The organism is Pseudomonas sp. TWR2-1-1 (genome assembly GCF_049897045.1).
In the GTDB taxonomy this organism is placed as follows: Bacteria; Pseudomonadota; Gammaproteobacteria; order Pseudomonadales; family Pseudomonadaceae; genus Aquipseudomonas; species Aquipseudomonas versuta.
Window position 1 is genome coordinate 1 of the sequence record NZ_JAFCVM010000002.1, and the last position, 57,671, is coordinate 57,671.

The 57,671-nt window shown below is 57.5% G+C and carries 47 protein-coding genes and 1 pseudogene (1 of these 48 running past the window's edge); 27 read left to right on the forward strand and 21 right to left on the reverse strand.

Features of this window, described 5'->3' with window-relative positions; translation table 11 throughout:
* Positions 1–403: 403 nt before the first annotated feature.
* Together rhtA and ACP7BO_RS04950 are read left to right on the forward strand one after the other, a co-directional pair.
* Positions 404–1,291, forward strand: a complete 888-nt coding sequence (gene rhtA / locus ACP7BO_RS04945) for a threonine/homoserine exporter RhtA (protein WP_397457290.1) — start codon at positions 404–406, stop codon at positions 1,289–1,291.
* A 166-nt stretch (positions 1,292–1,457) separates the two neighbouring features.
* On the forward strand, positions 1,458–1,739 hold the full coding sequence (locus ACP7BO_RS04950; protein ID WP_426208939.1) for a hypothetical protein: 282 nt from the start codon (positions 1,458–1,460) through the stop codon (positions 1,737–1,739).
* Positions 1,740–1,795: 56 nt separating this feature from the next.
* On the opposite strand, the gene ACP7BO_RS04955 is transcribed toward ACP7BO_RS04950, so the two are convergent.
* Positions 1,796–3,616 carry an aminopeptidase P family protein gene (locus ACP7BO_RS04955; RefSeq protein ID WP_426208941.1) on the reverse strand — a complete coding sequence of 607 codons (1,821 nt, stop codon included), beginning with the start codon at positions 3,614–3,616 and terminating at the stop codon, positions 1,796–1,798.
* 56 nt (positions 3,617–3,672) lie between these two features.
* Positions 3,673–4,842: a cysteine desulfurase family protein gene (locus tag ACP7BO_RS04960; protein WP_397454399.1), complete on the reverse strand. Its 1,170-nt coding sequence runs from the start codon at positions 4,840–4,842 to the stop codon at positions 3,673–3,675.
* Between the two features lie 330 nt (positions 4,843–5,172).
* On the opposite strand from ACP7BO_RS04960, the gene ACP7BO_RS04965 reads away from it, so the two are divergent.
* Complete coding sequence (locus ACP7BO_RS04965; protein WP_397454400.1) at positions 5,173–6,261, forward strand: sigma-54 interaction domain-containing protein; 1,089 nt, start codon at positions 5,173–5,175, stop codon at positions 6,259–6,261.
* Between the two features lie 46 nt (positions 6,262–6,307).
* On the opposite strand, the gene sfnG is transcribed toward ACP7BO_RS04965, so the two are convergent.
* Positions 6,308–7,408 (reverse strand): dimethylsulfone monooxygenase SfnG, encoded by a 1,101-nt coding sequence (sfnG, locus tag ACP7BO_RS04970; RefSeq protein ID WP_397457292.1) that lies wholly within the window; start codon positions 7,406–7,408, stop codon positions 6,308–6,310.
* 242 nt (positions 7,409–7,650) lie between these two features.
* Between sfnG and ACP7BO_RS04975 the strand changes: the two genes are divergently transcribed.
* The gene (locus tag ACP7BO_RS04975; RefSeq protein ID WP_426208944.1) at positions 7,651–8,430 is read left to right on the forward strand and encodes a TSUP family transporter; all 780 of its coding nucleotides are present in this window, start codon (positions 7,651–7,653) and stop codon (positions 8,428–8,430) included.
* Here the strand turns inward: ACP7BO_RS04975 and nudC are convergent.
* The 5 genes and pseudogenes from nudC to gnd form a co-directional block, all read right to left on the reverse strand.
* Positions 8,398–9,227: pseudogene (nudC, locus tag ACP7BO_RS04980) on the reverse strand (NAD(+) diphosphatase). The gene ACP7BO_RS04975 and the pseudogene nudC overlap by 33 nt on opposite strands.
* A 29-nt stretch (positions 9,228–9,256) precedes the next feature.
* On the reverse strand, positions 9,257–10,069 hold the full coding sequence (locus ACP7BO_RS04985) for a crotonase/enoyl-CoA hydratase family protein (RefSeq protein ID WP_060694103.1): 813 nt from the start codon (positions 10,067–10,069) through the stop codon (positions 9,257–9,259).
* 99 nt (positions 10,070–10,168) lie between these two features.
* Positions 10,169–10,981 carry an HAD family hydrolase gene (locus ACP7BO_RS04990; protein ID WP_426208946.1) on the reverse strand — a complete coding sequence of 271 codons (813 nt, stop codon included), beginning with the start codon at positions 10,979–10,981 and terminating at the stop codon, positions 10,169–10,171.
* Complete coding sequence (gene zwf, locus ACP7BO_RS04995) at positions 10,978–12,501, reverse strand: glucose-6-phosphate dehydrogenase (protein ID WP_397454403.1); 1,524 nt, start codon at positions 12,499–12,501, stop codon at positions 10,978–10,980. The genes ACP7BO_RS04990 and zwf overlap by 4 nt, the downstream gene beginning before the upstream one ends.
* A complete protein-coding gene (gene gnd / locus ACP7BO_RS05000) occupies positions 12,498–13,478 on the reverse strand; it encodes a phosphogluconate dehydrogenase (NAD(+)-dependent, decarboxylating) (RefSeq protein ID WP_397454404.1) in 981 nt (326 codons plus the stop codon). The genes zwf and gnd overlap by 4 nt, the downstream gene beginning before the upstream one ends.
* A gap of 291 nt (positions 13,479–13,769) precedes the next feature.
* Between gnd and ACP7BO_RS05005 the strand changes: the two genes are divergently transcribed.
* From ACP7BO_RS05005 to ACP7BO_RS05015, 3 genes are all read left to right on the forward strand, one after another.
* Positions 13,770–13,937 carry a DUF6026 family protein gene (locus tag ACP7BO_RS05005; RefSeq protein WP_397454405.1) on the forward strand — a complete coding sequence of 56 codons (168 nt, stop codon included), beginning with the start codon at positions 13,770–13,772 and terminating at the stop codon, positions 13,935–13,937.
* A 173-nt stretch (positions 13,938–14,110) separates the two neighbouring features.
* Positions 14,111–15,853: a phosphoethanolamine transferase CptA gene (locus tag ACP7BO_RS05010; protein WP_060694111.1), complete on the forward strand. Its 1,743-nt coding sequence runs from the start codon at positions 14,111–14,113 to the stop codon at positions 15,851–15,853.
* Positions 15,854–16,009: 156 nt separating this feature from the next.
* Positions 16,010–18,247, forward strand: a complete 2,238-nt coding sequence (locus ACP7BO_RS05015; RefSeq protein ID WP_426208949.1) for a TonB-dependent siderophore receptor — start codon at positions 16,010–16,012, stop codon at positions 18,245–18,247.
* A gap of 61 nt (positions 18,248–18,308) precedes the next feature.
* Here ACP7BO_RS05015 and ACP7BO_RS05020 read toward each other — a convergent pair whose 3' ends face one another.
* From ACP7BO_RS05020 to ACP7BO_RS05035, 4 genes are all read right to left on the reverse strand, one after another.
* The gene (locus tag ACP7BO_RS05020; RefSeq protein WP_397454407.1) at positions 18,309–18,794 is read right to left on the reverse strand and encodes a GNAT family N-acetyltransferase; all 486 of its coding nucleotides are present in this window, start codon (positions 18,792–18,794) and stop codon (positions 18,309–18,311) included.
* 93 nt (positions 18,795–18,887) lie between these two features.
* Positions 18,888–19,217: a hypothetical protein gene (locus ACP7BO_RS05025; RefSeq protein ID WP_397454408.1), complete on the reverse strand. Its 330-nt coding sequence runs from the start codon at positions 19,215–19,217 to the stop codon at positions 18,888–18,890.
* A gap of 240 nt (positions 19,218–19,457) precedes the next feature.
* Positions 19,458–22,220 (reverse strand): magnesium-translocating P-type ATPase, encoded by a 2,763-nt coding sequence (mgtA, locus tag ACP7BO_RS05030; protein WP_426208952.1) that lies wholly within the window; start codon positions 22,218–22,220, stop codon positions 19,458–19,460.
* 949 nt (positions 22,221–23,169) lie between these two features.
* A complete protein-coding gene (locus ACP7BO_RS05035; protein WP_397454410.1) occupies positions 23,170–23,652 on the reverse strand; it encodes a sigma-70 family RNA polymerase sigma factor in 483 nt (160 codons plus the stop codon).
* 307 nt (positions 23,653–23,959) lie between these two features.
* On the opposite strand from ACP7BO_RS05035, the gene ACP7BO_RS05040 reads away from it, so the two are divergent.
* The 4 genes from ACP7BO_RS05040 to dkgB all read left to right on the forward strand — a co-directional run bounded on the left by ACP7BO_RS05040 (position 23,960) and on the right by dkgB (position 29,536).
* A complete protein-coding gene (locus ACP7BO_RS05040) occupies positions 23,960–25,132 on the forward strand; it encodes an efflux RND transporter periplasmic adaptor subunit (RefSeq protein ID WP_426208954.1) in 1,173 nt (390 codons plus the stop codon).
* Complete coding sequence (locus ACP7BO_RS05045; RefSeq protein ID WP_426208956.1) at positions 25,133–27,103, forward strand: MacB family efflux pump subunit; 1,971 nt, start codon at positions 25,133–25,135, stop codon at positions 27,101–27,103. It begins immediately after the preceding gene.
* Positions 27,104–27,107: 4 nt separating this feature from the next.
* Positions 27,108–28,514, forward strand: coding sequence for an efflux transporter outer membrane subunit (locus ACP7BO_RS05050; protein ID WP_426208958.1), 1,407 nt, complete (start codon positions 27,108–27,110; stop codon positions 28,512–28,514).
* Between the two features lie 218 nt (positions 28,515–28,732).
* On the forward strand, positions 28,733–29,536 hold the full coding sequence (dkgB, locus tag ACP7BO_RS05055) for a 2,5-didehydrogluconate reductase DkgB (protein ID WP_397454414.1): 804 nt from the start codon (positions 28,733–28,735) through the stop codon (positions 29,534–29,536).
* 96 nt (positions 29,537–29,632) lie between these two features.
* Here the strand turns inward: dkgB and zapE are convergent, their stop codons facing one another.
* Positions 29,633–30,751: a cell division protein ZapE gene (zapE, locus tag ACP7BO_RS05060; protein ID WP_426208960.1), complete on the reverse strand. Its 1,119-nt coding sequence runs from the start codon at positions 30,749–30,751 to the stop codon at positions 29,633–29,635.
* A gap of 296 nt (positions 30,752–31,047) precedes the next feature.
* Here zapE and ACP7BO_RS05065 point away from each other — a divergent pair, with 296 nt between their 5' ends.
* The 3 genes from ACP7BO_RS05065 (at position 31,048) to ACP7BO_RS05075 (ending at position 32,506) form a co-directional block, all read left to right on the forward strand.
* Positions 31,048–31,302 carry a DUF2790 domain-containing protein gene (locus ACP7BO_RS05065; protein WP_426208962.1) on the forward strand — a complete coding sequence of 85 codons (255 nt, stop codon included), beginning with the start codon at positions 31,048–31,050 and terminating at the stop codon, positions 31,300–31,302.
* Positions 31,303–31,587: 285 nt separating this feature from the next.
* Positions 31,588–31,845, forward strand: coding sequence for a DUF2790 domain-containing protein (locus ACP7BO_RS05070; protein ID WP_397454417.1), 258 nt, complete (start codon positions 31,588–31,590; stop codon positions 31,843–31,845).
* Between the two features lie 106 nt (positions 31,846–31,951).
* Positions 31,952–32,506 (forward strand): GNAT family N-acetyltransferase, encoded by a 555-nt coding sequence (locus tag ACP7BO_RS05075; RefSeq protein WP_426208964.1) that lies wholly within the window; start codon positions 31,952–31,954, stop codon positions 32,504–32,506.
* 73 nt (positions 32,507–32,579) lie between these two features.
* Here the strand turns inward: ACP7BO_RS05075 and ACP7BO_RS05080 are convergent, their stop codons facing one another.
* Complete coding sequence (locus tag ACP7BO_RS05080; RefSeq protein ID WP_060694136.1) at positions 32,580–32,864, reverse strand: PepSY domain-containing protein; 285 nt, start codon at positions 32,862–32,864, stop codon at positions 32,580–32,582.
* 164 nt (positions 32,865–33,028) lie between these two features.
* Between ACP7BO_RS05080 and ACP7BO_RS05085 the strand changes: the two genes are divergently transcribed.
* Both ACP7BO_RS05085 and ACP7BO_RS05090 read left to right on the forward strand, forming a co-directional pair.
* A complete protein-coding gene (locus ACP7BO_RS05085) occupies positions 33,029–34,018 on the forward strand; it encodes a FecR family protein (RefSeq protein ID WP_426208967.1) in 990 nt (329 codons plus the stop codon).
* Between the two features lie 223 nt (positions 34,019–34,241).
* Entirely contained in the window at positions 34,242–34,625 is a 384-nt protein-coding gene (locus tag ACP7BO_RS05090) for a hypothetical protein (RefSeq protein WP_060694140.1), read from the forward strand.
* Here the strand turns inward: ACP7BO_RS05090 and ACP7BO_RS05095 are convergent.
* Positions 34,622–34,810 carry a hypothetical protein gene (locus tag ACP7BO_RS05095; RefSeq protein WP_003441459.1) on the reverse strand — a complete coding sequence of 63 codons (189 nt, stop codon included), beginning with the start codon at positions 34,808–34,810 and terminating at the stop codon, positions 34,622–34,624. The two genes, ACP7BO_RS05090 and ACP7BO_RS05095, sit on opposite strands and share 4 nt — an antisense overlap.
* A 148-nt stretch (positions 34,811–34,958) precedes the next feature.
* Here ACP7BO_RS05095 and ACP7BO_RS05100 point away from each other — a divergent pair, with 148 nt between their 5' ends.
* Positions 34,959–35,093: a hypothetical protein gene (locus ACP7BO_RS05100; RefSeq protein WP_290439339.1), complete on the forward strand. Its 135-nt coding sequence runs from the start codon at positions 34,959–34,961 to the stop codon at positions 35,091–35,093.
* 33 nt (positions 35,094–35,126) lie between these two features.
* On the opposite strand, the gene ACP7BO_RS05105 is transcribed toward ACP7BO_RS05100, so the two are convergent.
* On the reverse strand, positions 35,127–36,032 hold the full coding sequence (locus tag ACP7BO_RS05105) for a LysR family transcriptional regulator (protein WP_426208970.1): 906 nt from the start codon (positions 36,030–36,032) through the stop codon (positions 35,127–35,129).
* Between the two features lie 108 nt (positions 36,033–36,140).
* Here ACP7BO_RS05105 and ACP7BO_RS05110 point away from each other — a divergent pair, with 108 nt between their 5' ends.
* On the forward strand, positions 36,141–37,136 hold the full coding sequence (locus tag ACP7BO_RS05110; protein ID WP_426208972.1) for an aldo/keto reductase: 996 nt from the start codon (positions 36,141–36,143) through the stop codon (positions 37,134–37,136).
* Positions 37,137–37,288: 152 nt separating this feature from the next.
* Here ACP7BO_RS05110 and ACP7BO_RS05115 read toward each other — a convergent pair whose 3' ends face one another.
* The 3 genes from ACP7BO_RS05115 to ACP7BO_RS05125 all read right to left on the reverse strand — a co-directional run bounded on the left by ACP7BO_RS05115 (position 37,289) and on the right by ACP7BO_RS05125 (position 43,401).
* Positions 37,289–40,963, reverse strand: coding sequence for a translocation/assembly module TamB domain-containing protein (locus tag ACP7BO_RS05115; RefSeq protein ID WP_426208974.1), 3,675 nt, complete (start codon positions 40,961–40,963; stop codon positions 37,289–37,291).
* Positions 40,960–42,687 carry an autotransporter assembly complex family protein gene (locus tag ACP7BO_RS05120; protein WP_397454422.1) on the reverse strand — a complete coding sequence of 576 codons (1,728 nt, stop codon included), beginning with the start codon at positions 42,685–42,687 and terminating at the stop codon, positions 40,960–40,962. The genes ACP7BO_RS05115 and ACP7BO_RS05120 overlap by 4 nt, the downstream gene beginning before the upstream one ends.
* Before the next feature lie 63 nt (positions 42,688–42,750).
* The gene (locus ACP7BO_RS05125; protein WP_060694149.1) at positions 42,751–43,401 is read right to left on the reverse strand and encodes a GNAT family N-acetyltransferase; all 651 of its coding nucleotides are present in this window, start codon (positions 43,399–43,401) and stop codon (positions 42,751–42,753) included.
* Positions 43,402–43,562: 161 nt separating this feature from the next.
* Here ACP7BO_RS05125 and xthA point away from each other — a divergent pair, with 161 nt between their 5' ends.
* Complete coding sequence (xthA, locus tag ACP7BO_RS05130) at positions 43,563–44,375, forward strand: exodeoxyribonuclease III (protein ID WP_397454423.1); 813 nt, start codon at positions 43,563–43,565, stop codon at positions 44,373–44,375.
* 213 nt (positions 44,376–44,588) lie between these two features.
* Positions 44,589–45,896, forward strand: coding sequence for a substrate-binding domain-containing protein (locus ACP7BO_RS05135; RefSeq protein ID WP_426208977.1), 1,308 nt, complete (start codon positions 44,589–44,591; stop codon positions 45,894–45,896).
* A 30-nt stretch (positions 45,897–45,926) separates the two neighbouring features.
* On the opposite strand, the gene ACP7BO_RS05140 is transcribed toward ACP7BO_RS05135, so the two are convergent.
* Entirely contained in the window at positions 45,927–47,135 is a 1,209-nt protein-coding gene (locus ACP7BO_RS05140) for an acyl-CoA dehydrogenase (protein WP_426208979.1), read from the reverse strand.
* A gap of 152 nt (positions 47,136–47,287) precedes the next feature.
* Between ACP7BO_RS05140 and ACP7BO_RS05145 the strand changes: the two genes are divergently transcribed.
* The 3 genes from ACP7BO_RS05145 (at position 47,288) to ACP7BO_RS05155 (ending at position 49,674) form a co-directional block, all read left to right on the forward strand.
* Positions 47,288–48,253, forward strand: coding sequence for a LysR family transcriptional regulator (locus ACP7BO_RS05145; RefSeq protein ID WP_397454426.1), 966 nt, complete (start codon positions 47,288–47,290; stop codon positions 48,251–48,253).
* Between the two features lie 26 nt (positions 48,254–48,279).
* Positions 48,280–48,678: a MerR family transcriptional regulator gene (locus tag ACP7BO_RS05150; RefSeq protein ID WP_426208981.1), complete on the forward strand. Its 399-nt coding sequence runs from the start codon at positions 48,280–48,282 to the stop codon at positions 48,676–48,678.
* Between the two features lie 99 nt (positions 48,679–48,777).
* Complete coding sequence (locus ACP7BO_RS05155; protein WP_397454427.1) at positions 48,778–49,674, forward strand: hydroxymethylglutaryl-CoA lyase; 897 nt, start codon at positions 48,778–48,780, stop codon at positions 49,672–49,674.
* Positions 49,675–50,345: 671 nt separating this feature from the next.
* On the opposite strand, the gene ACP7BO_RS05160 is transcribed toward ACP7BO_RS05155, so the two are convergent.
* The gene (locus ACP7BO_RS05160; RefSeq protein ID WP_397454428.1) at positions 50,346–52,028 is read right to left on the reverse strand and encodes an AMP-binding protein; all 1,683 of its coding nucleotides are present in this window, start codon (positions 52,026–52,028) and stop codon (positions 50,346–50,348) included.
* A 203-nt stretch (positions 52,029–52,231) separates the two neighbouring features.
* Between ACP7BO_RS05160 and ACP7BO_RS05165 the strand changes: the two genes are divergently transcribed.
* From ACP7BO_RS05165 to ACP7BO_RS05180, 4 genes are all read left to right on the forward strand, one after another.
* Positions 52,232–53,395, forward strand: a complete 1,164-nt coding sequence (locus ACP7BO_RS05165) for an isovaleryl-CoA dehydrogenase (protein ID WP_397454429.1) — start codon at positions 52,232–52,234, stop codon at positions 53,393–53,395.
* Positions 53,396–53,404: 9 nt separating this feature from the next.
* Positions 53,405–55,012 (forward strand): carboxyl transferase domain-containing protein, encoded by a 1,608-nt coding sequence (locus tag ACP7BO_RS05170; RefSeq protein WP_426208984.1) that lies wholly within the window; start codon positions 53,405–53,407, stop codon positions 55,010–55,012.
* Between the two features lie 61 nt (positions 55,013–55,073).
* The gene (locus tag ACP7BO_RS05175; protein WP_060694168.1) at positions 55,074–55,892 is read left to right on the forward strand and encodes a gamma-carboxygeranoyl-CoA hydratase; all 819 of its coding nucleotides are present in this window, start codon (positions 55,074–55,076) and stop codon (positions 55,890–55,892) included.
* On the forward strand, positions 55,889–57,671 hold the 5' portion of the coding sequence (locus ACP7BO_RS05180; protein ID WP_426208986.1) for an acetyl/propionyl/methylcrotonyl-CoA carboxylase subunit alpha. Its footprint extends 158 nt past the window's final position; 1,783 of the gene's 1,941 nt are visible here — the first part of the coding sequence; its start codon is at positions 55,889–55,891; its stop codon lies off the right edge, out of view. Before ACP7BO_RS05175 ends, ACP7BO_RS05180 begins: the two co-directional genes overlap by 4 nt.

A 57,671-nucleotide genomic window follows, 5' to 3' on the forward strand; every position in this document is an offset into this window, starting at 1 on the left:
TACAGCAGCCTCTGTTGCTGTCAAGCGGTTATTTTAGGATGTTTTCAAAGTTTCCTTTGTAACATCAACCACTTGCGCTTTCGATCTCTCGTTAGCGGGAGGCGAATTCTACAGCGTTAAACGCTGCTGTCAACACCTCATTTCCTGCTTCGATGACTTGAAGCTGACACTGCCGAAGAACCGTCCAACTCATTGAAACTCAAGGAATTTTCCGTTTCGACTGCGCCGGAAGTGGGCGAATTATAGGCCGTTAGAATTCTGGGTCAAGCATTAATAGCAACTGCTAAGGAAAGCGCCTGTGTAGATGCAGGGGAAGCGTCAATATGCGCACTATATTGCACATCATTCCTTATTTAAGCATGATGCCCGCCCTCACACATTTATAGCCCGGGCTCACCAAGTAATGACAAAGCTCCCCCAAAGCCTCGCATCGACACTATTCCCTGTCGGCTTGCTACTTATTGCCATGGCCTCAATACAATCGGGCGCTTCGCTTGCTAAAAGCATGTTTCCCATAATAGGAGCCCAGGGCACCACGACCCTGCGCCTGCTGTTCGCCAGCATCATCATGTTGCTGATCCTGAGACCCTGGAGAGCCAAGCTCACAGCCAAATCCCTAAAGACCGTGATCGTCTACGGAATAGCGCTGGGGGGCATGAACTTCCTCTTCTATATGTCACTGCGCACGGTTCCACTGGGGATTGCTGTGGCACTCGAGTTCACGGGCCCATTGGCCGTGGCCATTTACTCCTCTCGCAGACCCATAGACTTTGTCTGGATCGGCCTGGCTATCGTAGGGCTTTTACTGCTCATCCCAACCGGAGACAGCGCTCAAGGAATTGACTTGGTCGGTACTGGCTATGCATTGGGCGCTGGAGTCTGTTGGGCGCTGTACATTCTCTACGGACAAAAAGCCGGGGCTGACAATGGCGTACAAACTGCAGCGTTAGGCGTAATGATTGCCGCTCTGTTTATCGCTCCCATCGGGATTGTCCACGCTGGGGCCGCCTTGCTGACACCAAGCCTGATCCCCATTGCCATTGGCGTAGCAATATTGTCCACCGCCCTACCCTACACACTTGAGATGATCGCCCTCACACGTATGCCCACCCGCACATTTGGCACCCTCATGAGCATAGAACCTGCTTTTGGGGCGCTATCAGGCCTGTTGTTTCTGCATGAGGTTCTATCGTTTAGCCAGTGGATGGCGATCTCTTGCATTATCACGGCCTCCGTCGGTGCAACCTTGACGATGCGCAATCACTCGAAACCGGTTATGACCGACAATTAGTCGCCTATTTGACAGAACTCTGGCAATTGCCTCTCATTTAAGCGATGTTTGTTCGTTATAAGAGTTATCCGGGGCGATTTGGATCAAGACGGCGTCAAAGCCATGAGATAGACGGTTGATCCACACCCGCACCCCGTAAACCCGACGCAAACGCTTAAGGACAGGAATGAAACGAATTTTGGTCGCTTTAGCGGTGCTTGCTGTAACCGGCTGCGCTGCAACCTCCCATACCGCCGTAAAGCATGGCAAACGAGGCTTGCACATTAATTGCTCTGGCTTGTCCTCTTCGTGGAACAAGTGCTACGAAGAGGCCGTGTCAGCCTGCGGGGACAAGGGATACCGAGTAATTGCCAAATCTGGAGATGCCGAGGAGGAGCCTGGGGATTACCCTTTCGGCTTGAACCCGGCCGGATACACCAGCCGCAGCATGATTGTTATTTGCAAGTGACCGCTTCAAGAATTCTGTAGCGCAGTTGACCAAGACAACCGCGCTACAGGACTGGCTCAGGCCACTCTTGAAAGTGGCACCGTACGCGCCAGCAGCCATTCCAGAGCAGCCCCATCAAGCAGCGGGCGCAAACGCTCACGCACTTGCGCGTGATAAGCATCGAACCACTCCAGCTCCTCAAGTGTTAGCAGCGACGGTTCAAGGCAGCGGGTATCGATCGGACACAGGGTCAATGTTTCAAACTTGAGAAACGAACCAAACTCCGACGCACCCGCCTCGCGATTCAATACCAGATTCTCGATTCGCACCCCCCAGCGACCCGGACGATATGTTCCTGGCTCGATAGAGGTGATCATCCCGGCCTGCATGGCTGTATGAGGCGCGGGTGCAGCCTGATAGGCAATGACCTGAGGCCCTTCGTGCACATTCAGGAAATAGCCCACGCCATGCCCGGTTCCATGCCCGTAATCCACGGCCTCAGCCCAAATGGGAGCTCTTGCAATCGAATCCAGCAAGGGCGACAAAATCCCTTTTGGAAACTGAGCCCGGGACAAGGCAATCACACCTTTAAGCACACGGGTGCAATCGCGCTTTTGCTCATCGCTCAAGGTGCCAATTGGTACCATCCGGGTAATGTCTGTCGTTCCACCCAGATACTGGCCACCGGAATCTATTAACAGCAGACCATCCCCCTCAATCACGGCATGCTCCTGCTCTGTCGCGTGATAGTGGGGCATTGCGCCATTGGCATTAAAGGCAGCAATCGTGTTGAAGCTCAGCGATACAAACCCCGGACGACGCGCACGCGCAGCGGTCAACTGCTCGTCAATCGTCAACTCAGTGATGCGCTCGCGACCCAAGGCTGTTTCCAGCCAGGCAAAAAACTCACAGAGCGCTGCACCGTCCTGCTCCATGGCCTGACGGATATGAAACGCGTCATCCAGGCTTTTCTGCGACTTGGCCAGAGTAGTCGGGTTCACTCCTTCGACCAGCTTCACATCAGGTTGCAGGTGGCTGAGCAACCCGCAGGTCACCCGCGCCGGGTCTACCAGTAACCGGGTTGAAGCTGGCAATGCTGCCAGAGCAGCATTGATTTCAGTGTACTCACGCAGCTCGACACCATCATGCTTGAGCGTCTCCTGCAGCGCGGGACTGACCTTGTTCAAGTCCACAAACAAGGTGGCTTGCTCTGCATTAATCAATGCGAACGAAACAAACACCGGATTAAAGGAAACATCCGAGCCACGCAGATTGAACAACCAGGCAATGTCATCAAGGGTTGCAATGAAATGCGCATCGGCCTTGCGCTGAACAAGTGATTCGCGCAATTGCGCCAGCTTGACTACGCGGCTCACTGTCGCCTGTGGCGGCAAATGCTCGTATACCGCCTGGACCGGCAGCGCAGGACGATCCTCCCAAACCTGCCCCAGCAGATCGATATCAGTGCGCAAAACAGCACCGCGCTCCTTGAGCTTACCTTCCAGTGTTCGCGCCGAGGCCAGTGCGAGTACCGCCCCATCAACCGAAACCGTAGCCCCTTGAGGTGCCTGTTCCGCCAACCACTCCAGCGGCCCCGGCTGCCCTGGTACCAACTTGACCAGTTCGATGCTACTGCCGGCAAGCTCCTTGGTAGCCTGCTCCCAGTAACGACTGTCAGCCCAAAGACCAGCAAAGGTCGGGGTCACAATCAAAGTACCGACCGAGCCGTAAAAACCCGACAACCATTGCCGCCCCTGCCAATAGGCTGGCAAGTATTCTGAAAGATGAGGGTCGGCAGAGGGTACCAACAGTGCCTGTATTCCGTTCTGGCTCATCAAAGCTCGGGTGCGCGCCAAACGCTGCACTACCAACCCCGGATTCAACGACTGAGTACTCATTCTGTCTCCTGCTAGCCACGGCTAATTATTATTCCCGTCGGATAATGAATCAGCAGCTAAGACTGGGCAACCGCCCAAAAAGGTGCAGGGGCGGCTACGGCCGTTTTAATCGCATTTACTGCGGTATCGATATCCTGCTCGCTTGTAAAACGCCCGAGACTCAAGCGTATGGTTCGACTTGCCTTATCAGCGTCATGACCAAGCGCGAGCAGCACATGCGATGGTGTTTTGCTGGCTGAGTTACACGCCGAAGTAGCCGAATACGCCAGCACCGCGCTCAATGCAGAACTATTGAAGTGCCCTTGGGGGAAAGTCAGGCTCAAGGTATGGGGAATTCGTTGTGTTGGACAGCCGTTGCATTGCACCCCTGGCACAGCGGCCAACTGCGCCAGCAAACGCTCACGCAGAACGCTGATATGGCCCAACTCCTTGGAAAATGACTCGCTGGCCAGGGCAAAGGCAGCTCCCATTCCTGCTATCTGGTGAGTGGCCAGCGTGCCCGAGCGCAACCCCGACTCATGACCACCACCATGAATCTGAGCCTGCAAACGATCCTGCGCACGCGCGCCTACATACAGCGCTCCAATTCCCTTGGGCCCGTACACCTTGTGCCCGGAGAATGACATCAGATCCACAGCCCACTTCTGCAGATCAATGGCTATCTTGCCTGCGCCCTGGGCGGCATCAACATGGAACAAAGCGCCGTGCTCGCGAACCAGCAAACCAATAGCCGGGATGTCATTTACCGTCCCGAGCTCATTGTTAACCAGCATCAGCGATACCAGCAGCGTGTCTTCACGCAATGCAGCGCTGACTTGTTGTGCACTTACAAGCCCATCGCTATCGGGCGCCAGGTACGTCACGTCAAATCCTGACTGCTCCAGGAACCGGGCCGTATCCAGCACCGCCTTGTGCTCAATCTGACTGGTGATGATATGCCCGCGCGATTTGCCATTGGCCAGCGCAACCCCTTTCAGCGCAAGGTTATTGGACTCGGTAGCGCCCGAGGTCCAGATAATTTGCTCTGCCTTGGCGTTGATCAACTGGGCAACCTGCTCGCGAGCCAACTCCACCGCGCTTCGGGCTTGCTGACCGAATACATGGGAACCCGAGGCAGGGTTGCCAAAATTTCCTTCAAAGCCAAGACAGTCGACCATCACCTGAATGACACGAGCGTCCACAGGTGTGGTGGCAGCGTAATCGAAATAAAGAGGTCTTTTGTTCATTGTCAAACCTACTGAGCGTTCCGGAATCAGGCAGTGCTTGATATCAGAAGAGTGAAGCCACGTTAAAGAATGGCCATTAGAAATACCCGATCAACCTGGGTGACAAAAGAAGCCGCTTCATTACATGTCGTAGGAGCATTCCAAAATTCACGACATCGAAAAACCATAGCCCTATAAAGCGCCAAAAGGACCGGTTTGTGCAAGTCCGATATGCCATAAGGATATATAAATATGGAATTAGGTTAGTTTACGGAATAACAAAAGCCCTTTATAAAGCAGCCTCCGGCTTTCCTTTGTGGGTATAGCCCTCCCCCTTAAAAGGAGCTGTACATGCAGCTTTTGACACTGCCTGCCACTCCGGCACTCGCTACCTCCATACGGGCCACAGCCCAGGTTTTTGCAGATCCCGCCTCCAAGGCGTTGCTCGCACATCTACAGCAAATAGCGCCCAGTGATGCCAGCGTGCTGATCATTGGAGAAACCGGCACCGGTAAAGAAATCGTTGCCCGGCACATACATCAACTCAGCCACCGCAACCAGCAACCGTTTGTGGCCGTCAATTGCGGAGCGTTTTCCGAATCGCTGGTCGAAGCCGAGCTGTTTGGCCACGAGAAAGGGGCATTCACCGGCGCACTGGGGGCCAAGGCCGGCTGGTTTGAAGAGGCTGACGGCGGCACATTGTTCCTGGACGAAATCGGCGATTTGCCACTGCCTATTCAAGTGAAGCTGCTGCGCGTGCTGCAAGAGCAAGAAGTGGTGCGGCTGGGATCACGCAAAAGCACGCCGATTAATGTTCGCGTACTCGCGGCCACCAATGTGAATCTGGAACAGGCCATTGATGCCGGTCACTTTCGCGAAGATCTGTACTACCGGCTAAACGTGGTCAGCCTGGTGCTCAAGCCTTTGCGCGAACGCCAAGGGGACATCCTGCCGCTGGCCAGACATTTCCTTCAAACCTACCGGCAACGGCTGCAACACGGCCCCACTGCACTGAGCACATGCGCTGAAGACGTGCTCATGAACCACCCTTGGCAGGGCAATATCCGCGAGCTTGAAAACGTCATGCACCACAGCCTGCTCCTGTGCCGCAATCAGACCATCACGGCCCAGGACCTGCGCCTGTCGCAGTCACGCAGCAAACGGCTGGAGCACCCCGTACCGCAGCATTGCACCGATACCACGGATCACTTGCTGAAACGTGCATTTCAAAAGTTGTTCGAAGAAGAACCCGGCGCGCTGCACGAAGCCGTCGAGGACAGCCTCTTGCGTGCAGCTTATGAGTTCTGCCATCACAATCAGGTGCACACCGCCAAACTGCTGGGCTTAAGCCGTAATGTCACCCGCACTCGCCTGATCAAGCTCGGGGCCCTGGCAGTGAACACACGAAGGCTTGATGCTCAAACCCTCTCGGCGTTCTGAATCGACACCCCAGCAGCAGCCCGGGGCACTGCTGCCGGGATCGCACTCAAGCGGGTGTCAGTTGTTCAAGCGTGCTTGCTTCCAGCTCGCGCACTAAAGGCAGTACACGACGCCCGAAATACTCCACCTCTTCCTGAAAATGCAGAAACCCCGCCAGCACCAGGTCCACGCCCAATGCCTTGAGCGCCACGATCCGCTGCGCGATCTGCCGGGGGGTGCCAATCAAGTTGGTTTTAAAACCATCGTTGTACTGAACCAGATCTTCAAAGGTTGATTTGGCCCAGTTACCTTCTCCCTCAAGCGAAGACTTGCCCGCCTGTTTTGCCGCGTCGCCAAAGGCATGGACCGCATCAATGTCGGCATTTTCGATGATTTCCTGCAACACCGCCCTGGCCTCTTCCTCCGTGTCACGGGCAATGACAAAAGCATTCACCCCGACCTTCACTGAGTGCTGGTTGGCTGCAGCCTTGGCCCGTATATCGTCGATTTGAGCTTTGATGCCTTCTGGTGTGTTGCCATTAGTGAAGTACCAGTCCGATACGCGGGCGGCCATATCCCGTGCAGCACGCGAGCTCCCGCCCTGAAATATCTCCGGGTGCGGCAAGCCCAGCGGCTTGGGCTTGAGGGTGTAATTGTTGATTCGATAGAAATCCCCCTTGAAGGTGAAGTTATCCTGGGTCCAGATGCCTTTAAGGACCCGAATGAATTCCTCGGAGCGGCGATAGCGCTCGTCATGCTCCAGCCAATGCTCACCAATGGCGTTGAATTCGCCCTTGAACCAGCCACTGACGATATTGACCGCGACACGGCCCTCCGTCAGTTGATCAATGGTAGCCAGCTGCTTGGCCGCCAATGCGGGTTTCCAGGGCCCCGGCAGGATAGCCGCGATAACTTTCAAATGCGTGGTAGCAGCCAATAACGCGTGACTGAACGCTACAGACTCGTGCTGAAACTCGGCACCATAACCCGCCGTGAAGCGGATTTGCGTCAGTGCATATTCAAAGCCCGCAGCTTCTGCCAACTGGGCGAGTTTGCGGTTGTAATCAATCCCCCAGTGGGTGCGTTGCTCAATCTTGCTGACGACCAGTCCACCGCTGACGTTAGGCACCCAGTAGGCAAATTTTATGGCTTGCTGACTCATTGGCATGATCTCGGCGTTAGGGAATGTCATGACTACAGAGCAGCATTTATGCCAACAGGTCTAAACCGCCGCTGGCGCCCCGTGAAACCGCACCGGGGTGTCCATCAGGCATTTTTATGTTGAGTCACTGTTGGCCAGGCAACACTTTTGGAACGCAAAAGGTCAGTCGCAGCTGGTGACCGTTATCGGTAAGATGACGCCCTTCCCGCGCTTGTGCGCTGTACGTCCTGCCCAATTAAGCCGACCCGATGCCATTTGAACTCAGCGTAGATTTGACCACCCTCGCCATTCTGGCCGCAGTGGCCTTTGTTGCCGGCTTTATCGATGCCATTGCCGGTGGCGGAGGCTTGCTCACCACGCCGGCCTTGCTGACCGCCGGCCTGCCCCCGCACCTGGTACTGGGTACTAACAAACTCAGTTCGACGTTCGGTTCGGCTACGGCCAGTTTTACCTTTTATCGACGCAAGCTGTTCCATCCCAGAGAGTGGAAGCTGGCAATTTTCGGTACGTTGGCAGGCGCCCTGATCGGAGCCATCGTGGCCCATTACATGCCGGCCGAGTGGCTGAACAAAATGCTGCCGGTAATTGTTTTTGGCTGTGGCCTGTATCTGCTGTTCGGCGGCACACCCAAAACCCCGATCGACAACGATGCTCCGATAAAAAAGAAATGGCAGCTGCCCCAAGGCCTGGGTCTGGGTTTCTATGACGGCGTGGCAGGCCCCGGAACCGGTGCCTTCTGGACGGTCAGCAGCATGCTGATGTACCCCATCGACCTGGTGAAGGCCAGCGGCGTGGCCCGCAGCATGAACTTCGTCAGCAACATTGCAGCGCTGTCGGTGTTTGTTTTTTCGGGGCATGTGGACTGGATCATCGGCCTGACCATGGGCTTTGCCGTCATGGTCGGGGCCTTCTTTGGCGCCCGCAGCGCGATCAGCGGCGGGGCCAAATTCATTCGCCCGGTGTTTATCACCGTGGTCTTGGGACTGACCGTGCGCCTAGCCTGGCAGCACTGGTTCGGCCAGGCCTAAGCGTCGCGCCACATACACGTCGATGAGATAGCGGGCAATCGAGCGCGATGCTGGCAGCGGCGGCAAATGATGCACATTGAACCACTGTGCATCTTCTATCTCGTCCGCCTGGGGAACAATTTCGCCCCCCGCATATTCAGCATGAAAACCCAGCATCATCGAGTGCGGAAAAGGCCAGCACTGGCTGCCCAGGTACTGGATATTTCTGACTTCCACCTGAACCTCTTCACGCACCTCGCGAATCAGGCAATCCTCCGCCGACTCTCCCGGCTCGGCGAACCCCGCCAGCGTGCTGTATACCCCCGGCACAAAGCGCGGCGAACGGGCCAGCAGCACCTCATCACCCCGGGTAATCAACACAATCATGCTTGGCGAAATTCGCGGGTAACTGCGCAGGTCGCAGGGCGCGCAGTACATCGCACGCTCCAGGTGTATCTGGGTCATGGCCCGCCCGCAGCTGCCACAGAAACGATGCTCTCTGGCCCAGGTGCCTATTTGCGCGGCGTAGCCAGGACCTTGTAAAGCGTGTGATCGCCCTCCAGCATAAAAGCTCGCAAGCCCTGCCAGCGACAGCCTTCAACCTGCGCCGCACGGTCAAGCTCCAGCAGGTACACCGGCTCCCCGTCCAGGTGACCGATGCCATGCTCGGCCAGCACCGTCAGGTCCTGACGCTTTAGCCATTCACGGGGGAACAGCGGGCCATTATCGTCAAGTAAAAAACCGTCGGGGCCGCGTGCCACAGCCAGGCCGCCAGGTAGGTCTGTATCCAGTACTGCCGTGGTCCAACGCGGTGTCATGAAACGATCCTTGGTCAGGTTAAAAATCGTCAATCGAGAAATTCAGGCTTTTGCTTGGTCATATGGGCGGTCATTGCCAGCCGCAAGTCGCTCGACTGGAGCATGGCTGCGTTCCATGTCGCGACATACTCCAGACCATCGTCTACGCGGTGATCGCGCATATAGCTGATCATCTGCTTGGTACCGCCAATAGCAATCGGCGACTTGCCCGCGATCTCTTGCGCGATCGACATGACACCTTCGAGCAACGCCTGATGATCGCTGTAGACCCGGTTGACCAGGCCAATCGTGCGCGCTTCGTCGGCCGCCACCATGCGCCCGGTGTAGGCCATCTCACGCAGCATGCCGTCGCCGATGATGCGCGGCAGACGTTGCAGGGTACCGACATCGGCAGCCATGCCCATGTCGATTTCCTTGATCGAGAATTGCGCATCTGCAGCCGCATAGCGCATGTCGCAGGCTGCGATCAGGTCAATGGCGCCACCCAGGCAATACCCCTGAATGGCCGCCAACACCGGCTTGCGGCACTGATCGACAGCATTGAACGAAGCCTGCAATTGCAAAATCTTACGCCGCAGCAAACGGGCGTTACGCCCGACATCCTTGCCCAGTTCATTGGCAACCGAGGCCAGCAACATCAGATCGATACCGGCCGAAAAATGCTTGCCCGCACCGCTGAGCACGACTACGCGTACGGCATCGGTTTCATCGATCCACTGAAAGATTTCGACGATTTCGCTCCAGAACGCAGCATTCATCGCATTGACCTTCTCAGGTCGGTTGATCTGCACGTGGGCAATGTTGCCCTGTAACTCAACCTGAAAAGCCTGGTAGTCGGACATAAACTCAATCCTTTTTGGGGCGCAGTGCCAGTCAATAAGTCGCGGACTATAACAAGCACTGCGGGCCTCAGGCAGGCCGTTATTACGCCAAAAACCGGGCTACAGGATAAAGCGCTCGATCGCCTGGGCAACGCCGTCTTCAAGGTTGCTGCCCGTCACGTACTTCGCCTGCTTGCGTATGTCTTCAGGAGCCTGGCCCATGGCAATCGAAATCCCCGCCCGGTGGAACATCGCCGGATCATTGCCGCCATCACCGATGGCCGCCGTGCGTACCAGCGGCACGTCCAGAAACTCGGCCAGAGTGGCCAGGGCCTCACCTTTATTGGCTTTGAGCGCAGTGATATCCAGATAGCGAGCCTGTGAGCGACTGGCGATCGCGAGCCCGCTCAATACAGGTTGCAAACGCTGCTCAAGATCCATCAATAACGCTGCATCGCTACAGGTCGCTACGATCTTGTGCACCCGGTGCAGATAAGGTTCATAGCTTTCAACCACCTTGGGGGCGTAACCGAGGCCGTGCTGCTCGTGAGAAACCATCTCGCCCGACGGATCGCGCACCAGCCACTCTTCATCAACAAACAGCCAGACTTCAACCGGGTGCTCCGCCAACAGGGCCAGGGTCTTCAGCACCCCTTCATACTGCACGTGATGAGATTGCAGATATTCGCCCTGGGCGTTGACCAGCAGTCCGCCATTGAATCCGGCAACCGGCAACTCAATGCCCAGTTGCTGACTGATCTCGCGCATGGCACGGGGCGGCCTGCCGGAGGCCAGGGTGAAATAAACGCCCGCTGCCTGCAGTTTTTTCACCGCGGCCAGGTTTCCGGGACTGATGGTGTGGTCAGGCATCAGAAGGGTGCCGTCCATGTCACACAGCACCAGCTTAATGGTCTCTTGCTTCACGTCACTCATCCTATGTTCAGCCAGACGCGACCATCGCGGGCCAGTAGTTCTTTTGAGGCTTCGGGGCCATCCTGACCGGCCGGGTATGGATGCACGTCCGAATGTTCACGCCACGCATCGAGAAAAGGCTGCACACCGCGCCAGCCGTTTTCAATATTGTCAGCACGCTGGAACAAGGTCTGATCGCCGGTCAGGCAGTCGTAGATCAACGTCTCATAACCGGTGGAAGGCTGCATTTCGAAGAAGTCTTTATAGGCGAACCCAAGGGCGATATTGGCCATTTTCAAACCCGGGCCCGGACGCTTGGCCTGGAGGTCAAACCACATGCCTTCGTTGGGTTGAATCTGGATCCGCAAATAGTTTGGCTGCAGCCGATCGACTTCGGTGTCGCGGAACTGTGCATAAGGCGCGGGTTTGAAACAGATCGCGATTTCGGTATCACGGGCACTCATGCGCTTGCCGGTGCGCAGATAAAACGGCACGCCGACCCAACGCCAGTTATCGATCATCACCTTGAGCGCGACAAAGGTCTCAGTGGTGCTGTCGGCGGCCACGTTGTTCTCTTCGCGATAACCCTCTACCGGCTTGCCACCGGACTCACCGCGGGTGTATTGCCCGCGCACCGAGTTTTTTAACGCATCTTCCTTCGACCACGGGCGAATTGCCCCGATGACCTTGGCCTTCTCGCCGCGCACCGCATCAGCACCAAAGGCCGCGGGAGGCTCCATCGCAACCATCGCCAGCAACTGAAACAAATGGTTGGGCAACATGTCGCGCAAGGCACCGGTATGCTCGTAAAAACTGCCACGGGTCTCGACCCCGACGGTTTCTGCTGCCGTGATCTGCACATGGTCGATGTAATGATTATTCCAAAAGGACTCGAAAAGTCCGTTGGAGAATCGACTGACCAGGATGTTCTGGACGGTTTCCTTGCCCAGATAGTGGTCAATCCGGTAAATCTGCTTCTCGCTCATGACTGTCAGCAGGCACTCGTTCAATGCTTGTGCCGTTTCGACGTCAGAGCCAAAAGGTTTTTCAATGACTACCCGGCGAAATGCATCCGGGGTTTCTTTAAGCAATCCGCCAGCGCCCAGCCGCTGCACCACTTCGCTGAAAAAGCGCGGGGCAGTGGCCAGGTAGAACACCGCGTTGCCAGTGCCACTGGCGATGATTTTCTGTTCCAGCGCGGTATAAGTGCTGTCGTCCAGAAAGTCGCCCTGCACATAACTGATGTTCTTCGCCAGCGAAGCCCACAATTGGGCATTCAAGCCCTTGCCCTCAGGATGATCCACTTTGCTGGCGGCTTCATTGCGAATGAAGTCCTCCAGCTTTTTGGCAAAACCCTCATCACTGATCGCATTGTGGTCGACGCCCACAATGTGCAAACCATCGTCCAGCAAACCGTCCCGACTCAAGTTGTACAGCGCCGGCATCAGCAGGCGCTTGACCAGATCACCGTGAGCCCCAAACAGAAACAGCGTGGTGGGCGGTGCCGGCTTGGTGTTGGATTTGCTGGACTGATCGGTCATTTCTTAGGTGTCTCCACATGGCCGCCGAAACCAAAACGCATGGCAGACAACAGTTTGTCTCCATACAGGCTTTGCTGGCGTGAGCTATAACGGGCAAACAAGGCGTTCGACAGTACTGGAACCGGTGTCGACTGTTCCATGGCCGCTTCGATGGTCCAACGGCCTTCACCGCTGTCCGCCACAGCGCCCGAGTAACCGTCCAGCGGTGCGTCAGTGGCCAGTGCATCAGCGGTCAAATCCAGCAACCAGGACGACACAACGCTGCCGCGGCGCCACACTTCGGCGATATCACCCAGATTCAGGTCAAAACGCTGATCTTCAGGCAGGTTTTCACCGCCCTTCATCTTCATCAGGTTGAAACCTTCGGCGTAAGCCTGCATCAGGCCGTACTCAATACCGTTATGCACCATCTTGACGAAGTGCCCGGCGCCCGCAGGACCTGCATGGATGTAGCCACGTTCTGCGCGGTCATCATCAGAGACACGATCCTTGGTGCGTGCGATGTCGCCCATACCCGGAGCAAGGGCCGCGAACAGCGGATCCAGATGTTTGACGACGCCAGTGTCACCGCCAATCATCATGCAGTAGCCGCGCTCCAGCCCCCACACGCCGCCAGAGGTGCCGACGTCAACATACTGAATGCCTTTTTCGGCCAGCGCCTGCGAACGACGAATGTCATCTTTATAAAAGGTATTGCCGCCATCGATGATGATGTCATCGGCGTCGAGCAGTTGGCTCAGGGTTTCAATGGTGTCTTCGGTCGGAGCACCGGACGGCAGCATGACCCAGACAGCGCGGGGCTTGGCCAGGCCAGCAACCAGCGCAGGCAAGTCGGTCACGCCTGTGGCGCCTTCCTGCTCGAGGGCACTGACAAAGTCGGTATTGCGGTCAAAAACCACGGTTGTATGCCCATTGAGCATCAGACGCCGCGCGATGTTACCGCCCATACGGCCCAATCCAATAATTCCCAACTGCATGTACTGTTGCTCCCAACGACAAATAAATAGGTGTACAGCACCTTAGTGCAGCATTGCTTAAGGTGCCCGGCTGAGGATTAGTCCTAGCGCATGCTGCATAGTTTCGCACAAGCAGCCACCCAGATTCGCGATTCAATACACTCAGAAGACGAACGAGCACGCCTGGACCGCAAAAAAATTAAAAGTTCACTTCACTCAAGAAAGAAATCACAATCGGCCACGACAGTGATCCATGTCCGACAACGGGCTATCTGGATACTCGATATAAAGTTGCCAGAGGCGAAGTGAACCATGACCACCGTACTGTCCGCACGACCTGCCCAGACCCTCTATGTCACCGTCCGCCGTGATGAGCTGCGGCAACTCAAAGAGGAGTGCGTGCAGTTGCGCCAGGAACTCGAACAATTGCGCCGGCAATTACAAAGTGCCCAGGCTGGCCACGTCAGCCTGCACGACTGATCCCCCCCACAACACGCGGCGAGCCAGAGCCCGCCGTCATCCCTGACAAAGTTTTCACATCCCGTTAGCAATACTTCAACACTTTGTGGCTGCTCATTAGTGATGCGGCCCTCACTTGTTGTGCCGGGCTAAACGGCATTGACGATTCAAGTTGTTATCAGCTGGAGCGCTGTATGGGGATGTTCAAACGCAGTAACACATCTGCGAAAGGTTTTGACTGGGCCGGACTCGGCTGGCTATTTCTTTTCTTCTGGTACTTTTCCGGCATTACCCAACTGCTGATCCAACTGACCGGCACCTCCGGGTTCTCGGGCTTTCGCCAGGCGTTCATAATGAGCGCCATCTGGCTGGCACCCATGCTGATGTTCCCAAAGCATACCCGCGCAATGGCGGCCGTCATCGGCGTGGTGCTGTGGGCATGTTCCATGGCCAGCCTCGGTTACTTCTTCATCTACCAGCAAGAATTCTCGCAAAGCGTCATCTTCATCATGTTCGAGTCGAACGTGTCTGAAGCCGGCGAATACATGACCCAGTACTTCGCCTGGTGGATGGTGCTGGCGTTCCTTGCGCACACCGCTTTCGCCGTATTCCTCTGGACCCGTTTGCGCCCGGTGTACATGCCCCGTGCCCAAGCCTGGACAGTAGCCATTGCCTTGCTGGTGGCGATTGTCGGCTACCCGATCATCAAACAATCGATCAAGCACGACACCATGGCCGCGGCCATGGAAAGCTTTGAAAGCCGCATAGAGCCTGCAGTGCCATGGCAGATGGTGGTCGCGTATCGCCGTTACCTGGAGCAACTGGACAACATGCAGGGCATGCTCGCCAGTGCCAGCAAAATCCCGCCATTGACCAACCTCAAGGACAATGAAGCCGGCAAGCCCACCACCCTGGTACTGGTCATTGGCGAATCAACCAACCGCCAGCGCATGAGCCTTTATGGCTACCCACGCGAGACCACCCCCAATCTTGATAAATTGCGCGATCAGCTGGCGATTTTCGACAACGTCGTAACACCGCGCCCTTACACCATCGAAGCACTGCAACAAGTCCTGACGTTTGCTGATGAAGAAAACCCGGACCTGTACCTCAGCACCCCGTCGCTGGTCAGCGTGATGAAACAGGCCGGTTACAAAACCTTCTGGGTGACCAACCAGCAGACCATGACCAAGCGCAACACCATGCTCACCACGTTCTCCGAGCAAGCAGACCAGCAGGTCTACCTCAACAACAACCGTAACCAGAATGCGCGCCAGTATGACGGCGACGTGATTGAGCCCTTCAACAAGATCCTGGCCGACAGCGCGCCACGCAAGCTGATCGTGATTCATCTGCTCGGCACGCACATGAGCTACCAGTACCGTTACCCGCCGACCTTCGATAAATTCACCGATCGCACCGGCGTCCCCGCCGGCCTGACCGATGACCAGGTACCGACTTACAACAGCTACGACAATGCCGTTTTGTATAACGACTTTGTGGTGTCGAGCCTGATCAAGGACTTCGCCAAAACCGACCCCAACGGCTTCCTGCTGTACCTGTCCGATCACGGTGAAGACGTTTTCGATTCGGTTGGCCACAGCACCCTGGGCCGTAACGAAGCCAAGCCGACCGCTCCGATGTACACCATCCCGTTCATGGCCTGGGCCTCGCCAAAATGGCGTGAAAGCCATACCTGGAATTTCGCCAGCGACCTTGGCCGCCCGTATAGCAGCTCACAGTTCATCCACACCTGGGCAGATCTGGCCGGTTTGAGCGCTGACGAACTGGACGATAAAAAGAGCCTGGTAAGCGATCAGTTTGTCGCGCGTCCGCAATTGATCGGCGATCCGTACTCGCGCCCGCAAAAAGCCTTGATCGACTTCAGCCTGATCAAACCCAAGCCCCCTGCAGCGGGTAATGTGGCCACGCAGTAAAAAGCACAACGGGGAGCTAATACCTCCCCGTTGAGTGTTAGTTCACTGCTGGAAACAATCAGAAACAACAATCATTCGCGATTGCGCTAATTCGCCCCCTTGTCATTCGTTTGAAGCACTAGACCACTTCACAACAATGACAAGGAGCCGGCAGCGATGTTCGCGCCCACCACCCGTTCGATGACGTTAACCCTCGGCCTGCTAAGCAGCACCATCAGCCCCTGCCTCATGGCTGATAGCGAGATCAAGGACGAAACACGTTCCACCTCAATGGAACTCGGCAGCACCAGCATCACAGCCCAGGGACTGGGTGCAACGACTGAGAACACCGGTTCCTACACCACGGGCTCGACCAGTACCGCCACCAAACTCAACCTGAGCATCCGCGAAACGCCGCAGTCGATTTCGGTGGTCACCCGCCAGGAGATGGACGACTTCAACCTCAACACCCTGACCGAAGCCATGCGTCATACCACCGGTGTCGTGGTGCAACACAACGATTCGGACCGGGTCAGCTATTCGTCTCGTGGCTATACCATCAACAACTTCCAGATTGACGGCATGCTCAACACCTTCAGTTTCATGAAGTCTGATGCCGACACCATCATCTATGACCGCATTGAAGTCATCCGGGGCGCAACAGGCCTGACCACAGGCGCTGGCGACCCGTCCGGCACCATCAACATGATCCGCAAGCGGCCGACCCGCGAGCTCCAGGCCAAAGCCGGCGTCACCGGGGGCAGCTATGACGACTATTACAGCTACGTGGATGTCGGCGGCCCGCTGGCGTTTGACGGGCGTTTGCGCGGGCGCACCGTGCTGGCTTACCGCGACAGCAAATCGTTCCGCGACAACTACGCACTCAAGCGAGAAGTGGCCTACGGCATTCTGGAAGCCGACCTGACAGACGACACCACAGTTGCAGTCGGATATGACTACCAAGACAAGCAAGTGCAGGGTTCATCCTGGGGAACAACACCGTACTGGACCGGCACCGGCGACAAAGCCGGATTTGGGCGCTCAACCAACCTGGCCACGTCATGGAGCTCATGGCCCATGAAGGACAAGACTGCATTCGCCACCCTGGAGCAACGACTGTTCAATGACTGGCGCCTGAAAGCGGCCTACACCCATCGCACCAGTGATGCCGAAGGCAAGGTGTACTACGCCGGCGGTGGTTTCCCCAATGCCGATGGCACCGGCATGTCGGCTTTTAGCAGCCATTTCATCGGTGAGGAAAAAATGACCGCCATCGATGTGAATATCTCGGGCACCTACCCGTTATTCGGGCGCGAGCATGATCTGATGCTGGGTTATGGCGAAGCCAAAAACGACAACACCTCGCCCTTGATGGTTGAACTCAACCCAGATAACTACCGCCAGATTCCGGACTGGCGGGACATGAGCACAATTGCCAAGTATCAGGACTTTAATACCGGCATTCAGGGCACCCGGGACATCATCAAACAGAAGTCAGGCTACCTGGCCACGCGGTTTAACCTGACCGATCAATGGCATGCCGTGCTCGGCACGCGGTATGGCAGCTGGCAAAGCTTGAGCGCCAGCACTGAGTTCGATGAAGCATCCAAAGGGCTGGTGCATGCAAAAAAAGTTCAGACCCACAACGACATGCTCACCCCTTACGCGGGGGTGCTCTATGACTTCACCGAAGAGCTGACGGCCTATGTCAGCTACACCGACATTTTCAAGCCGGGTACCAATAAGGATATTAGCGACTCCTACCTGGAACCCGTTGTGGGCAGTAACTATGAGCTGGGGCTCAAGGGCAGCTTCCTTCATGAGCGGCTCAACCTGTCATCGGCCGTGTTCTGGAGCAAACAGGATAACGTGCCGGAAATCGATGACTCGGCACCCCGCGGGCCCAACGGCGAGCAATATTACAAATCCGGGGGCAAGGGCAATAAGGTCAACGGTTTCGAAATCGAGCTGGCCGGTGAAGTAATGCGTGACTGGAACATGATGGCCGGGTACACCTACACCCACTCACGTAACGCTGCGGGCAAGCGGATGAACACCGCGGCACCCTTGAACCTGATAAAGGTGTCGACCACCTACCGCCTGCCGGCCGAATGGAAGGCCATGACCGTGGGGGCTGCCGTCAACTGGCAAAGCGATATCTACCGCGCGGCCAATCGTCCGACCGCAGAGAAAGACGCCAAGGGCTATCCGGTTACGTTCAAGGAAGACATTACCCAAAAGTCCTACACCCTCGTCGATCTGATGGCCCGCTACGAGTTCGACAAACACGTCTCGGCCACTTTGAACGTGAAGAACCTGCTGGATCAGAAGTACTACGAAAACGTCGGTTTCTATAACGGCGTGTTCTGGGGTGATCCACGGACCGTTAGCCTGGGCCTGGAGTGGACGCTCTAACCAGCGACAGGCTTTTGTAACTGCTGCCGCGTTCTGCGGCAGCGGCTATCAAGGTTTAGCCTTACAAATATTTATTCCAGAACAACATGCGACCATATGCAGGGTCGAGTTGCCCCTCACTGAAACCGAATTTCCTGTATGAACCTTGAGCTACCGGGTTGCCCTCAAGCACTTCAAGGGTGATCTTGCAGCAGTCACGCTCACGGGCAATTTCTTCTACCTTGAGCAGCATCTTCTGACTCAGGCCCAGACCACGAAATGTATCGACCACTGAAACGTCGTGCACGTTGACCAATGGCTTGCCGGCAAAGGTCGAGAAGCCTTCAAAACAATTGACCAGTCCTGCCGCCTCGCCATTTACAAAGGCCAGTACGCTGAACGCATGGGGACGTTTGGCCAGCTCGGCCGGTAACTGCTCCAGTACCTGCGCCGACAACGCCTCACCGCCGCCCATAGGGTCCTTGGCGTAGTGATTCAATACGTCTCTCAAGGCCTGGGCGTGTACCGGGTTTGTATAGTTTGCTTGCACTACCACGACATCCGACATTGCGTATGTTCCTCGACGACTTGGGTTCTTGGTGTCCGATTTTGACGACACCAGACCTTAGCGTGCCGCAAGCGACGCATACAAGTGCCCGGATCAGATATGGCTTGAGGGATCGATGCCTTGCATCAGCGCGTCGATTTGCGGCGCCAGGGTGTCGGCGTCCGGATAAATCAGAATGTGGCGAAACTGTGCATTGGCCTTGCGATACGCCTCGACATCCACAGCCGCTCCGCCCGCCATCTCCTGGCTGATCAGTAACAAATCAAACTCATGGGCTTGAGCGTCATACAGGCTCACTAACGCCTGCTGGTGATACAAGGGAGCAATGCGGTAGTAGCCCGCAGCATTGAGCGACCTTTCTAAGGTTAAAGCCTGGGCCGGTTCGGTGTCGGCAATCAAAATTCGTAATGACTTGGTGGGCATGATGTCTGAACCATCGTCAAAAGTATTCTGTTAGACGGAACACGTCAGCAGTACTGCATGTACCGACGCCAGATAAGTGCACTTTCGGACATTTCAAGACACCGTTTGTCTCGTCACTGATTTGACGACCTGCACACTGGCAACAAAGTCAAAAACAGGCCCGGGGCCCATGCCCCGGTCTTTCTCCAGGGAGCGCCGGGCGACGCCCCCTCATTATGCTCCTGACCATCGGCTACGCCATCACTGCCAGCCAAATTTGCGGATGTAGAAACCCTTCACCGCCTGAGTCAGCACCATGTAGGCCAACAAAATCATTGGCAGGAACACAAAGTACAGTGGCGGCAACGCCTGCAATTTGAAGTAGGCCGCCAGCGGCCCCATCGGCAGGAATATCCCCACAGCCATGATGACGCCTGTCATGACCATCAGCGGCATCGCTGCACGGCTTTGCAGAAACGGAATTTTTGGCGTCCGGATCATGTGCACGATCAGCGTTTGAGTCAGCAGCCCGACCACGAACCAGCCCGACTGGAAAAGGGTCTGGTGCTCAGGTGTGTTGGCTTTAAACACGTACCACATCAAGGCAAAGGTCAGAATGTCGAAAATCGAGCTGATCGGGCCAAAGAACAACATGAAACGCCCGACCTCGGCGGGCTGCCAGCGCTGCGGTTTTTTCAGCATTTCCTCATCGACGTTATCGAACGGAATAGCGATTTGTGACACGTCGTACAGCAGGTTCTGGACCAACAGGTGCATGGGCAGCATCGGCAGAAACGGGATGAACGCACTGGCGACCAACACCGAGAACACGTTGCCGAAGTTCGAGCTGGCGGTCATTTTTATGTACTTGAGCATGTTGGCGAAGGTCCGGCGCCCTTCCAGCACGCCCTCCTCCAGCACCATCAGGCTTTTCTCCAAAAGGATGATGTCCGCCGCTTCCTTGGCAATATCCACCGCGCTATCCACTGAAATCCCGATGTCCGCCGTACGCAGCGCAGGCGCGTCGTTGATTCCGTCCCCCATAAAGCCAACCACATGGCCGTTGGCTTTGAGCAAGCGCACGATGCGTTCTTTGTGGGTGGGTGTGAGTTTGGCAAATACGTTGGTGGTCTCAACAGCCACCGCCAGCTCGGCATCGGTCATGCGCTCGATGTCGTTACCCATCAGCAGCCCCTGTTGCTCCAGGCCCACTTCCCGGCAAATTTTCGCCGTCACCAGTTCGTTATCGCCAGTCAGGACTTTTACCGCAACCCCGTGTTCGGCCAACGCTTTAAGCGCGGGCGCGGTGCTCTCTTTAGGCGGATCAAGGAACGCCACATAACCAATCAGCGTCAGGTCCTGCTCGTCTGCCAGGTTGTAGGTGTCACGCCCGGTAATCATGGGTCTGGCCGCCACCGCCACTACCCGCAACCCTTCTTCGTTAAATGCTGCGGTCACCTGGCGAATACGCGCCAGCAGCTCGTCGCTCAGGGCTTCCTCCGACTCGCCATGGCGCACGGTTTTGCACACTGACAGCACCTCTTCGACAGCACCTTTGCAGATCAGCAGATGGGGCTGATCCTGCTCGGCCACGACTACCGACATGCGCCGCCGTGTGAAGTCGAAAGGGATTTCATCCACCTTGCTAAAGGCAGTGCCCACATTTAACTCGCGGTGCACCTCAACATGCTCCAGCACCGCCACATCCAGCAGGTTTTTCAGTCCGGTCTGGTAGTAGCTGTTGAGGTAAGCCATTTCCAGCACGTCATCGGATTCTTGACCCCAGACATCCACGTGCCGTGCGAGAAAGATCTTGTCCTGGGTCAAAGTGCCGGTTTTATCGGTGCACAGTACATCCATCGCGCCAAAGTTCTGGATCGCGTCCAGCCGCTTGACGATGACTTTTTTACGCGACAGAAACACTGCACCTTTGGCCAGGGTTGAAGTCACGATCATCGGCAGCATTTCCGGGGTCAGGCCAACGGCCACCGACAATGCAAACAGCAAGGCTTCGGTCCAGTCGCCCTTGGTAAAGCCGTTAATGAACAGAACCAGCGGCGCCATTACAAACATGAAGCGGATCAGCAACCAGCTGACCTTGTTGACCCCGGTCTGAAACGACGTAGGACCACGGTCCGTCGCGCCGACACGCTGCGCCAGCGCGCCGAAGTAGGTGTTGTTGCCGGTCGTCAGTACAACTGCCGTGGCCGCACCGGATACCACGTTGGTGCCCATAAACAGAATATTTTCCAGCTCCAGCGGGTTACTGGTCTGGCTGTCGAACTGTCGGGAAAATTTCTCGACCGGCATTGACTCACCCGTCATCGCCGCCTGGCTGACAAACAGGTCCTTGGCGCTGAGCACCCTGCAATCTGCCGGAATCATGTCCCCCGCGGACAACACGATCAAATCCCCCGGAACCAATTGCTTGATCGGCAGTTCAATGCGTTGCGCGCCTCTGATTTGCTGGGCTGCGCCGTAGAACTTGCCAAACATTGGCGAGCTGTCGGCACTGAAATCGCGCCGCATGACCGTCGCGGTGTTACTCACCATGGCCTTGAGCGCGTCCGCCGCCTTGTTGGACTTGGCTTCTTGCCAAAACCGCAGCAACGTCGACAACACCACCATGGTGCCAATCACCACCGCCGCCTGAATGTCATCAGTGGCCAGAGAAACAGCTGCCAGCAAGGTCAACAGCAAATTGAACGGGTTTTTGTAGCAGTGCCACAAATGCACCCAGCGGCTGAGGGGCTGTTCGTGCTCAACTTCATTGAGCCCGTGTTGCTGGCGCAGGGCTTCAGCCTCGGCTTCGCTCAGGCCATCTGTATGCGTACCCAGACTGTCGATCAATACCGCACTATCGCGGTTGGCTGCTGCCACCAGGGTCTGGGCCAGGGTCGCAGGCACTTCACGGCTGACCGTGGTGTTGGTCAGACTGTCGAGCAAGGCCAGACGCCGGAAATGCCGGCCGATATGGCGAGTGCGCAAAAAGCCGGCGAAGAATTCTTTGAGGGTGAGTTTCATCGTGCTACTCCTGCGCCGCCTGCACTCACCCGTTCAGAGTGACTATGCAGACGGCCTAAATCTGGAACCGTCATTCATGGTTTTTAATCCCGGGGCGAACCAGATGCTCGCGTCTAATCGAACAATCGGACACAGCCCGGCAATGCGGGCCGATGATGGCGGCGACGGATTGGCATAAAGAAGTTGCCCATAACGATTTCCCCTGACGATCAACCAAACGGCGCAGCGGGCACACGCGTACGACATGTCGCGACCTGCCACCAAGGGCATTGATCACACACGTTTCAGTGTCGATGAGAGAACTTGCGGGGTCGGGTCGCTACTGACCCGATCAAGACGCCGCTTCTCGCTACTCAGCAAGAAAACGGCAGGGGAATCTGCGCGCTAGCTTGCCGGGAATATGCCGGTGTTGATAACCGGCCGACTACTGTGACTCGAGTTTTTACCCACTGAGAGCCTGCGCTATTAATGAAAACGCCGGCAGCTTACGCCCGACGTTTTAGAGAGTAAACCGCAGCAAGGCTTCGGTTTTGTGAATCAGAAGGATCTTCAGGCGGGGTTCAGTTTCACTCATATGAAGTGACATAAGGGCCCGAAAACAGGGAGTAAAACCCTGGTATCCAATGCAGAATCAGCCTTCTGGGGGCGCTTGTCACAGGCGTACAGCGACATGAAAGCCTTCCCGGGCGAATCGGCAAGACAGGCAGCTGCGGGTCACTCAGGCCATGCCTGGCCTGACAAAAATCTGCATGTATATCACTGCCTTGCCGGGCGTATCAGCGACACGGAGGTCATCGCGGCTCATGTCAAAAACGCTCAGGTATTCAGTCCATGGCGCCCGCCTTTGCGCCTCGTAACGCTGCCCGGCAAACTCACCGTTCGTGGTCTTGGCCTGGACATCCCCGCTTACAATACTGGCCACGCCGACAGGCCCGAAAACACATCAAACTCAGGTCTTATCCCACTGCCTGATACGAATCCGGCAATGCTTCATGGCGTTGACAATATGCTTCTCAACCATGCTGCGTGAAATGCCGAGGCGCTCGGCAATTTCCGGATGCGACAAGCCTTCAAGCTTGCGCAGTAAAAAGCTGTCACGGCACGCCGCAGGCAGTTCGGCCAGAGCGCGCTGGATCAAGTCCAGGCGCTGATGATGGTCCATCAACACCTGGGGCGAGGGGGTGAAAAAGCGCTCCTCGGCGTCCAGTACCTCCAGCGGTTCAACCTGACGCAAAGCGTTGCGCCGATGACCATCAATCACCAGATTGAGCGCCGTGCGGTATAGAAATGCACGCGGCTGCTGGATCGGCTCATCACTGGCGCGCTCAAGCACACGCACGTAGGCGTCATGCACCACATCTTCTGCCGCCTGGGCATTGCCCAGCCTGGCACTCAAAAACTTCACCAGTTCGCGATAGTAGTTTTCCAACATGACTCCTGGCCGCAGGGTTGCGGCAACATTCCATGAGCGCAGAAACAGGCCGAATCAATAGCGGCATGATGATGGCACTTTTGCAGATGTAATTTATAGCAATTCTCATATAGATTTAAGATTGCAGCGCTAAAACCACCCTGAAACATTAAGTAACAAGCGTAAAAACAAACACTTAAATCTTCGATTCACTCTCTCGTTTACTCAACAGCTCCCGTGTCTGTCGGTTTGCCGACAGCGTTCGCTTTTGCCGTTTACGGTTCAAACAGCGTAGCGACGGGCCGACTCCTATTGGCCGGAACCCAGCATGAAACGCCCGAGACACAACCGTCGTGCACTCTTCATCTGCCTGTTGGCATTATTCGTTGGAGTTCTGACTGCGTGGCTATTTATGCCCCCGGGTCGCCAAGCGTATGACACCGTCCCTGTGACACGTGCAGATATTGAAAGCAGTGTGACGGCCCTCGGCACCCTGCAACCGAGCCAATACGTCGACGTGGGTGCGCAGGCATCAGGCCAAATCAACAAAATCCACGTCAATGCCGGTGATGAAGTCCAGGAAGGTCAGTTGCTGGTCGAGATCGACCCGGCGACCCAGCGAGCCAAGCTCGATGCCAGCCGTTTTGCCACGCAAAACCTCAAGGCTCAGCTACAGGAACAGCGCGCACTGTACGACCTGGCCAAACAGAAATATCAGCGCCAGCTGAATCTCGCCAAAGGCGGCGCAACCCGCGAAGAAGACATACAAAGCGCACTCGCTGAAGTGCGTACCACCCAGGCACGGACCGACATGGTCCAAGCGCAAATCCTTCAGGCCCAGGCCAGTTTGCGCAGTGACGAAGCAGAACTGGGCTACACCCGTATCTACGCGCCCATCTCCGGCACCGTGGTGGCACTGGATGCACGCGAAGGCCAAACCCTCAATGCCCAACAGCAAACACCGCTGATTCTGCGCATTGCCAAACTCTCGGCCATGACCGTCTGGGCAGAAGTCTCGGAAGCAGATATCGGCTACGTCAAACCGGGCATGCCAGCGTATTTCACCACCCTGAGTGGGGCTAACCGGCGCTGGAACACCCGGGTACGGCAGATTTTGCCCGTACCACCCAAACCTCTTAATGAGGCCAGCCAGGGCGGTGGCAGCCCTTCGGGCGCAGGTAAAAGCGGCAGCGCGCGCGTGGTGCTTTACACCGTACTGCTCGACGTCGACAACACCGACCAGGGGTTGATGCCCGAAATGACTGCCCAGGTGTTTTTCGTCGCCGGCCAGGCCAAAGACGTATTGCTGGCCCCCATCATTGCCTTACAGGGCAGCTCTGAAAGCAACCGGCAAACCGCCCGTATCGTGAGCAAAGACGGCAAAATCCAGTCCCGCGAGATCCGCACCGGAATCAGTGACCGCTTGCGGGTAGAAATTATCGATGGCTTGAACGAAGGCGATCACCTGCTCATCGGCCCCGCCACCGGTAACGGAGGCTGAATGCCCACTCCCCTGATCGACCTGCAAGCTATCCGCAAGGTCTACGGCGGCATCGAGACGCCCGAAGTTCACGTACTCAAAGGGATTAGCCTGTCGATCCATGCCGGAGAGTTCGTGGCGATTGTCGGAGCCTCGGGCTCGGGCAAATCCACCCTGATGAACATTCTGGGCTGCCTCGACCGCCCGACCTCAGGGCGCTATTTGTTCGCAGGTGAAGACGTGGCCCGTCTGGACAGTGACGAACTGGCCTGGCTACGCCGCGAAGCCTTCGGCTTTGTGTTCCAGGGTTACCACCTGATCCCCTCGGCGTCGGCCCAGGAAAACGTCGAAATGCCGGCCATTTATGCCGGCATGCCCGCCGCCGAGCGTCACGCACGGGCTGGCGCCCTGCTCGCCCGCCTGGGCCTGGGCGAGCGCACAGCCAACCGGCCTCATCAGCTGTCCGGCGGTCAACAACAACGGGTATCGATTGCCCGCGCCCTCATGAACGGCGGGCACATCATCCTCGCCGACGAACCCACCGGCGCTCTGGACAGCCACAGCGGCGCCGAAGTCATGGCCCTGCTTGACGAGCTGGCCAGCCAGGGTCACGTGGTGATCCTGATTACCCACGACCGCGAAGTCGCAGCGCGGGCCAATCGCATCATCGAAGTGCGCGACGGCGAGGTGGTCAGCGATAGCGCCAGCGCTCAACCGTCTGCGCGAGCCGACAACCCTGACGCCTTGCAAGCCGTCGATTTGCGCAAACGTTTTAATGAGGGCAGCGAAGCCCGCGGGGCCTGGAAAGGCGAGCTGGTCGACGCGGTTCAGGCGGCCTGGCGAGTGATGTGGATCAACCGCTTCCGCACGGCCCTGACCTTGCTCGGCATCGTTATCGGTGTGGCCTCGGTGGTCGTGATGCTGGCGGTGGGCGAAGGCAGCAAACGCCAGGTCATGGCCGAAATGGGGGCATTCGGCTCCAACATCATTTACCTCAGCGGTATGCCACCCAGACCACGGGCGCCGCCGGGCATCGTTAGCCTCAACGACGTCGCAGCGCTTTCGACCCTGCCCCAAGTACAAATGATCATGCCAATCAACGGCGCGCAAATCGGCGTTCGTTACGGGAACGTCGACCACACCCTGTACACCGGCGGCAATGGCATCGACTTCCCGGCGATTTTCAACTGGCCGGTGGTCCTGGGCAGCTTCTTCACCCAGGCCGACGAAGACGCCGCCGCTGCCGTAGCGGTGATCGGTAAGAAGGTCCGGGACAAAGTGCTCAAGGATGTACCCAACCCTATTGGCCAGTACATCCTGCTGAAGAACGTACCGTTCCGGGTGGTCGGCGTACTGGCCGAAAAAGGCGCCAGCTCCGGCGACTCCGACAGTGACGCGCGTATCGTGGTGCCCTACTCCGCCGCCAGCGTGCGCCTGTTCGGTACGCACAATCCGGAATACGTGGTGATCGCGGCTGCCGATGCAAGCAAGGTCAGACAAACCGAAAAGGCCATCGAGCAGTTGATGCTCAAACTGCACCACGGCACGCGGGATTTCGAGATCACCAACAATGCGGCGATGATCCAGGCCGAAGCCAAAACCCGTAATAGCCTGTCGCTGATGCTCGGTTCGATTGCCGCCATTTCACTGTTGGTGGGGGGTATCGGAGTGATGAATATCATGCTGATGACCGTTCGCGAACGTACCCGTGAAATTGGTATCCGCATGGCCACCGGCGCCCGTCAGCGCGACATTCTGCGCCAGTTCCTGACCGAGGCCCTGATGCTCTCGATGGTCGGCGGGCTGACCGGTATCACCTTGGCCTTCATGGTCGGTGGCATTCTGTTGCTGTGCGATGTGGCGGTGGCGTTCTCCCTGTTTGCGGTCCTCGGCGCCTTTGGTTGTGCGCTGGTGACTGGCGTTATTTTCGGCTTTATGCCGGCCCGCAAAGCTGCCCGGCTCGATCCGGTCACGGCACTAACCAGTGAATGATTCGATGAACCTGTCCTTGAGCGTGCTGACTGCCTGCCTGCTGCTAAGCGCGTGCAGTCAGCCCCTGCCCCATAACAGCCCTGCGCCGTTACCGCCTTCGAGCTGGCAATCGCCCCATGCACTGGCCAGCCAGGCAGGCAGTCGACTGTGGTGGAGTCATTTTTCCAGCACGGACCTTGACCGTCTGATTGCTCAGGCCCGTACCTCCAGCTACGACCTCGCAGCCGCCGTCGCACGCGTGCAGCAGGCCCGGGCCAGCGCCGTGATCGCTGGCGCCCCGCTGATGCCTGAAGTGAAATTCGGCTCCAGCGCCAATCGCGAGAAACTATTACGTGGCAAGGGCTATAGCCAGCTGGATGCCAGCGATGACAACAAGGCCGTGGACTATTTTGACGCCAATCTGAGCGCCAGTTATGAAGTGGACTTTTGGGGCGGCAAATCCGCAGCACGGGACAGCGCCGTACAGGCGCTCAAGGCCAGCGAATTTGATCAGGCCACCGTCGAGCTGACCTTGCTCAGCAGCGTGGCCAACAGTTATGTGCAAACCCTGGCCTTCAACGAACAACTGCGCATTGCCAGGCTCAATCTGGCCAACGCACAGAACGTCATGCATGTCGTGCAAACCCGCTATGACGCAGGCTCGGCCACAGCCGTGGAACTGGCCCAGCAAAAGAGCCTGGTGGCCAGCCAGCAACGGCAATTGCCACTGGTTGAGCAACAGGCCCAAGAGGCGCGAATCACCCTGGCCGTGCTGCTAGGTCAACCGGTGCAGAGCCTTGTTTTGGGCAACACTGCGTTCGACCAGTTGCAATGGCCATCGATTGGCAGCGGCTTGCCCAGCGAACTGCTGACCCGGCGCCCCGACATCGCCAGTGCCGAAGCCAGACTCGCCGCTGCAGCGGCCGACATCCGGGTAGCGCGAGCGGCCATGCTGCCCGGCCTGACCCTGAGCGCGAGCCTGGGATCGGGTTCAGACCGTTTCAGCGATGTCCTGCGCAGCCCGTTCTACAGCCTCACCGCCGGGCTGGCAGCGCCGATCTTCAATAACGGCCGCCTCAGCGCCGAGCGCGACAAAGCCACGGCGCACCAGCAAGAGCTGCTGCAGACCTATCGGGGGAGCATCATCAACGCTTTTGCCGACGTCGAAAAAGCCCTCAACAGCGCCAGTGGTCTGGACCAACAACGGCACTGGCAAGACGAAGAACTGAAACAGGCACAGCAGGCATTCGATATTGCCGAACACCGCTATAAAGCCGGTGCCGAGATATTGCTCACGGTCCTGGAGACCCAGCGCACGCTGTATCAGGCCCAGGACCAGAACGTACAACTGCGCCTGGCCCGGCTGCAGGCCAGCATTGCGCTGTACAAGGCATTGGGCGGGGGCTGGCAGGTGGATATCCCTCACCTGTAGGAGCGAGCTTGCTCGCGAGCTGTTGCTGTCTGTAAACGCTCGCGAGCAAGCTCGCTCCTACAAGCGTTACGGTAAGCCACTGGATGGAACTCTGAATGACGGAGGGGATCAGTGATTCATGACCTGCGGTTAAATGTGCTTTGCCTGACTTGCGGTTTTTCCCGCAGAACAAGGCGAGGATACTCAGTCTGATTCTTACGACCTCCAAGGAGTTATCCATGACAGTTCCAGCATTCGGCGTCGGCACGTTCCGTCTTAAAGGCCAGGTGGTGATTGACTCAGTCAAGAACGCGCTAGATTTGGGCTACCGGGCCGTCGACACCGCGCAGATCTATGAGAACGAAGCCGAAGTCGGCCAGGCCATTGCCGAGAGTGGCATAGCCCGTGATCAACTGTTTATCACCAGCAAAATCTGGGTCAGTAACTTCGCTCACGACCAGCTGATTGCCAGCCTCAAGGACAGTCTGAAAAAACTGCGCACCGACCATCTGGACCTGACGCTGATCCACTGGCCGTCACCGAACGACGAGGTGCCGGTCGCAGAGTTCATGGGCGCGCTGCTTGAAGCCAAAAACCTGGGTTTGACCAGGCAGATCGGCATTTCCAACTTCACCATCGCGCTGATGAAAGAAGCCATTGCCGCTGTCGGTGCCGAGAACATCGCCACCAATCAGATTGAACTGCACCCGTACCTGCAGAACCGCAAAGTGGTTGAGTTCGCGCAGAGCAAAGGCATCCATATTACGTCTTACATGACGCTGGCCTACGGCGAGGTACTGAAAGATCCGGTGATCAAGGCCATTGCAGATCGTCATGGGGCAACCAGCGCCCAGGTGACCCTGGCGTGGGCCATGCAACTGGGCTACTCGGTGATTCCGTCATCCACCAAGCGGGCCAACCTGGAGAGCAATCTCAAGGCCTGCGCGTTGACCCTGAGCGAAGAAGACATGGCGCAGATTGCAGCGCTGGATCGCGGCCATCGCCTGACCAGCCCGCAAAGCGTTGCGCCGAAGTGGGATTGATCGCTGCACGGTGATATGCAGCGGCGAGCTTGCCTGATGATGCCGGAATGCGGCTGAAACTATCGCCAGGCAAGCTCGCTCCTGCCGCCGTGATTTCTAATTGGCCCCGAACCTCTCTAGCTGCATTTCTTGAAGCCGGCTCAGCGTGCGGCGAAAGGCAAACTCCAGGTAACCCAGGGTATACAGCTGATCCATGGGCACTTGCGCCTCGATGCACACTGGTACTTTACGGTCGTAGCACTCATCTACCAGTGCGATAAAACGTCGTACGCTGTCGTCAAACCTGGACAGTTGCGGCAGTTCACGATCCCCCGCCTCGACTTTTACCGGACCATCTTCGGTGCCACGGGCGATCTTGCCTTCCCGCTGCTCGGCGCTCAGGCAAGGCACCTCGCTGAGCAGAATCACCTTGAAGCGATCGCAGATATCCATGAACTCACTGGCGGCCAGCGGCTGCTCGCACAGTTCATGGAAGTTGCACCACAACACGCTATCGCTGGCTTGCACCACGCGCAGCGAACGGTGTCCAACACTAACCGGTTGATCACTCACCGCCTGCCCCCGGGTCAGCTCTGCAAACACTGACGGCATGACACTGGGCTGCCCGGGCCCGGTCACCCAGTAGCGTTGTCTGGCGATGCCGGGATGCAAGCGGTGATCCTCGCTGCCATCCACCGAAACGATGTCCATGTGCTTGAGAATGGCGGTAATCGCCGGGGCGAAACGTTCTTTATTGTGCCCCTGGCTATAAAGTTGTTCCGGCGGCTGATTGGAGGTGCAGACCAATACCACCCCTTCATCAAACATCACCTGAAACAACCGCCCGAGAATAATGGCGTCACCAATGTCATTGACGAACAGTTCGTCAAAACACAGGACCCTGAGCTCTTTGCCCAACTCCTTGGCCAATACCTTGAGCGGGTCGGCGGTACCGGTCAGTTGAAACAGACGCTGATGCACCCATTGCATGAAGTGATGAAAGTGCTGACGCCGCGCCGCAACCCGCAAGCTTTGGTAAAACTGATCCATCAACCAGGTTTTGCCTCTGCCCACCGGCCCCCACAGGTACACCCCCCTGACTTCCCGCGCGCCTTGATGCAGGGCTTCGTGGCAGTGCTGCAGCGCCTGTACTGCTTGCCATTGAGCGGGATCATGGACAAAACCTTGCTGCTCGACGGCCTGTCGCCAGGCACTGAGGGGGGATGGGCTATTCATTGCGATAACGGGCTCCGGAATCAGACGCGCAAGTATGCCAGCAAGGCAGCGACTTTCGGCACTTGAAATTTTCCTGGCCGCCACCACATTGTTACCCGAGCGGTAACAGAGCATTTTGCCATCGGATCTTTTTACTTTGATGGATAGGCGTATTATTGAACAGGTGAAATGAACAGCAGTTGAAACACCACGGTACTTCGTACGACGCTGATTGAACCTTCAACACGCGCCGTAACTTCTTTCCGCCCGCATGGCAAATGAAGTCAGTCAGTTTGATAACTTTAGAGGCCACTTACATGAAAACTTTAATTGCGTTATTCCTTGCCGGTTTTGCCAGCCTGGCACTGGCCAGTGGAAGTTCAACGGTTGAACCCTCGTCGGTCGAACATTACAACTACGGGTCGAAACTGGACATTGCGAAAGTGATCAGCCTGTCCAGTATCCCTGATGTGTGTGAAGTCGTACCGGCGCAAATGACCTATGAAGACTCTCATGGTCAGCGTCATACCCTTGAATACCAGGTGATGGGTGACGGTTGCAGCAACCACTAGGCACACGCAGTTGCATGCACGGATGCAACCCCCGGGCCCCCTCTTTGCAGGGGGCTTTTTATTGGGCGGTTAAAACACAGGATTATTACTGATCCGGAAAGACTGCATGACAAAGGTTTGACTTTAATCAATACGGGAGACGCGTATTCTATGTTCATCCCTCACCACAACATTGAAACAGGGCACGGTACTTCGTGTTACGCCGCACTGCTGACGGCGTAATAACTTCGACCGCCGGCACGGCAATAGAAGTCAGTGATACGTGATTGTTTTAAGGTCTCAACAATGAAAAGTTTGATTGCTCTTGCATTGATTGGTTTTTCAACACTGGCCGCTGCTGATGAACTTCAAGTCGCCCAGCCACAACCGGTTGTAGAACATTACACCTATGCCACTAACCTCGATATTGCGAAAGTCATCAGTGTTTCGCCAACCGACGATGTCTGTGAAGTGGTGCCGGCACAAATGACTTACGAAGACCATCAGGGTCAGCGTCATATTCTTGAATACCGCGTGATGGGCAATGGCTGCAGTAACGGCTAATACCCCCGCGCCAGGCTCCAGACCAGCCCCCGTTGTACGGGGGCTTTTTTGTGGGGGGTATTGAGGGGTAATCTCGACGCTCATTTACGGCAAGGAAGCATTGCTCATGCAAGCGCCCCCCACCTTACGCACCCGGCAATTATTGCTGCAGCCACTGACCCTCGGGGATGCGGCGGCAATTCAGGAGCGCTTCGCGCACTGGGAGGTGGTGCGCTACCTGAACGCTGCTGTGCCCTGGCCCTACCCTGACGACGGTGCGCTGAGCTATGTGCGGGATGTCGCCTTACCGGCAATGGCCCGCGGCACGGAGTGGCACTGGACGATACGTTTGCGCTCGCGCCCCGACGATGTGATTGGCAGCATCAGCCTGATGGATCAGGTTGATAACCACCGGGGGTTCTGGCTGTCACCGCCCTGGCAGGGTCAGGGTTTGATGAGCGAGGCCTGCGAAGTCGTGGACAGTTTCTGGTTTGAGACCCTGGGACGCCCGCTGATGCGTGTGCCAAAGGCCGCACCTAACGTGGGATCGAGGCGAATCTCGGAGCGCGGCGGGATGAGCCTGGTGAGCAGCGAAGAAAGCGACTTTGTCAGTGGCAGGTTTGCTAGCGACCTATGGGAAATAACCCGCGAGCAATGGCTGGCTCAGCGCCACCGCACCTAAAACAAAGCCCGACCCTGCACAGGCAGGATCGGGCTCGAAGCGCTTGGCAAGCGGTTCGTGAAAGACGTCAGAATCAGTCTTTTTTCTCGGAAATCACTTTGCCGTTATGGTCAAAAGTGGTTTCGACCTCGACTTCCACGCCGTCAATTTTCTTCAGGCCCTCTGCTTTCCAGATGCCTGCAGCCGGATTTTCCAGCTCGATTTTCTTGATCACGGTGTAGCCATTCTTGCCCTGAAGCACTTCTACTGCTTCTTTGGAGAATGCCCAGTTCGGGCCAGGAGTGGCAGCAGCCATCGCAGCGCCGGAGCTCAACAGAACAGCGGCAGTGATCGCAGCAGCAAAGGTTTTCTTCAACATTGTCTTAACTCCATTAATTGATGTTGCGTCTGGTACTGGATGTGACTGGAACAACCGTAGCAGATATAAAAACGTCCATAGGGCTAAATGGCCTGATTTTGACATGGCTCATGCTCTCGTTAATTCACGCGCAGAGTTAGAATGCCCGGCACCCAGGAGAACCAATGAGCGAAACACGCCACACACACACCCAAGATGATGCCATCACCGAAGCTGCCGCTCAGTGGTGCATGCGCTTGCACGAGCCCGATTGCACTGAACAGGAACGTGAAGCCTTCGCTGTGTGGCTCAAGGCTGACCCTCTGCACGCGCTTGAATATGAAGCCATGCTCGACATCTGGGATGTCAGCGAACATTTGCCACGTCCTGCCAAGGTCATTGCACTGCCTGGCCGCCAACCTCACAGCACTTGGCGCCGTTTGGGCATCGCGGCTGCTATCACCCTGCTAGCGCTTCCGCTGGCCGCTTACAGCGGCTGGCAATTGGGCTGGGTGCCCAACGCTTACGAGCGCCTTGAAGCCAGCAGCAGTATGAAAACCGTAACCCTGCCCGACGGCAGTCAGGTAGAGCTTAATCTCGGTACGCAACTGACCTTCAGCAACTACAAAGACCAGCGCCGGGTGAACCTGACCAAGGGCGAAGCTTTTTTCAAGGTGCGCCACGATGCTTCCCACCCGTTCGTGGTGCAGGCAGCCGAAGGACGCATTCGAGTCACCGGCACACAGTTCAATGTGTGGAGGTATGAAGACCAGGTGCGGGTGACGCTGCTCGAAGGCTCGGTGCTGGTGACCGGCAACCAGAACCTGAGTGGTGACGGCCTGCGTCTCGAACCGGGGATGCAGGCCCGCTATAAAGCGGGCGACTACACGCCACAAATCAGCCAGACCTATGCCGACACTCCGGACCTGGCGTGGCGCAACGGCAAGCTGGTGCTGGACAACCTGACCCTGGCCGATGCCCTGCCCTTGATCAACCGCTATCTGGACGTGCCCCTGGTACTGGCCGACAACGCCACCGGCAAACTGCGCATTGGCGGGGTGTTCAATACCCATGACATCAACCAGTTGGTGACGTCCCTGCCCAAGGTGTTGCCGGTGTACCTGAGCCTGAACCAGGACGGCAAGCCGGTAATCAACGGCCGACCAGGCAGCTAGGCTCAAAGCCACCACCCGGCTAGAGCCTGTACTGAAAACGAAGCAGATTAAAAAAAATTAATAATCGGTCACCCCCCGGCCACACGGGGCCTTTGCGTGAGCCCGACGATTTCACGACAAATTTTCCACATCCCGGTGTTCATGATTTACCCCGCTCATTCGTCTAGTTAACTAAGAGCACTTTTTTATTTTCCTGATCAGGCTCTGAAAAGGAGTTTTTTGCATGCCAAACCAGCAAATGCCAACGGACGGCCAACATCATCGTGAGTCCGTTTTCCAGCCTGACCCCGGGTTGCTGGAAGCGCTTGCGCCATTGCAAGGCAACGAACGGATCCGCCACTTACTTAAATGCTTCGGGCTGCGTACCAGCCTGGTGCGACTCAAGGTCATCGATGCGTTGCTGACAACAGTTGGGAGCGATCGCCGGCTGGGGGTGCGCGGCATGCACAGTCACTTGCTGGCACTGGATATTCCACTGTCATTTCTGAGTGTGCGCGAGGTGCTCAAGCGCCTTTGCAGCGAGGGGGTGGTGGTGCTTAACAACGATAAAAGCTACAGCCTGCATCCACAGGCTGAAGCGGTTCTGACTGCCAGGATCGACGCTTAGATCTTGGTCTTGCGGCGCATCACACCGTTGATCACCACAACAACCACTGCCACGCCAATGGCAATGTACTGGAACATTTTCTCGGAGATCATGCCGGCGTTTTGCATATACGAAAGACCGAACATGATCCCCAGAACCACCAGTGAAATCAGAATCGAATATTTCAAGCGCTGTGAAGAGGTCATTACCTGTTCCTGAAAGTGAGGCTAAAAACGTCAGCCGGAAATTTAACAAATATGTCGGGTTTGCGGAGATGATTTGAAACAACCGTGGTCTCATCTTACAGCCGGGGACGCTTTTTAGCTCCCTGGCGATAACCTTGAGGATTGACCCATGTTGCATCGAATCACCCGGCTGGCTCCGCTGTTGCTCATCCTGGCCATGAGCGGTTGCGTGTTTTTCCCAGACCATGGAAGGCATCACGATCATCGCTACTATGATGGCGGCCCAGGCTACTACCACCGCTGATGCTTGAACCCGAGCCTGCCCGGCAGGCTCGGGTCAGTGCCGAAAACCACTGCCGGGGCGCCCGCACAAATCCACCAGCCAGTCGACAAACACCCGTACCCGGGAAGACAGTTGCCGGTGTTGCGGGTACAACGCCGTCAACGCCAGACGCGGGGGCAAACAATCCCCGAGCACCTCTTGCAAACGCCCTTCGCGCACCAGTTGTGCGACGTGATAATGCGGCGTCTGCACCAGCCCGTACCCCGCCATGCACGCTGCCAGATACCCTTCTGCGCTATTGACCGAAACCTGCTTGGGCAGATCGATCAGACGCACCTCGTCCCCTGCCTGAAACTCCAGCCCGTAGCGCTTGCCCGACACACTGGAGAAGTACTCCACCACCTGATGCCCGCTCAAGTCTTCGAGCGATTGCGGTACTCCGTGGGCCTGCAGATAGTCGGGGCTGGCGCATGTCACCTGATCCATCATCACCAGAGGACGCGCCACCAGCGAATCATCCATCGTCAGACCGCCACGGACCACGCAATCCACACCTTCACGAATCAGGTCCACCGGCCGGTCACTGAGGCCGACTTCCAGCTCGATCAGGGGGTAGCGCCGGGTGAACTCGGGTAATGCAGGGAACACCACCAGACGCCCCACCGCCGCAGGCATATCGACGCGCAACTTGCCTTTTGGCTGGCTGCCCCTGAACAACCCCTCGGCCTCTTCAAGATCGGACAGTAAGTTGACACAGCGCTGGTAATAGGCAGCGCCATCCAGGGTCGGACTGACCTGGCGTGTGGTGCGATGTAACAACTGCACGCCCAAATGTGCTTCCAGTTGCTTGATCAGCACCGTGACCGAGGCACGGGGCATTTGCAGGCTGTCTGCGGCCCTGGCAAAGCCACCCAGTTCGACGATCCGGGTAAAAACCAGCATGGCGTTGAATCGGTCCATGGTCTGTCCACTGTTTAGATTTTACGAATAGTCATAATGCTTTTACCCGGTTTATCTTGCCAGTGTCGCGGTCAACAATGGCCCCTCCATAACTCAGGAGCACCTCGCATGCACACTCGCCAACTCGGTAAAGACGGCCCGCAGGTCAGCGCTATTGGCCTGGGCTGCATGGGCATGACGGATTTCTATACCACCGGCAGTGACACCCGCGAAGCCTTGGCCACCTTGCACCGCGCACTGGAACTGGGCATCAACCTGCTCGACACCGCCGACATGTACGGCCCGCACACCAATGAAGAACTGATCGGCCAGGCGATTCGCGGCAAACGTGACCAGGTTTTTCTGGCCAGCAAATTCGGAATTGTGCGCGATCCTGCCAACCCCGCGGCCCGCGGCGTGAGCGGACGTCCCGAGTACATTCGCCAGTCCATTGAGGGCAGCCTGAAACGTCTGGGGGTTGAAACCCTGGATCTTTATTACCAGCACCGCATGGACCCCGGCGTACCGATTGAGGAAACCGTCGGCGCCATGGCCGACCTGGTCAAGGCCGGCAAGGTGCGATACCTGGGTTTGAGTGAGGCTTCGGCCACAACTCTGGAGCGAGCGCACAAAGTGCATCCGATCAGTGCCCTGCAAAGTGAGTACTCACTGTGGAGCCGCGACCCCGAGGACAACGGCTGCCTGGCGGCATGCCAGCGTCTGGGTATTGCATTTGTGCCCTACAGTCCGCTGGGCCGGGGCTTTTTGACCGGAGCACTGAAGTCTGCCGACGACTTTGCCGCCGATGATTACCGTCGCCTCAGCCCGCGTTTTCAGGGTGACAACTTCGCCAAAAACCTGCTGCTGGTCGAACAAGTGCAAGCCCTGGCCGCAGCCAAAGGTGTGACTGCCGGGCAATTGGCCCTGGCCTGGGTGCTGGCTCAGGGGGATTACCTGATCCCGATTCCGGGCACCAAACAACGCAAATACCTGGAAGAGAATGTCGCGGCACTGGACATCAAACTGAGCACCAGCGAACTGCAGGCACTGCAAGCGATCTTCCCGGCCAGCGCCGTAGCGGGACAACGCTATGCAGAAGAATCGATGAAGCAGCTCAACCGCTGAGTTCTGGATTCCACAGGGCAACCCCCGCACCAGAAGTCCCCTGAAAACGCTGTAGGAGCTGGCTTGCCAGCGATAGGGTCACTGCGGTTCTTTTTGAAAGACCGCCGTGCCTGAATCGCTGGCAAGCCAGCGCCTACAAGTAAGTGAGAGCCTCAGAAATCCCGTTTGTAGAAGATATCCAGCGAGCTGGCGACGCCGCTGGCGACCTCCACATAGACCCTCTTGCTGAGCTTGTAGCGCAAGGCAATAGTGCTGGCAGGTTCAAACACGCCAACGCCGTAACGCACGCTCAAACGTTCGTTGATCTTGCCACTGGCCACGACTGCGGTGTCATTGCCGCTGCCTTCGGTGTCGAGTTCAAAATCCTTGATCCCCAAATGATTGGCCAGATCCGTGGTAACCCCTGAACTGCCCATCAGCCCTAACCCCAAGGCCGCTTGCGCCAGCAAGTTGTCATCTTCGCCTGTGCCTGTCAGCGGACGTCCCAGAACCAGGTACGACAACGCCTGCTCCTGACTCATGGCCGGCTCCGAGAAAATCTGCGTGGTGGGCTGCTCGGCGCTGCCCGTCAAGCGAATCCCGGCGATGACGTCGTCGGTCTGGCGAATCGCTTCAATGTCCAGATACGGCTGATCGATGGGGCCGGCAAACAACAGGCGCGCCCGGCGTATCGTCAACTTCTGGCCATAGGCCCGGTAACGGCCATTGTTAAGACGCAATTCACCGCGGGTGTCCATGTTGTTGCCGATATGGACCTGACCCGCCAGATCAGCATTCAGACCAAAGCCCGAGAACGTCAGCAGCTCTTGCCCGACCACCACATTGATGTCCATGTCGACCACCATGGGCGGCGCTTCATCTGACACCTGTTGCCCGACAATCACGGTGTCATCCGAAACCTTGACCGTCGAAGGCGGCAACTCGCGCACCACGATTTCACCTTTGGGGATGTTCACCGTGCCCGCAATCAACAAGGTGTTGTCGGCGTTGAGCGAAATTTTCAGGTCAGGCGCAACCTCGAGTTTGGCGTATGGCTCGACCGTGACCGGAAGATGGTTGCCCTTGACCAATATATTGACTGCCGTGGCTTTGCCCCATGCCACATCACCGCTGATGCTGCCCTGCCCCTGCTTGCCGCTGGTCCAGCCACCATTGAGCAGCGCGGTTTCACCATTGATGGTGGCCGTCAGTTGCAGGTTCTCGAAGTTGGTCGGCAGTTGCGGGCCGGACACTTCACCACCGGTCAGGGCCACATTGCCGTTGATGTGCGGCGCCAGTAAACCGCCCGCGATCGTGCCCGAACCATTCAACTGCCCCGTGAGTGTCTCGACCATGGGCACAAAGGGACGAATCACCGATACATCCAGCCCGCTCAGGCGGAACTCGCCGGTAACCGGCTTGTTTTTTGGCAACGGATTGATCCGTGCGCTCAGCATCAATTGCCCCAGCTTGCCGCCATCAAAATCAAACCGTGTGTCGACTCGGTTGGGCGTCAGGTTGCTGGTCAATTTGAACGTCTGGTACGGGAAGTTCAGCCACTGGCCTTTGTCCTTGATACGTAAAGTACCGCCGCTGGCATCCACCACCACCTGGCCTTTTGGACCGCTGGCAGGCAAGTCCAGCAACAGGTCTGCGTTGAGCTGGCCCTGCCACTGGAAGTCCTTGGGAAACCATTGCGCCAGACTGTCGAGGGGGAATTGCTTGAGATGGAAACGCAGCTGCGGGTCCGGCATCAGACGCTGGTCTTCACTGCACAGGCTGGCAGGGCCGGAAATCCAGCATTGCGCCCCCAGATTGACCCGGCCATCGGCCAGACGCTCCAGGCGTACCGGGTTTTGCAGCACCCAGTTCTGGCCGCCGGCCTTGACGTCACCACTGACCACTCGCCCGCGCCAGTTGTCTTTATCCAGACCGCCGTCAAGCGCCAGCCCCAGCTGCAGAGTGGGCCCCTGCAAGGCCAGCTTCAGCTGTTGACGCTTGATGTCGCCGCTACCGTTGACGGTCAGTACGCCGAGCTGAGTATCTCCCGCCTCAATTGCGCTGCCCTTGAGGTTGATCTGACCGCGCTGATTGCGATCAAGGGTGGCGTCCAGTGTCAGGTTTTGCAGGCGGTTGTCCGCAAACGCCAATTGCTGGCCATTAAGCACGACCTTGCCTTGCGGAGCCTTGAGGGTCCCGGCAACGTCGACGCGACCTTTAAGTTGCCCGCGCAGTTCAGGCCATAGCTGACCCAGACGCGGCAAGTTGAGGTCCAGTTGTGCCTTGATCTGCTGCTGCAAACTGGCGGTACCGTTAATCCGGTTATCCCCCAGACGAATGTCCAGCGCACTGACGGTCCAAGCTTCACCTTCGCCCACGGCTTTGGCCTGCAGCATGGCGGGCAAGCCACGCAGACGGCCTTTTAGATCCAGATTGGCGTCCAGCTTGAGGCGCTCGTTCTTGAACTCGCCGGTGCTGCGCAAAGGCCCCGCCAGCGTGCCGGGCAATTCGGCGACCCAATACGCGGGGTCGATGGCGCTCAAGTCCAGCGCGGTATCCCAGGCAACACCGTTGGCAAATTGAACGTTCACATGGCCCTCGGCTTTGCCCTGGCCGGCAACCAGTTTCAACTCCGGCAGGAAGATTTTGCCCAGATCGCCACTGAACGGGCTGCTGAGGCTGAACTTGCCTGCAGGGCCGTCGAGGTCGGCCTTGAAGTTGCCCAGATAATTACCGTCGCGGTAGGACACTTCACCGATGAAGGCACGCAGATCCACATCCGGCTTGGCGATAACCGGATAAAGGTTATGCCAGGGAAATTCCAGCCAGTCGATTTTGGCCTCGGCACTCAATCCCTCATGCCAGTCCACCTGCCCCGAAAGCTTCAAGTGCTGCTGCGGGCCGGAGGTCAAATCCAGTGCCGCGATTTGCGCGCCCTTGGCATCCACTCGTCCTTTGAGCAGCAGGTTCACCGGCGTATTTTCGGCCGGCAAGGTGGCGTTGCCATTGAGCTCGTAACCGTCCTTCAAATCGCCTTTGGCGGTGAGCACCAGTTGATTGAGCTGCAAGGTGTCCGGCAGGTCGAAGCCGGGCTTGAACTGCTCCGACGTGATTTTCAACTGCGCCGGCAGGTTATCGGCCAAAGGCTGAAGTTCGCCCGCGATGTGAGCATTGAGATAACCGCTGGTATCCGCGGTCAGGTTCAGCGTGTTGCGCACATTGCCATCGACCTTGAGCGCCAGTGCCAATGGCTTGCCATCCGGCGCAGGCAGGTTGATGTTGCCTTGCAGGGTCAGCGGCCAATCGCCATTGGGCTGCAACAAGCCGGACAATTCCACATTCAGGTCGTCACGTTCGACATGTACCGAGTCAATCTGTAAGCCCTTGGCTGTCCATTGTGCCGCCATCTGCATGCCCTTGAGCTGCTCGATGCCGTTGAACAGTACATTGCCGACTTTCACGACCCCGACTTCGATCGCCAGCGGCAATTTGAGATCAGGCAAGCTGACCGGTCCGCTGCTGCTGTCTACGCCCGGAGGAAATTGCAGGCTGACCCGGTCAGCCTGCAACTGGTCGATACACAGCGTCATGCGGGTCAGACAACCCGGTGACCAGGCAAAAATCGGCCGGTCAACTTCGACCCGGCTGGTGCCTTGCTCCCACAACAAATGATCGGCGCTCCACTGGCCGCCCAAACGCCCGGCAAAGTTGTCCACCTGTAAACCGGGTACTTGCCCCAATACCCAGCGGCTGCCTGCCTGGGTGCCGAGAATCACACCCACACCGATAACCACCAGCAACACCAACGCCAACAGCACAAGGCCGACTATTTTCAAACCACGAATCACAGCTCAGGCCCCATCGAAAAGTGCAAACGGACACCGCCATCGTCATCCAGCGCATGGGCCAGGTCGAGACGGATCGGGCCCACTGGCGAGATCCAGCGAATGCCCACACCGACCCCGGTTTTCAGGCTCGGAAAGTCCAGGGTGTTGAACGCATTGCCTTGGTCGACAAAGGTCGCCCAGCGCCATTTTTCAGCAAATTGATACTGGTATTCGAGGCTGCCGGCCAGCATGTAGCGCCCGCCGATGCGGTCGCCTTCCGAGTTTCTCGGTGACAGGCTCTGGTAGTCATAACCCCGTACGCTTTGATCGCCACCGGCGAAGAAACGCAAGGACGGCGGAATCGACTTGTAGCCGTTAGTCGCGCTGCCACCAAACTGGATACGGCCCAGAAATCGGTGTTTGTCCCACAGGGTGGTCAGGGCTTTGAACTTGATATCGCCATGCAACAGGTTGGTGTCCGACATCAGACCTTCCTTGGCCACCCGGACATCGGTGTTGATGCTGTAGCCGTGGCTCGGATCAATGCGGTTATCACTGCGCAGGACCGAATAGCTCACCCCCGGCATCAGCAATGTACTCAGGCCATCGTCATCCCCCAGGCGATATTCTTCGCGCTGCCACTTGAGCGAAACAATCCGCGTCCAGCCGTTATCCAGCTTGCTGTGCCACTCCGGCCCCACCGTCAGCAATTTGCTCAGGGTATCGGTGTTGGCAATTTCTTCGTACTGATAGCCTGCGGCCAGACGTAATTTGTCGGTCAGGGGCGGGTCCAGGGGAATGTCGTACCAGGCACCGACGTTTTGCTTGGGCTGGGATATTTCAGATTCAAAGCCATAGCTGTCACCGCGCGGGTTATCCCAATGGCGCGTCCAGCTGGCTTTGCCTCGAGGGCCGGTGTCGGTCGAATAACCAAGACCCAGAGTCATGGTGCGCGGTTTGCGCGTTTGCAGATCCACGTCGACCGGAATCACCTGCCCTACCGCGGTACTCGGCGCAGCATCAACGCGCACGACTTCAAAATAGCCGCTGCTTTGCAGGTTTTGATTGAGTTCGGCAATCAATTCCGAGTCGTAAGGGGTGTCGGGTTTAAAGGGCACCATGCGTTGCAGCAGGATTTGATCGAAGGGGGCGTCACCGGCAAAACTGACTTTGCCGAGCACGTATCGCGGCCCGCTTTCGTAGACCAGATTGATATCGGCAAATCCGCCTTTAGGATCGACCAGCAGTTCGTGCTTGATGAATTTACCGTTGAAAAAACCGTAGCGCAGGGCACGGTTCAGAATCATCCGTTTGGCTTGTTCGTAGTTGCCCTGGTTGAGCACCGCGCCGGGTTTGAGATCATCACTGGCGGGGATTTGAAAAGCCTTGAGCGAGGCCGCCGGGCCTTCGACGCGCACATTGACGTTACGCAGATGCACCGGCTCACCGGGATCAATGCTTAACACCAGGCGCGGCGGATCACCGGGGCTGACCTCGGTTTCAATGATGGGTTGGTAATATCCCAGGGCCTGGGAGGCTTTCAGCGCTTGCTCCTGGGCACCACGCTTGAAGCGCAGCAAGGCAGCCTCGTCGCGATCGCCGAGGCTGCCGATATAGCCTTCCACATTGGCCTTGAGGGCATTGTTTGCCGGCTTGACCTTGACCACCAACTCGCTCTGGGCAAATGCCGCGAAGCTGCTGATCAGCAGGACAAGACCACTGGTAAATCTTCCTGGAAACTTCATAGGCGCGGATGCTATCACGGGCAGGAGTGCGCATAGAGCGCACCTATGCCCGCAAATCCGCTTTTAAGCTGTCTCTGTATGTAACACCTGCGGGTTGGCGTGAAAGAACACATGTTCGAGCACCGGACCGATCGCCACTTCGCCGATTTCCACATAACCCTGGCGTTTGTAAAAGTCCTGATAATGCGGGTTGCCTGTATCGAGCACCACGCCTTCGGAATGTTTGTCCTCAGCGCACCAGTTGTGCACGGCCTCAAGCAACTGTTCGCCATAGTGCAAGCCTTGAAATTCTGGATGGATGCCCAACAGTGGCAGCATGTGTACCGCATCGCCCGGCACGCAGGCCTGGACCGCCTGATGATAGTCAAGATAGCGCCGCGTGCACCGCAGGCCGGTGCTGAGCAGCATGCGCAATTGCCACGCCCAGCTTTCGGTAATGCCCAGGCGCCGCTGAGGCGGTGCGATCAGGGCTATGCCCACAAGACGGTCATTGACCAGCAGGCCCAGCGCGGGCAAGTCCTGCAAAAAATGCTGTTTGACCAACTCCCGGACCGTGGCCCGGACCCGTTGTTCGTAGCCTCGATGCTGCGCCTCAAACAAGTAACGGAACGTCGGTTCATGGCGATAAGCCTGGTAAAGCAAAGAACGTGCTTCCCTTGAATAGCCGCTGTCGAGCATTTGAATCTGGCTGGCAGCGTTCGACGTTTGCGTCATGACAGTTAATCTCCCTGGCGGATGGCGGCACTTCTAGTGAGTACGAGCCTCCGGGGGCCACAACAGTTCAATCGTGACCACGTGCATCCTACGTTAGCAGCGCATTTGCCCCACTGCACGCTGGCCGCTAACATCGCAGTTTTACCCAGGACTGCCCGCCCATGAAAATTGTTTCTTTCAACATTAATGGCCTGCGCGCTCGGCCGCATCAGCTGGCAGCGCTGATCGAAAAACATCAGCCCGACGTGATCGGCCTGCAAGAAACCAAAGTCCATGACGATCAGTTCCCCCTCGCCGATATCGAAGCGCTGGGCTATCACGTGCACTTTCATGGGCAGAAAGGTCATTACGGGGTCGCCCTGCTCTCGCGCCAGGCGCCGCTTGAATTGCACAAAGGCTTCGCCAGCGATGAAGAGGATGCCCAGCGGCGGTTTATCTGGGGCACGTACGCTGACGAAAACGGCCAGCCGGTGACCATCATGAATGGTTACTTCCCACAGGGCGAAAGCCGCGATCACCCCACCAAGTTCCCGGCCAAGCAGCGCTTTTACAGCGACCTGCAACAATTGCTCGAGAGCCAGTTCAGCAACGAGCAGCCATTGATCGTGATGGGCGATATCAATATTTCCCCGCAAGACTGTGACATCGGCATCGGCCCGGACAACGCCAAGCGCTGGCTAAAAACCGGCAAGTGCAGCTTTTTGCCTGAAGAGCGCGAGTGGATGGAACGTCTTAAAGGATGGGGGTTGGTGGACAGCTTCCGCTACCTGCACCCGGATGTGACTGATCGCTTCAGCTGGTTTGACTATCGCAGCCGTGGTTTCGAAGACGAGCCCAAGCGCGGCCTGCGCATCGACGTCATTCTGGCTTCCCGGGGGCTGGTGCCACGCATCAAGGCTGCCGGTGTCGACTACGACCTGCGCGCCATGGAAAAGCCTTCGGACCATGCACCGATCTGGCTGGAATTGAGCTGACCCGGTGCAGGAGCAAGCGTGCTCGCGAGCTTTTTATCGAGCCCGTATTGATTAGCGAGTGAACGCGCCATTCTTGAGAAGCTTGCTCCTGCAGGGTTATGGGACGAAGGTGACAGCCACCACAAAGCCCGGGCCCTGGACCTGTGTCATCGGGCTGAAACACATCTGATTTAAATTGCTGGCACTTCTATGGCTCCAGGAAGGTGCCCGCTGATGCTGCGCTTTATGTCGTTAACCCTGCTCTGGGCGATCACCAGCCTGGCCATTGCCGCGGACTTGCGGATTCAGGGTTCAAACACCATTGGCGCCAATCTTGGGCCGGCGCTGGTGAAGGCCATGCTGGCACAGCAAGGTTTGCACGACATTCACAGCGTCCCGGCATCCCCTCCCAACGAGCACAGCATTGTCGGCACCGACGCGTCGGGCCAGCAAGTGCGGGTGGATGTGGCAGCCCACGGTTCCGGCACCGGGTTTGCCGCACTCAAGGCCGGGAAGGCGGATCTGATAGCGTCCTCACGGCCGATCAAGGACCGTGAACTGGTTGAACTCGAAGCCCTGGGCGACCTGAAGAGCCCGGATGCCGAGCAAATCATCGCCATCGACGGACTGGCAATTATCCTTCACCCGGGCAACCCGCTTAATCAATTGAATACCGAGCAACTGGCACAGATATTCAGCGGCCAGATCTCCACATGGGAGGCTCTGGGCGGTATTACCGGCCCGATTCATTTATATGCCCGTGATGAGCAGTCCGGCACCTGGGAGATTTTTAAAGAGTTGGTACTCAGCCGTACCGGGAACCCTCTAAGCCATACCGCACAGCGTTTCGAGTCCAGTGAGCAGTTGTCGGATGCAGTCAGCAATGACCCTCAGGGCATCGGCTTTATCGGCTTGCCTTACATCCGCGCAGCCAAACCCGTGGCTATCGTCGACGGCCCATCTCAACCGATGCTGCCGCTCAACAGTTTGATTGCCAGCGAAGATTACCCGCTGTCTCGGCGCCTGTACTTCTACCTGCCCCCGGCCACCAGTAATCCCTGGGCCCGGGCGCTGATTAGCTTCACCCAAAGTGCACAGGGTCAGGCCATCGTGGCGCAAAACGGTTTTGTCGCGCAAAGCGTCCAGGCCACTAGCGTGACCCCCGGCGCGCATATGCCCCGGGACTACCAGACGTTGACCACACAGGCGCAGCGTTTGTCAGTCAATTTCCGCTTTGAGGAAGGCAGCGCCTCGCTGGACAACAAGGCGCGTCAGGACTTGCTGCGGGTGGCCGACTATTTAAAGGCCAACGGCAAGCTCGACAGACAAGTGACACTGGTGGGTTTTGGCGATGCCAAGGACGACCCCGAACGCGCGCAACTGCTGTCGAAACTGCGAGCCATGGCAGTACGCCGCGAGCTGGTCAAAAGCGCTGTAGTGCTGCGCGAGATCCGGGGTTACGGCGCGCAGATGCCAGTGGCGGCCAACACCGAAGATGAAGGCCGTATCAAGAATCGCCGGGTTGAAGTCTGGGTGTATTGAACCCGCTCCCACAGCAGTTAGGCCCGATGCCTACAGAGTGGCGTACTTATCCAGTTCAAACTTGCCCACAGCGGCCCGATGCACTTCATCCGGGCCGTCAGCCAGGCGCAGGGTACGTTGCATCGCATACATGTAGGCCAACGGGAAGTCTCCCGAAACCCCTGCGCCGCCATGGATCTGAATGGCCCGATCAATCACCCTCAGTGCCACGTTGGGGGCTATGACCTTGATCTGAGCAATTTCGCTTTTTGCGATTTTATTGCCCGCCGTGTCCATCATGTACGCGGCCTTCAGTGTCAGCAGCCGGGCCATATCGATCTCCATTCGCGAGTCGGCAATTTTGTCGATATTGCCACCCAGCCGCGCCAGCGGTTTACCAAAGGCCGTGCGCGACAGTGAGCGTTTGCACATCAATTCCAGTGCCCGCTCGGCCATGCCGATTGAGCGCATGCAATGGTGAATGCGCCCCGGGCCAAGACGGCCCTGGGCAATCTCAAAACCGCGCCCTTCGCCCAGCAACACGTTTTCGTAAGGCACCCGCACGTTATCGAACAACACTTCGGCATGCCCGTGGGGCGCATCGTCGTATCCGAATACCGGCAATGGCCGTACGATTTTCACCCCCGGCGTGTCGACGGGCACCAGGATCATCGAATGCTGCTCATGGCGCGGGTTCCCGGGATTGCTCAAACCCATGAAGATCAGGATTTTGCAACGCGGGTCACAGGCACCCGAGGTCCACCATTTGCGGCCGTTGATCACCCACTCGTCGCCGTCGCGAACAGCCCGGGCGTCCATATTGGTCGCATCGGACGAAGCAACATCGGGCTCGGTCATGGCAAACGCTGAACGGATCTCGCCACGCAGCAGCGGCTCAAGCCATTGCTGCTTTTGCTGCTCGCTGGCGTAGCGCACCAGTACTTCCATATTGCCGGTATCCGGCGCCGAGCAGTTGAACGGCTCCGGCCCGAGCATCGAACGGCCCATGATTTCAGCCAGCGGCGCGTACTCCAGATTCGTCAGCCCCGCGCCCAGGTCCGATTCAGGCAAAAACAGGTTCCACAGCCCTTCGGCTTTAGCCTTGAGTTTCAACTCTTCCATGACCGCAGTTGGCTGCCAGCGATCACCTTCAGCCACTTGCCGGTCGAAAATCGCCTCGGCCGGGTACACATGAGCGTCCATAAACGCAGTCACGCGCTCGCGCAGTGCCTGAACTTTCGGGGAATAAGCGAAATCCATGGGTGGCTACCTTTTACCGGAAATATCGAGAAGTGATGCCCGATGCTAGAACAGCCGCCTACCATTTACCCTGCCTATTTACCGCGTGTATTACCATTCATAAGCAATATATGATTCGCGAGCACGACTATCTAAAACAAGAGCTCTGAGCCATGAATCTGAACAAGGTTGACCTGAATCTGTTTATCGTCTTCGACGCCATCTACACCGAGGCCAATCTGACTCGCGCCGGACAGATCATCGGTATCACTCAGCCGGCGGTATCCAACGCCCTGGCTCGCCTGCGCGAGAGCTTTAACGACCCGTTGTTCGTGCGCACGGCCCAGGGCATGGTGCCTACGCCAATGGCGCAGAACATTATCAGCCCGGTGCGCAGTGCCCTGGCCCTGTTACGTGTGTCGGTCCAGGAAAGCCGCACCTTCAACCCGCTGCAAGCCAGCAAAACCTTCCGGATGAGCATGACCGACCTGACCGAGGCAGTGATTTTACCCCCGCTGTTTCAACGCTTGCGGCGTCAGGCACCCGCTGTGGTGATTGAGAGTTTTCTTTCGCACCGGCGTGAGACCACCAGCGACCTGGCTGCCGGACGCCTGGATTTCGCCGTGGATGCGCCGCTCAATACCGACCCGCAAGTACGCCACGTCAAGTTAATGGAAGACCGTTACGTCTGTGCCATGCGTCAGGGCCATCCATTGGCTGGCAAGCCCGTGATCAGCCTCGATGAGTATCTGGCGTTGACCCATATTCATATTTCGACCCGCCGCAATGGCCTGGGAGAAGTTGACCTGGCGCTGGGCAAAATGGGCCTGCAGCGCAAGATCACCCTGCGCTCGCAGCATTACCTGATGGCCTCCAATGTGTTGCAACAAACCGACATGGTCATGACCGTGCCCGAACGTTTTGCCCGACGCCATGCCCTGCATTTTGTGAAGTTGCCCCTCAACGAACTGCCCAACGTGGAGACCCATTTGTACTGGCATGAAAGCACCGAGCAAGACCCGGCCAATCGCTGGATGCGCGAGCAACTGATTGAGGTGTGCCAACAGCAGGTCATCCAGGAAAATAAAGCCGGGTCCGCCAGCTTGCTTGACGTAAACGTCAAGCAACCAGTAGCTTAAGCCCATGATTTCTTAAGAGCCCGCCCATGAGCAGCCAGACGTACAGCATTTCCGATCTTGCCCGCGAGCTCGACATCACCACCCGGGCCATCCGCTTTTATGAAGAACAGGGCTTGCTCGCTCCCGAACGACGCGGCCAGGAACGCGTGTATTCAGCACGGGACAAGGTCAGCCTGAAATTGATTTTGCGCGGCAAGCGCATCGGTTTTTCATTGGCCGAATGCCGCGAGCTGATTGAGCTTTACGACCCCACCAGCGGCAATCAAAAACAATTGAACAGCATGCTGACCAAAATCGCCGAGCGCCGTGAGCAGCTGGAGCAGCAATTGCTGGACATTCAACAGATGCAGCTCGAACTCGACACAGCTGAAGAACGCTGCGTCCACGCCCTTGAACAAACCATAAAGAACCAGACAGCCTCCTGACGCTCAAGATCATGCGGGACCCGGGCCGGGTAATCCTTCGGCGCCCGCTGGCAAGCCAGCTCCCACAGGGGGCACAAACAATAAATACGGTGAATCCCCATGACGCTTCCTACCCATGTGCGCCTGATTGAAGTCGGCCCGCGCGACGGTCTGCAAAATGAATCCCTGCCCATCAGCGTGGCGGACAAGGTGCATCTGGTTAACGCCCTGACCGACGCCGGGCTTGGCTACATAGAAGTCGGCAGTTTTGTGTCGCCCAAGTGGGTGCCGCAAATGGCCGGTTCTGCCGAAGTCTTTGCCCGGATCCAGCGCAAGCCCGGCGTGGTCTATGGCGCTCTGACGCCCAACCTGCGCGGATTTGAAGACGCCGTGGCGGCGGGGGTAAAAGAAGTCGCCGTATTTGCCGCTGCCTCGCAAGCGTTCTCGCAACGCAACATCAATTGTTCGATCAGCGAGAGCCTGGAGCGGTTTATCCCCATCATCGACGCCGCCCGCCAGCACGGCATCAGTGTGCGCGGCTACGTTTCCTGCGTGCTCGGTTGCCCCTATGAAGGCCAGGTCGCGCCGCAACAGGTCGCAGCAGTGGCACAAGAGCTCTATGCCATGGGCTGTTACGAGGTTTCTCTGGGCGACACCATCGGCACCGGCACGCCGACGGCAACACGGGCAATGTTTGAAGCGGTAACGGCCCATGTGCCGCGAGAGAAGCTCGCCGGGCATTTCCATGACACCTATGGCCAGGCGCTGGTCAATATCTACGCCAGCCTGCAAGAGGGTATTGCGGTGTTTGACAGCTCTGTCGCAGGGCTGGGCGGCTGCCCGTATGCCAAGGGAGCAAGCGGTAACGTGGCCACCGAAGACGTGTTGTACATGCTCAACGGCATGGGCATCGATACCGGCGTCGACATGGACAAACTGTTACTGGCCGGCGAGCACATCTGCAAAGTGCTGGGCCGTGTTACCGGGTCGCGGGTCGCGAAAGCGCGCCAGGGCTAAAAAATGTGCCTGAGTGTTACCTCGTCATCCCCCAAACGAGTAACACGGAAACAAACCGGCCAGCACAATGGCCGGTTTTTTATTGCCTGAAAAACCAAGTCTTTGATTTATAAGGTTTTTTAAAAGTTGGCACGGCTCCTGCTATCTCTATGGCATAACAAGAATAAAAACCGCAGCAACATAATAAAAACAATACGAAACGACTCTGACATAACAAAAACAACACGGCAGAGACGCAGCTAACAGATTTTTTTGGAGAAGGTTTACTTTTCCGAGGAGCCAAAAGCCACCTCGCAACCGGGCAGAGAATAATAAAACTACCTTCAGGTAGCACCCGCACAGGTTGGATCACAGGTTTGATAGCCAGTGATGAAAGTGGATCAGCGCTCAAAAAAATACGTTTGCTCTTGATCCCGCATGGGGATCGCACAAAACAGCAACAAAGGGCCACGGTTCCAAAAACAACAATAGACCGCCCCTCAATAATAAAAAAAGAGCACGCAACGACATATTAAAGGGGAGCCTCGGCTCCCCTTTGTGTTGTCTGTAATCCCCGTTTTTCTGCAGGAGCGAGCTTGCCTCGCGATGGGGATGGTCGAGCACCGGCTTCAGTGACCCCGTACTGATCCTGTCGCGAGGCAAGCTTGCTCCTAGAGGGCGTTGAGCAAGCCTTACGGTGTGCCAAGTTCCTGAATGCTGATTTCACGCATTTTGAATTTCTGGATTTTGCCGGTCACCGTCATCGGAAACACATCCACAAACTTGAAGTAACGTGGCGTCTTGAAGTGTGCGATACGCGACTTGCACCAGGTTTGCAGTTCCAGCTCGTTGGCCGTATGACCCGGATGAAACTTGATCCAGGCAACGATCTCCTCGCCGTATCGGGCATCGGGGATACCCACAATCTGCACATCTGCCACCGCCGGGTGGGTGAAAAAGAACTCTTCCAGCTCCCGCGGATAAATGTTTTCGCCGCCACGAATAATCATGTCCTTGTTGCGCCCGACGATGCGCACATACCCCTGCTCATCCATTTGTGCCAGGTCCCCGGTATGCATCCAGCCTTCGCTGTCGATTGACTCGCGGGTCGCTTGCGGGTTGTTCCAGTACCCCAGCATCACGCTGTATCCCCGGGTACACAACTCACCGATCTCACCCCGCCCAACAACGTTGCCGTCAGTGTCGATCAGCTTGTTCTCCAGTTGTGGCTGAGTTCGTCCTACGGTGGTAACGCGTAATTCGAGGTCATCTGCAGGGCCGGTCTGCATCGATACCGGGCTGGTTTCAGTCATGCCGTAGGCAATTTGTACCTCCCCCATGTGCATCTCGCTGATGACCCGGCGCATCACCTCAATCGGGCAGGTGGCTCCGGCCATGATCCCCGTGCGCAAGCTCGACAGGTCAAATTCAGCACGCTTCGGGTGGTCGAGCATGGCGATGAACATGGTGGGCACACCGTACAGCGCCGTTGCCCGCTCTTGGGCAACCGCTTGCAAGGTCAAACCGGGATCAAAGGCTTCACTGGGATAAATCATGGTGGTGCCATGGGTCACGCATCCCAGATTGCCCATCACCATGCCAAAACAGTGGTACAGCGGTACCGGAATCACCAACCGGTCGTTGGCCGTCAGCCCCAGGCTTTCGCCAACCATATAGCCATTGTTGAGGATGTTGTGATGGCTGAGGGTCGCCCCCTTTGGAAACCCCGTAGTACCCGAGGTGTACTGAATGTTCACCGGTTGATCGGGGTGCACACCGGCTTGACGGTTATACAGTTGGTCGACAGTAACCCCGGCGCCCAGCGTGCTCAGTTGCGACCACGGCAAAAAGCCGGCGGGGGGCTGAGCATCGAGGCTGATGACACCGCGCAGTTCGGGAAAATGCTCACTCACCAACTGCCCCGCCGACGAATCGGCCAGCGGCGCAATCAGCTCCTGGAGCATGGCGTGATAGTTGGACGTCTTGAACGCACCGGCACAGACCAGCCACTGACACGCCGACTGTTTAAGCACGTATTCCAGTTCAGAGGTCCGGTACGCGGGGTTGATGTTAACCAGGACCACCCCGATTTTTGCGCTGGCAAACTGGCACAAAAACCATTCGACACAGTTGGGTGCCCATACTCCCAGCCGGTCTCCCGCCTGCAAACCCAATGCCAGCAGCCCTCTGGCACACAGGTCAACCGCCTGAGCCAGTTGCCCCCAGGTGTAACGCTGCTGTTGATGGCACACCACCAGCGCGTCGCTATCGCAATAGCGGGCGGCGGTGTGATCGAAAGCCTGACCGATGGTCATCGTCAGCAGCGCTTTGTCCTGAGCGCCCTGACTGTAACTGGGAGCAGAATGTGGCTTCATGAAAACTCCTCTTGTGATTGTTTTGGGAGCATGGGTACGGCGCATGCTGCGCCACTTCATTGACGAGCAGCAATGACTCTGCCTCAAGTTGACGTTAACGTAAAGGTCATTGACAGCCCAAGCCTCCAAGCTTACGTTAACGTAAAGGTTATCAATGGCGACGCTGCACACGCCTCCTACAAGAACAACGATCAAGGTGCCCCATGAGCTACCCGACTTTGAACTTCGCCCTTGGCGAAACCATCGACATGCTGCGCGATCAGGTGCAGGCCTTCGTTGCCGCCGAACTGACCCCACGGGCGGCGCAAATCGACAAAGACAACCTGTTCCCGGCGGATATGTGGCGAAAGTTCGGGGACATGGGTCTGCTGGGTATCACTGTTGCAGAAGAATACGGCGGCACCGGGCTCAGCTATCTGGCCCACGTGGTTGCGATGGAAGAAATCAGCCGGGGCTCGGCCTCCGTCGCCCTCTCCTACGGCGCTCACTCAAACCTGTGCGTCAACCAGATCAACCGCAACGGCACCCACGCACAGAAGCTTAAATACCTGCCCAAACTGATCAGTGGCGAACACGTCGGCGCATTGGCCATGAGTGAGCCGAACGCGGGCTCCGATGTGGTTTCCATGAAGCTGCGGGCCGACAAGCGCGGCGACCACTTTGTGCTCAATGGCAGTAAAACCTGGATCACCAATGGCCCGGATGCCAATACCTACGTGATCTACGCCAAAACCGACATCGAGAAAAATGCCCATGGCATCAGCGCATTTATCGTCGAGCGCGACTGGAAAGGCTTCAGCCGTGGCAAGCACTTCGACAAGCTTGGCATGCGCGGCTCGAACACCGGCGAACTGTTTTTCGATGACGTTGAAGTCCCTGAAGAAAACCTGCTGGGCCCTCTAAACGCCGGCGTTAAAGTCCTGATGAGCGGCCTGGACTACGAACGGGTGGTGCTTTCGGGCGGCCCCACCGGGATCATGCAAGCGTGCATGGACCTGGTGGTGCCTTATATCCACGACCGCAAACAGTTCGGCCAGAGCATCGGCGAGTTTCAGCTGATCCAGGGCAAGGTCGCGGACATGTACACCCAACTCAATGCCAGCCGCGCTTATTTGTACGCTGTTGCAGCCGCTTGCGAACGTGGAGAAACCACACGCAAGGACGCAGCCGGAGTGATTTTGTACAGCGCTGAACGCGCCACCCAGATGGCCCTCGATGCGATCCAGATTCTGGGCGGTAACGGCTATATCAATGAATTCCCTGCCGGACGTCTGTTGCGTGATGCCAAGCTGTATGAAATCGGCGCAGGCACCAGCGAAATCCGCCGCATGCTGATTGGCCGCGAACTGTTTAACGAAACTCGCTAAGGAGCGCGCATGTCCATCCTGCATACGACAGTCAACCCGCGTTCGGCCGAGTTCCTGACCAATCGCGACGCCATGCTCCCCCAGGTTGATGCCCTGCACACCCTGCTCAACCAGGTACAACAGGGTGGCGGCGCCAAGGCCCAGGAACGCCACACCTCACGTGGCAAGTTACTGCCCCGCGAGCGTATCGATCGCTTGCTGGACAGCGGCTCTGCGTTTCTCGAGCTCAGTCAGCTGGCTGCTTATGGTGTTTACGGCGAAGACGTTCCCGCGGCCGGAATAATCGCCGGCATTGGCCGGGTCGAAGGTGTGGAATGCATGATTGTGGCCAACGATGCCACGGTCAAAGGTGGGTCGTATTACCCGTTAACGGTTAAAAAACACTTGCGCGCGCAGACCATTGCCGAGCAGAACCGCCTGCCATGTATCTACCTGGTGGACTCGGGCGGGGCCAATCTGCCGCGCCAGGATGAGGTGTTCCCCGACCGTGAGCACTTCGGCCGGATCTTCTTCAATCAGGCCAACATGAGCGCCGCAGGCATCCCGCAAATCGCCGTGGTGATGGGCTCCTGCACGGCGGGTGGTGCGTATGTACCGGCCATGGCTGACGAAGCCATCATGGTGCGCCAGCAAGCGACGATTTTCCTCGCCGGCCCGCCACTGGTAAAAGCCGCGACCGGCGAAGTGGTCAGTGCTGAAGACCTGGGAGGCGCCGATGTGCACTGCAAAATTTCGGGCGTGGCCGACCATTACGCCGAAAGTGATGAGCACGCCTTGGCTCTGGCACGGCGCAGCGTAGCCAATCTCAATTGGCGCAAGCTTGGCCAGTTGCAGCAACGTGCACCGCTGGCACCGCTGTACAGCACTGAAGAACTGTATGGCATCGTGCCTGCCGACCCCAAGCAGCCTTTTGATGTACGCGAAGTGATCGCGCGGCTGGTGGACGGTTCGGTATTCGATGAGTTCAAGGCCCTGTTCGGCACCACGCTGGTGTGCGGCTTTGCGCATTTGCATGGTTACCCGGTCGCGATCCTGGCCAACAACGGCATTCTGTTTGCCGAATCGGCACAAAAAGGCGCGCACTTCATTGAACTGGCATGCCAGCGCGGCATTCCGTTGATCTTTCTGCAAAACATAACCGGCTTTATGGTCGGGCAAAAATACGAAGCCGGCGGCATCGCCAAACACGGGGCCAAGCTGGTGACCGCAGTAGCCTGCGCCAGGGTCCCCAAATTCACAGTGATCATCGGCGGCAGCTTTGGCGCCGGTAACTACGGTATGTGCGGCCGCGCTTATGACCCGCGCTTTCTGTGGATGTGGCCTAACGCACGGATCGGCGTGATGGGCGCCGAACAGGCCGCAGGCGTTCTGGTGCAAGTCAAGCGCGAGCAGGCCGAACGCAATGGCCTGGTTTTTTCCAGCGAGGAAGAAGCCGGTATCAAACAGCCGATCCTTGACCAGTACGAACATCAAGGCCACCCCTACTACTCCAGCGCCCGGTTGTGGGATGACGGTGTAATCGATCCGGCGCAAACCCGTGACGTATTGGCCCTGGGTCTGTCGGCCGCGTTGAACGCACCCATCGAAGCCACGCGCTTTGGTGTGTTGCGCATGTAACCCGCCCGGTGCCTGCATCGCTGGCGAGCCAGCGCCTACATCCATTTAAGGACTGACGGACATGATCGATTTCAACACCCTGGAACTGCACAACGACCCCCGGGGGTTTGCCACCCTGTGGTTGAGTCGCGAGCAAAAGAATAACGCCTTCAATGCCGAGATGATCCGCGAACTGATCCTGGCGCTGGACGCCGTGCAAGGCGATCCAAATCTGCGTTTTCTGGTGCTGCGTGGACGTGGCAAACATTTCAGCGCCGGCGCCGACCTGGCGTGGATGCAACAGTCAGCCGAGCTCGACTATCACACCAACCTTGATGACGCCCGGCACCTGGCAGAGCTGATGTACAACTTGGCCAAGCTGAAAATCCCGACCATGGCGGTGGTGCAAGGTGCGGCCTATGGCGGTGCGCTGGGGCTGATCAGTGCCTGTGATATGGCCATTGGGGCCAATGATGCTCAGTTCTGCCTGTCCGAAGTCCGGATTGGCCTGGCGCCAGCCGTGATCAGTCCATTCGTGGTGCAAGCCATCGGCGAGCGTGCCGCACGCCGTTATGCCCTGACTGCGGAGCGCTTCAGCGGTGAGCGCGCCCGTGAATTGGGGCTGCTCAGTGAAAGCTACCCCGTGGCCGAACTGGAACAGCAAATCGAGCTGTGGATCGACAACTTGCTGCTCAATAGCCCGCAGGCCATGCGTTCGTGCAAGGACTTGCTGCGTGAAGTCAGCCATGGCGCACCCACCCCGGCCATTCGCCGCTACTGCGAGAATGCCATTGCCCGGATCCGGGTCAGCCCCGAAGGGCAGGAAGGCTTGCGCGCGTTTCTGCAAAAGCGTGCGCCAAGCTGGCAGGCCGACACCTCTACTCAGGAATCACGCCCATGAGCGCGCCTCTGATTACGTCGGTGCTGGTGGCCAACCGGGGCGAAATAGCCTGCCGGGTGATGCGCACGGCCAAGTCTTTGGGCTTGACCACCGTGGCTGTCCACAGCGCCACCGACCGCGACGCACGGCATTGCCGCGAGGCAGATATCTGCGTCGATCTGGGGGGCAACAAGGCGGCTGACAGCTACCTGAAAATCGACAAAATTATTGCTGCTGCCAAAGCCAGTGGTGCGCAGGCAATTCATCCGGGCTACGGCTTCCTGTCCGAAAACGCAGGTTTCGCACGGGCAATTGAGGACGCCGGTCTGGTTTTTCTCGGCCCACCCGCCTCGGCGATTGATGCCATGGGCAGCAAATCGGCGGCCAAGGCGCTGATGGAAATTGCCGGGGTGCCACTGGTACCGGGCTATCACGGTGAAGCGCAGGATCTGGAGACTTTCCGCGTTGCAGCCGAGGCTATCGGCTACCCGGTATTGCTCAAGGCCACGGCCGGTGGCGGCGGCAAAGGCATGAAAGTTGTCGAGGACGTCAGCGAGCTGGGTGAAGCCCTGGCCTCGGCCCAGCGCGAAGCGCTGTCCTCATTTGGCGATGCGCGCATGCTGGTAGAAAAGTATGTGCTCAAGCCACGCCACGTCGAGATCCAGATTTTCGCCGACCGGCACGGCAACTGCCTGTACCTCAATGAGCGCGACTGTTCGATTCAGCGTCGCCACCAAAAGGTCGTTGAAGAAGCCCCGGCCCCTGGCCTCAGTATTGAACAGCGCCAGGCCATGGGCGAATCCGCCGTGCGGGCCGCACAGGCCATTGGTTATGTCGGTGCGGGCACCGTGGAATTTTTGCTGGATGCCCGGGGCGAGTTCTTCTTTATGGAGATGAACACCCGCCTGCAAGTGGAGCATCCGGTGACAGAAGCCATTACCGGGCTGGATCTGGTGGCCTGGCAAATTCGCGTGGCACGTGGTGAGGCGCTACCCATCAGCCAGGCAGAAGTGCCGTTGCGCGGCCATGCCATTGAAGTGCGCCTGTATGCCGAAGACCCGGGCAATGATTTTCTGCCACAAACAGGACGTCTTGAGGTGTATCGCGAGTCTGCCGCCGGGCCCGGCCGCCGCGTCGATAGCGGGGTCAGCGAAGGTGACGAGGTTTCGCCGTTCTACGATCCCATGCTGGGCAAGTTGATTGCCTGGGGGGAAGACCGTGAACAGGCGCGCTTGCGGCTGCTGGCGATGCTTGATGAGTTCGCCATTGGTGGTTTGAAAACCAACCTGGCTTTTTTGCGCCGTATCATCGGCCACCCGGCCTTTGCTGCGGCCGAACTGGATACGGGGTTCATCCCGCGCTACCAGGAGCAATTACTGCCTGCAGCCCAGCCTTTACCCACAGCATTTTGGTCCGCAGCGGGCCAGGCTTTTCAACAAAGTCAGACACAGGCGGTACGCGCAGATGACCCGGCTTCGCCCTGGTCCACCGGCAACGGTTTTCGCTGCGGCCTGCCTGCCCACACCCTGCTGGCCTTGAGTTGCAACGGCGAGCAACACACCGTCAACCTCCACGCGCCGTCAGCGGTCCTTCATGAGGAACAGTTGCAGATTGAACACAACGGCGTGCGTCGCCAGCATCTGGCAATTCGTCGCGACGATACGCTGTATCTGCGCTGGGAGGGCGAGCTGCACAGCATCAAGGCCTATGACCCGATTGCCGCGGCAGGCGCCAGCCATGCCCCGCAGGGTGGCTTGAACGCCCCCATGAACGGCAGCATTGTGCGAATACTGGTTGAGG

Excerpts from the sequence above, each read along its gene's own strand:
- ACP7BO_RS05080 (WP_060694136.1), bottom strand. The coding sequence starts at position 32,864 with ATGTTGAAGAAAACCTTTGCTGCTGCGATCACTGCCGCTGTTCTGTTG.
- ACP7BO_RS05165 (WP_397454429.1), top strand. The coding sequence starts at position 52,232 with ATGAGCTACCCGACTTTGAACTTCGCCCTTGGCGAAACCATCGACATG.
- ACP7BO_RS05085 (WP_426208967.1), top strand. The coding sequence starts at position 33,029 with ATGAGCGAAACACGCCACACACACACCCAAGATGATGCCATCACCGAA.
- sfnG (WP_397457292.1), bottom strand. The coding sequence starts at position 7,408 with ATGCCAATGAGTCAGCAAGCCATAAAATTTGCCTACTGGGTGCCTAAC.
- ACP7BO_RS05010 (WP_060694111.1), top strand. The coding sequence starts at position 14,111 with ATGGGGATGTTCAAACGCAGTAACACATCTGCGAAAGGTTTTGACTGG.
- ACP7BO_RS05065 (WP_426208962.1), top strand. The coding sequence starts at position 31,048 with ATGAAAACTTTAATTGCGTTATTCCTTGCCGGTTTTGCCAGCCTGGCA.
- ACP7BO_RS05020 (WP_397454407.1), bottom strand. The coding sequence starts at position 18,794 with ATGTCGGATGTCGTGGTAGTGCAAGCAAACTATACAAACCCGGTACAC.
- ACP7BO_RS05095 (WP_003441459.1), bottom strand. The coding sequence starts at position 34,810 with ATGACCTCTTCACAGCGCTTGAAATATTCGATTCTGATTTCACTGGTG.
- ACP7BO_RS05105 (WP_426208970.1), bottom strand. The coding sequence starts at position 36,032 with ATGGACCGATTCAACGCCATGCTGGTTTTTACCCGGATCGTCGAACTG.
- ACP7BO_RS05045 (WP_426208956.1), top strand. The coding sequence starts at position 25,133 with ATGCCCACTCCCCTGATCGACCTGCAAGCTATCCGCAAGGTCTACGGC.
- rhtA (WP_397457290.1), top strand. The coding sequence starts at position 404 with ATGACAAAGCTCCCCCAAAGCCTCGCATCGACACTATTCCCTGTCGGC.
- ACP7BO_RS04990 (WP_426208946.1), bottom strand. The coding sequence starts at position 10,981 with ATGAGTGACGTGAAGCAAGAGACCATTAAGCTGGTGCTGTGTGACATG.
- ACP7BO_RS05140 (WP_426208979.1), bottom strand. The coding sequence starts at position 47,135 with ATGGATTTCGCTTATTCCCCGAAAGTTCAGGCACTGCGCGAGCGCGTG.
- gnd (WP_397454404.1), bottom strand. The coding sequence starts at position 13,478 with ATGCAGTTGGGAATTATTGGATTGGGCCGTATGGGCGGTAACATCGCG.
- ACP7BO_RS05175 (WP_060694168.1), top strand. The coding sequence starts at position 55,074 with ATGATCGATTTCAACACCCTGGAACTGCACAACGACCCCCGGGGGTTT.
- ACP7BO_RS05025 (WP_397454408.1), bottom strand. The coding sequence starts at position 19,217 with ATGCCCACCAAGTCATTACGAATTTTGATTGCCGACACCGAACCGGCC.
- ACP7BO_RS05160 (WP_397454428.1), bottom strand. The coding sequence starts at position 52,028 with ATGAAGCCACATTCTGCTCCCAGTTACAGTCAGGGCGCTCAGGACAAA.
- mgtA (WP_426208952.1), bottom strand. The coding sequence starts at position 22,220 with ATGAAACTCACCCTCAAAGAATTCTTCGCCGGCTTTTTGCGCACTCGC.
- zapE (WP_426208960.1), bottom strand. The coding sequence starts at position 30,751 with ATGAATAGCCCATCCCCCCTCAGTGCCTGGCGACAGGCCGTCGAGCAG.
- ACP7BO_RS05135 (WP_426208977.1), top strand. The coding sequence starts at position 44,589 with ATGCTGCGCTTTATGTCGTTAACCCTGCTCTGGGCGATCACCAGCCTG.
- ACP7BO_RS04965 (WP_397454400.1), top strand. The coding sequence starts at position 5,173 with ATGCAGCTTTTGACACTGCCTGCCACTCCGGCACTCGCTACCTCCATA.
- ACP7BO_RS05050 (WP_426208958.1), top strand. The coding sequence starts at position 27,108 with ATGAACCTGTCCTTGAGCGTGCTGACTGCCTGCCTGCTGCTAAGCGCG.
- ACP7BO_RS05090 (WP_060694140.1), top strand. The coding sequence starts at position 34,242 with ATGCCAAACCAGCAAATGCCAACGGACGGCCAACATCATCGTGAGTCC.
- ACP7BO_RS05155 (WP_397454427.1), top strand. The coding sequence starts at position 48,778 with ATGACGCTTCCTACCCATGTGCGCCTGATTGAAGTCGGCCCGCGCGAC.
- ACP7BO_RS05170 (WP_426208984.1), top strand. The coding sequence starts at position 53,405 with ATGTCCATCCTGCATACGACAGTCAACCCGCGTTCGGCCGAGTTCCTG.
- ACP7BO_RS05070 (WP_397454417.1), top strand. The coding sequence starts at position 31,588 with ATGAAAAGTTTGATTGCTCTTGCATTGATTGGTTTTTCAACACTGGCC.
- ACP7BO_RS05150 (WP_426208981.1), top strand. The coding sequence starts at position 48,280 with ATGAGCAGCCAGACGTACAGCATTTCCGATCTTGCCCGCGAGCTCGAC.
- ACP7BO_RS04985 (WP_060694103.1), bottom strand. The coding sequence starts at position 10,069 with ATGTCCGACTACCAGGCTTTTCAGGTTGAGTTACAGGGCAACATTGCC.
- ACP7BO_RS05005 (WP_397454405.1), top strand. The coding sequence starts at position 13,770 with ATGACCACCGTACTGTCCGCACGACCTGCCCAGACCCTCTATGTCACC.
- ACP7BO_RS05015 (WP_426208949.1), top strand. The coding sequence starts at position 16,010 with ATGTTCGCGCCCACCACCCGTTCGATGACGTTAACCCTCGGCCTGCTA.
- ACP7BO_RS05120 (WP_397454422.1), bottom strand. The coding sequence starts at position 42,687 with ATGAAGTTTCCAGGAAGATTTACCAGTGGTCTTGTCCTGCTGATCAGC.
- ACP7BO_RS05100 (WP_290439339.1), top strand. The coding sequence starts at position 34,959 with ATGTTGCATCGAATCACCCGGCTGGCTCCGCTGTTGCTCATCCTGGCC.
- ACP7BO_RS05040 (WP_426208954.1), top strand. The coding sequence starts at position 23,960 with ATGAAACGCCCGAGACACAACCGTCGTGCACTCTTCATCTGCCTGTTG.
- ACP7BO_RS05125 (WP_060694149.1), bottom strand. The coding sequence starts at position 43,401 with ATGACGCAAACGTCGAACGCTGCCAGCCAGATTCAAATGCTCGACAGC.
- ACP7BO_RS05110 (WP_426208972.1), top strand. The coding sequence starts at position 36,141 with ATGCACACTCGCCAACTCGGTAAAGACGGCCCGCAGGTCAGCGCTATT.
- ACP7BO_RS05145 (WP_397454426.1), top strand. The coding sequence starts at position 47,288 with ATGAATCTGAACAAGGTTGACCTGAATCTGTTTATCGTCTTCGACGCC.
- ACP7BO_RS04955 (WP_426208941.1), bottom strand. The coding sequence starts at position 3,616 with ATGAGTACTCAGTCGTTGAATCCGGGGTTGGTAGTGCAGCGTTTGGCG.
- ACP7BO_RS05035 (WP_397454410.1), bottom strand. The coding sequence starts at position 23,652 with ATGTTGGAAAACTACTATCGCGAACTGGTGAAGTTTTTGAGTGCCAGG.
- zwf (WP_397454403.1), bottom strand. The coding sequence starts at position 12,501 with ATGACCGATCAGTCCAGCAAATCCAACACCAAGCCGGCACCGCCCACC.
- ACP7BO_RS05075 (WP_426208964.1), top strand. The coding sequence starts at position 31,952 with ATGCAAGCGCCCCCCACCTTACGCACCCGGCAATTATTGCTGCAGCCA.
- ACP7BO_RS04960 (WP_397454399.1), bottom strand. The coding sequence starts at position 4,842 with ATGAACAAAAGACCTCTTTATTTCGATTACGCTGCCACCACACCTGTG.
- ACP7BO_RS04975 (WP_426208944.1), top strand. The coding sequence starts at position 7,651 with ATGCCATTTGAACTCAGCGTAGATTTGACCACCCTCGCCATTCTGGCC.
- xthA (WP_397454423.1), top strand. The coding sequence starts at position 43,563 with ATGAAAATTGTTTCTTTCAACATTAATGGCCTGCGCGCTCGGCCGCAT.
- dkgB (WP_397454414.1), top strand. The coding sequence starts at position 28,733 with ATGACAGTTCCAGCATTCGGCGTCGGCACGTTCCGTCTTAAAGGCCAG.
- ACP7BO_RS04950 (WP_426208939.1), top strand. The coding sequence starts at position 1,458 with ATGAAACGAATTTTGGTCGCTTTAGCGGTGCTTGCTGTAACCGGCTGC.